At 64.2% G+C, this 56,003-nt stretch carries 58 protein-coding genes and 4 tRNA genes (2 of these 62 only partly in view); 25 read left to right on the top strand and 37 right to left on the bottom strand.

All coding sequences use genetic code 11. The annotated features are described in order from the left end of the window. Positions 1-576 carry the 3' portion of a hypothetical protein gene (locus OG205_RS34840; RefSeq protein ID WP_330272154.1) on the top strand. 216 nt of this gene lie to the left of the window's left edge, so the window shows 576 of its 792 coding nt (coding positions 217-792); its start codon lies off the left edge, out of view; the stop codon is at positions 574-576. A 297-nt stretch (positions 577-873) separates the two neighbouring features. On the opposite strand, the gene yczR is transcribed toward OG205_RS34840, so the two are convergent. Next, positions 874-2,310, bottom strand: coding sequence for a MocR-like transcription factor YczR (gene yczR, locus OG205_RS34835; RefSeq protein WP_330272153.1), 1,437 nt, complete (start codon positions 2,308-2,310; stop codon positions 874-876). Positions 2,311-2,371: 61 nt separating this feature from the next. Between yczR and yczE the strand changes: the two genes are divergently transcribed. After that, entirely contained in the window at positions 2,372-3,025 is a 654-nt protein-coding gene (yczE, locus tag OG205_RS34830; protein WP_442916621.1) for a membrane protein YczE, read from the top strand. On the opposite strand, the gene OG205_RS34825 is transcribed toward yczE, so the two are convergent. The 3 genes from OG205_RS34825 to OG205_RS34815 are packed head-to-tail and all read right to left on the bottom strand — an operon-like array spanning position 2,976 to position 3,708. Continuing rightward, entirely contained in the window at positions 2,976-3,080 is a 105-nt protein-coding gene (locus tag OG205_RS34825) for a hypothetical protein (protein WP_330278293.1), read from the bottom strand. The two genes, yczE and OG205_RS34825, sit on opposite strands and share 50 nt — an antisense overlap. Then, entirely contained in the window at positions 3,038-3,502 is a 465-nt protein-coding gene (locus tag OG205_RS34820; RefSeq protein ID WP_330272151.1) for a Clp protease N-terminal domain-containing protein, read from the bottom strand. Before OG205_RS34820 ends, OG205_RS34825 begins: the two co-directional genes overlap by 43 nt. Next, positions 3,499-3,708: a helix-turn-helix domain-containing protein gene (locus OG205_RS34815; RefSeq protein WP_030473166.1), complete on the bottom strand. Its 210-nt coding sequence runs from the start codon at positions 3,706-3,708 to the stop codon at positions 3,499-3,501. The genes OG205_RS34820 and OG205_RS34815 overlap by 4 nt, the downstream gene beginning before the upstream one ends. Positions 3,709-3,769: 61 nt before the next feature. Here OG205_RS34815 and OG205_RS34810 point away from each other — a divergent pair, with 61 nt between their 5' ends. Continuing rightward, positions 3,770-4,480, top strand: a complete 711-nt coding sequence (locus OG205_RS34810) for a hypothetical protein (protein ID WP_330272150.1) — start codon at positions 3,770-3,772, stop codon at positions 4,478-4,480. Positions 4,481-4,529: 49 nt separating this feature from the next. Here the strand turns inward: OG205_RS34810 and OG205_RS34805 are convergent. The 5 genes from OG205_RS34805 to OG205_RS34785 form a co-directional block, all read right to left on the bottom strand. After that, positions 4,530-4,603 (bottom strand) — tRNA-Phe (locus OG205_RS34805). Between the two features lie 14 nt (positions 4,604-4,617). Beyond that, positions 4,618-4,691 (bottom strand) — tRNA-Asp (locus OG205_RS34800). A 37-nt stretch (positions 4,692-4,728) separates the two neighbouring features. Further along, a tRNA-Glu gene (locus OG205_RS34795) sits at positions 4,729-4,801 on the bottom strand. A gap of 148 nt (positions 4,802-4,949) precedes the next feature. Then, on the bottom strand, positions 4,950-5,579 hold the full coding sequence (locus OG205_RS34790) for a ScbR family autoregulator-binding transcription factor (protein ID WP_330272149.1): 630 nt from the start codon (positions 5,577-5,579) through the stop codon (positions 4,950-4,952). Positions 5,580-5,704: 125 nt separating this feature from the next. Next, entirely contained in the window at positions 5,705-5,950 is a 246-nt protein-coding gene (locus OG205_RS34785) for a hypothetical protein (protein WP_330272148.1), read from the bottom strand. 154 nt (positions 5,951-6,104) lie between these two features. On the opposite strand from OG205_RS34785, the gene OG205_RS34780 reads away from it, so the two are divergent. From OG205_RS34780 to OG205_RS34765, 4 genes are all read left to right on the top strand, one after another. Beyond that, a complete protein-coding gene (locus tag OG205_RS34780; protein ID WP_330272147.1) occupies positions 6,105-6,365 on the top strand; it encodes a hypothetical protein in 261 nt (86 codons plus the stop codon). 55 nt (positions 6,366-6,420) lie between these two features. Beyond that, the gene (locus tag OG205_RS34775) at positions 6,421-6,627 is read left to right on the top strand and encodes a heavy-metal-associated domain-containing protein (protein ID WP_330272146.1); all 207 of its coding nucleotides are present in this window, start codon (positions 6,421-6,423) and stop codon (positions 6,625-6,627) included. Beyond that, entirely contained in the window at positions 6,627-8,810 is a 2,184-nt protein-coding gene (locus tag OG205_RS34770; RefSeq protein ID WP_330272145.1) for a heavy metal translocating P-type ATPase, read from the top strand. Before OG205_RS34775 ends, OG205_RS34770 begins: the two co-directional genes overlap by 1 nt. A 242-nt stretch (positions 8,811-9,052) precedes the next feature. Continuing rightward, positions 9,053-9,358, top strand: coding sequence for a hypothetical protein (locus OG205_RS34765; RefSeq protein ID WP_330272144.1), 306 nt, complete (start codon positions 9,053-9,055; stop codon positions 9,356-9,358). An 89-nt stretch (positions 9,359-9,447) separates the two neighbouring features. On the opposite strand, the gene OG205_RS34760 is transcribed toward OG205_RS34765, so the two are convergent. After that, the gene (locus tag OG205_RS34760) at positions 9,448-9,651 is read right to left on the bottom strand and encodes a cold-shock protein (protein ID WP_030477903.1); all 204 of its coding nucleotides are present in this window, start codon (positions 9,649-9,651) and stop codon (positions 9,448-9,450) included. Between the two features lie 425 nt (positions 9,652-10,076). On the opposite strand from OG205_RS34760, the gene OG205_RS34755 reads away from it, so the two are divergent. After that, positions 10,077-11,147, top strand: a complete 1,071-nt coding sequence (locus tag OG205_RS34755; protein ID WP_330272143.1) for a L,D-transpeptidase — start codon at positions 10,077-10,079, stop codon at positions 11,145-11,147. Here the strand turns inward: OG205_RS34755 and OG205_RS34750 are convergent. Further along, positions 11,144-11,959 carry a glutamate ABC transporter substrate-binding protein gene (locus OG205_RS34750; RefSeq protein WP_330278292.1) on the bottom strand — a complete coding sequence of 272 codons (816 nt, stop codon included), beginning with the start codon at positions 11,957-11,959 and terminating at the stop codon, positions 11,144-11,146. The two genes, OG205_RS34755 and OG205_RS34750, sit on opposite strands and share 4 nt — an antisense overlap. Before the next feature lie 82 nt (positions 11,960-12,041). Further along, on the bottom strand, positions 12,042-12,854 hold the full coding sequence (locus tag OG205_RS34745) for an oxygenase MpaB family protein (RefSeq protein ID WP_330272142.1): 813 nt from the start codon (positions 12,852-12,854) through the stop codon (positions 12,042-12,044). Here OG205_RS34745 and OG205_RS34740 point away from each other — a divergent pair. Beyond that, positions 12,853-13,299, top strand: coding sequence for a PPOX class F420-dependent oxidoreductase (locus OG205_RS34740; protein ID WP_330272141.1), 447 nt, complete (start codon positions 12,853-12,855; stop codon positions 13,297-13,299). The genes OG205_RS34745 and OG205_RS34740 overlap by 2 nt on opposite strands. An 88-nt stretch (positions 13,300-13,387) precedes the next feature. Next, positions 13,388-13,870, top strand: coding sequence for a hypothetical protein (locus OG205_RS34735; RefSeq protein WP_330272140.1), 483 nt, complete (start codon positions 13,388-13,390; stop codon positions 13,868-13,870). Here the strand turns inward: OG205_RS34735 and OG205_RS34730 are convergent. Genes OG205_RS34730 through OG205_RS34720 form a run of 3 tightly spaced genes read right to left on the bottom strand, consistent with a single transcriptional unit; the run spans position 13,860 to position 20,745 of the window. After that, entirely contained in the window at positions 13,860-18,293 is a 4,434-nt protein-coding gene (locus OG205_RS34730; RefSeq protein WP_330272139.1) for a DNA repair ATPase, read from the bottom strand. The genes OG205_RS34735 and OG205_RS34730 overlap by 11 nt on opposite strands. Beyond that, complete coding sequence (locus OG205_RS34725; protein WP_330272138.1) at positions 18,290-20,215, bottom strand: flotillin family protein; 1,926 nt, start codon at positions 20,213-20,215, stop codon at positions 18,290-18,292. Before OG205_RS34725 ends, OG205_RS34730 begins: the two co-directional genes overlap by 4 nt. 2 nt (positions 20,216-20,217) lie before the next feature. Further along, positions 20,218-20,745: a hypothetical protein gene (locus tag OG205_RS34720; protein ID WP_330272137.1), complete on the bottom strand. Its 528-nt coding sequence runs from the start codon at positions 20,743-20,745 to the stop codon at positions 20,218-20,220. Positions 20,746-20,837: 92 nt separating this feature from the next. Here OG205_RS34720 and OG205_RS34715 point away from each other — a divergent pair, with 92 nt between their 5' ends. Both OG205_RS34715 and OG205_RS34710 read left to right on the top strand, forming a co-directional pair. Further along, positions 20,838-21,635 (top strand): TIGR03619 family F420-dependent LLM class oxidoreductase, encoded by a 798-nt coding sequence (locus OG205_RS34715; RefSeq protein ID WP_330272136.1) that lies wholly within the window; start codon positions 20,838-20,840, stop codon positions 21,633-21,635. Between the two features lie 11 nt (positions 21,636-21,646). Continuing rightward, positions 21,647-22,555, top strand: a complete 909-nt coding sequence (locus OG205_RS34710) for a CobW family GTP-binding protein (RefSeq protein ID WP_330272135.1) — start codon at positions 21,647-21,649, stop codon at positions 22,553-22,555. A 2-nt stretch (positions 22,556-22,557) separates the two neighbouring features. On the opposite strand, the gene OG205_RS34705 is transcribed toward OG205_RS34710, so the two are convergent. After that, the gene (locus OG205_RS34705; RefSeq protein WP_330272134.1) at positions 22,558-23,580 is read right to left on the bottom strand and encodes a serine hydrolase domain-containing protein; all 1,023 of its coding nucleotides are present in this window, start codon (positions 23,578-23,580) and stop codon (positions 22,558-22,560) included. Beyond that, positions 23,577-24,695 (bottom strand): serine hydrolase domain-containing protein, encoded by a 1,119-nt coding sequence (locus tag OG205_RS34700; RefSeq protein WP_330272133.1) that lies wholly within the window; start codon positions 24,693-24,695, stop codon positions 23,577-23,579. Before OG205_RS34700 ends, OG205_RS34705 begins: the two co-directional genes overlap by 4 nt. Positions 24,696-25,434: 739 nt before the next feature. On the opposite strand from OG205_RS34700, the gene OG205_RS34695 reads away from it, so the two are divergent. Further along, positions 25,435-26,745, top strand: coding sequence for a tyrosine-type recombinase/integrase (locus OG205_RS34695; protein WP_330272132.1), 1,311 nt, complete (start codon positions 25,435-25,437; stop codon positions 26,743-26,745). A gap of 499 nt (positions 26,746-27,244) precedes the next feature. Further along, positions 27,245-27,838 carry a hypothetical protein gene (locus tag OG205_RS34690; protein WP_330272131.1) on the top strand — a complete coding sequence of 198 codons (594 nt, stop codon included), beginning with the start codon at positions 27,245-27,247 and terminating at the stop codon, positions 27,836-27,838. Here OG205_RS34690 and OG205_RS34685 read toward each other — a convergent pair. Continuing rightward, a complete protein-coding gene (locus OG205_RS34685) occupies positions 27,835-28,992 on the bottom strand; it encodes a hypothetical protein (RefSeq protein ID WP_330272130.1) in 1,158 nt (385 codons plus the stop codon). The genes OG205_RS34690 and OG205_RS34685 overlap by 4 nt on opposite strands. Positions 28,993-29,141: 149 nt before the next feature. Between OG205_RS34685 and OG205_RS34680 the strand changes: the two genes are divergently transcribed. The 3 genes from OG205_RS34680 to OG205_RS34670 all read left to right on the top strand — a co-directional run bounded on the left by OG205_RS34680 (position 29,142) and on the right by OG205_RS34670 (position 31,214). Continuing rightward, positions 29,142-29,336: a hypothetical protein gene (locus OG205_RS34680; RefSeq protein ID WP_330272129.1), complete on the top strand. Its 195-nt coding sequence runs from the start codon at positions 29,142-29,144 to the stop codon at positions 29,334-29,336. Between the two features lie 104 nt (positions 29,337-29,440). Further along, a complete protein-coding gene (locus OG205_RS34675) occupies positions 29,441-30,217 on the top strand; it encodes a DUF5753 domain-containing protein (RefSeq protein ID WP_330272128.1) in 777 nt (258 codons plus the stop codon). 115 nt (positions 30,218-30,332) lie between these two features. Then, on the top strand, positions 30,333-31,214 hold the full coding sequence (locus OG205_RS34670; RefSeq protein WP_330272127.1) for a helix-turn-helix domain-containing protein: 882 nt from the start codon (positions 30,333-30,335) through the stop codon (positions 31,212-31,214). Between the two features lie 51 nt (positions 31,215-31,265). Here the strand turns inward: OG205_RS34670 and OG205_RS34665 are convergent, their stop codons facing one another. The 6 genes from OG205_RS34665 to OG205_RS34640 form a co-directional block, all read right to left on the bottom strand. After that, positions 31,266-31,538, bottom strand: a complete 273-nt coding sequence (locus tag OG205_RS34665) for a hypothetical protein (RefSeq protein ID WP_093595963.1) — start codon at positions 31,536-31,538, stop codon at positions 31,266-31,268. A 295-nt stretch (positions 31,539-31,833) separates the two neighbouring features. After that, positions 31,834-34,002 carry an FtsK/SpoIIIE domain-containing protein gene (locus OG205_RS34660; protein ID WP_330272126.1) on the bottom strand — a complete coding sequence of 723 codons (2,169 nt, stop codon included), beginning with the start codon at positions 34,000-34,002 and terminating at the stop codon, positions 31,834-31,836. Next, entirely contained in the window at positions 33,995-34,822 is an 828-nt protein-coding gene (locus OG205_RS34655) for a hypothetical protein (protein ID WP_330272125.1), read from the bottom strand. The genes OG205_RS34660 and OG205_RS34655 overlap by 8 nt, the downstream gene beginning before the upstream one ends. Next, a complete protein-coding gene (locus OG205_RS34650; protein WP_330272124.1) occupies positions 34,819-35,148 on the bottom strand; it encodes a hypothetical protein in 330 nt (109 codons plus the stop codon). Before OG205_RS34650 ends, OG205_RS34655 begins: the two co-directional genes overlap by 4 nt. Further along, positions 35,145-35,483, bottom strand: a complete 339-nt coding sequence (locus OG205_RS34645; RefSeq protein ID WP_330272123.1) for a WhiB family transcriptional regulator — start codon at positions 35,481-35,483, stop codon at positions 35,145-35,147. The genes OG205_RS34650 and OG205_RS34645 overlap by 4 nt, the downstream gene beginning before the upstream one ends. Further along, entirely contained in the window at positions 35,480-35,761 is a 282-nt protein-coding gene (locus OG205_RS34640; protein ID WP_330272122.1) for a helix-turn-helix domain-containing protein, read from the bottom strand. The genes OG205_RS34645 and OG205_RS34640 overlap by 4 nt, the downstream gene beginning before the upstream one ends. 152 nt (positions 35,762-35,913) lie before the next feature. Here OG205_RS34640 and OG205_RS34635 point away from each other — a divergent pair, with 152 nt between their 5' ends. After that, positions 35,914-36,285: a helix-turn-helix domain-containing protein gene (locus OG205_RS34635; protein WP_330272121.1), complete on the top strand. Its 372-nt coding sequence runs from the start codon at positions 35,914-35,916 to the stop codon at positions 36,283-36,285. 298 nt (positions 36,286-36,583) lie between these two features. Then, entirely contained in the window at positions 36,584-37,606 is a 1,023-nt protein-coding gene (locus OG205_RS34630) for a tetratricopeptide repeat protein (protein ID WP_330272120.1), read from the top strand. Here OG205_RS34630 and OG205_RS34625 read toward each other — a convergent pair. From OG205_RS34625 to OG205_RS34565, 13 genes are all read right to left on the bottom strand, one after another. Beyond that, complete coding sequence (locus tag OG205_RS34625) at positions 37,571-38,146, bottom strand: NUDIX domain-containing protein (protein WP_330272119.1); 576 nt, start codon at positions 38,144-38,146, stop codon at positions 37,571-37,573. The two genes, OG205_RS34630 and OG205_RS34625, sit on opposite strands and share 36 nt — an antisense overlap. A 9-nt stretch (positions 38,147-38,155) precedes the next feature. Next, a complete protein-coding gene (locus tag OG205_RS34620) occupies positions 38,156-40,996 on the bottom strand; it encodes an NACHT domain-containing protein (protein ID WP_330272118.1) in 2,841 nt (946 codons plus the stop codon). 285 nt (positions 40,997-41,281) lie between these two features. Further along, positions 41,282-42,433 carry a DUF1508 domain-containing protein gene (locus tag OG205_RS34615; RefSeq protein WP_330272117.1) on the bottom strand — a complete coding sequence of 384 codons (1,152 nt, stop codon included), beginning with the start codon at positions 42,431-42,433 and terminating at the stop codon, positions 41,282-41,284. Further along, positions 42,430-42,930: a hypothetical protein gene (locus OG205_RS34610; protein WP_330272116.1), complete on the bottom strand. Its 501-nt coding sequence runs from the start codon at positions 42,928-42,930 to the stop codon at positions 42,430-42,432. The genes OG205_RS34615 and OG205_RS34610 overlap by 4 nt, the downstream gene beginning before the upstream one ends. A 49-nt stretch (positions 42,931-42,979) precedes the next feature. Further along, positions 42,980-43,055, bottom strand: a tRNA-Lys gene (locus tag OG205_RS34605). Positions 43,056-43,435: 380 nt separating this feature from the next. Then, positions 43,436-44,614 (bottom strand): site-specific integrase, encoded by a 1,179-nt coding sequence (locus OG205_RS34600; protein ID WP_330272115.1) that lies wholly within the window; start codon positions 44,612-44,614, stop codon positions 43,436-43,438. Continuing rightward, positions 44,614-44,808: a helix-turn-helix domain-containing protein gene (locus OG205_RS34595; RefSeq protein ID WP_330272114.1), complete on the bottom strand. Its 195-nt coding sequence runs from the start codon at positions 44,806-44,808 to the stop codon at positions 44,614-44,616. The genes OG205_RS34600 and OG205_RS34595 overlap by 1 nt, the downstream gene beginning before the upstream one ends. 17 nt (positions 44,809-44,825) lie before the next feature. Further along, positions 44,826-46,400, bottom strand: a complete 1,575-nt coding sequence (locus tag OG205_RS34590; protein WP_330278291.1) for a replication initiator — start codon at positions 46,398-46,400, stop codon at positions 44,826-44,828. Positions 46,401-46,426: 26 nt separating this feature from the next. Further along, a complete protein-coding gene (locus OG205_RS34585) occupies positions 46,427-47,917 on the bottom strand; it encodes an FtsK/SpoIIIE domain-containing protein (protein ID WP_330272113.1) in 1,491 nt (496 codons plus the stop codon). Beyond that, the gene (locus OG205_RS34580; RefSeq protein ID WP_330272112.1) at positions 47,887-48,105 is read right to left on the bottom strand and encodes a hypothetical protein; all 219 of its coding nucleotides are present in this window, start codon (positions 48,103-48,105) and stop codon (positions 47,887-47,889) included. Before OG205_RS34580 ends, OG205_RS34585 begins: the two co-directional genes overlap by 31 nt. Before the next feature lie 223 nt (positions 48,106-48,328). After that, on the bottom strand, positions 48,329-48,589 hold the full coding sequence (locus tag OG205_RS34575) for an AMED_5909 family protein (RefSeq protein WP_245786282.1): 261 nt from the start codon (positions 48,587-48,589) through the stop codon (positions 48,329-48,331). Further along, positions 48,576-48,821, bottom strand: coding sequence for a hypothetical protein (locus OG205_RS34570; RefSeq protein ID WP_143091657.1), 246 nt, complete (start codon positions 48,819-48,821; stop codon positions 48,576-48,578). Before OG205_RS34570 ends, OG205_RS34575 begins: the two co-directional genes overlap by 14 nt. Further along, positions 48,821-49,189: a plasmid replication, integration and excision activator gene (locus tag OG205_RS34565; protein ID WP_330272111.1), complete on the bottom strand. Its 369-nt coding sequence runs from the start codon at positions 49,187-49,189 to the stop codon at positions 48,821-48,823. The genes OG205_RS34570 and OG205_RS34565 overlap by 1 nt, the downstream gene beginning before the upstream one ends. 254 nt (positions 49,190-49,443) lie before the next feature. Here OG205_RS34565 and OG205_RS34560 point away from each other — a divergent pair, with 254 nt between their 5' ends. The 6 genes from OG205_RS34560 to OG205_RS34535 all read left to right on the top strand — a co-directional run. Then, positions 49,444-50,187, top strand: coding sequence for a DUF5919 domain-containing protein (locus tag OG205_RS34560; RefSeq protein ID WP_330272110.1), 744 nt, complete (start codon positions 49,444-49,446; stop codon positions 50,185-50,187). Between the two features lie 9 nt (positions 50,188-50,196). Further along, positions 50,197-50,667 carry an NUDIX hydrolase gene (locus tag OG205_RS34555; RefSeq protein WP_330272109.1) on the top strand — a complete coding sequence of 157 codons (471 nt, stop codon included), beginning with the start codon at positions 50,197-50,199 and terminating at the stop codon, positions 50,665-50,667. A 109-nt stretch (positions 50,668-50,776) separates the two neighbouring features. Beyond that, positions 50,777-51,583 carry a hypothetical protein gene (locus OG205_RS34550; RefSeq protein ID WP_330272108.1) on the top strand — a complete coding sequence of 269 codons (807 nt, stop codon included), beginning with the start codon at positions 50,777-50,779 and terminating at the stop codon, positions 51,581-51,583. After that, positions 51,580-54,618 (top strand): DEAD/DEAH box helicase, encoded by a 3,039-nt coding sequence (locus tag OG205_RS34545; protein WP_330272107.1) that lies wholly within the window; start codon positions 51,580-51,582, stop codon positions 54,616-54,618. The genes OG205_RS34550 and OG205_RS34545 overlap by 4 nt, the downstream gene beginning before the upstream one ends. Before the next feature lie 728 nt (positions 54,619-55,346). Beyond that, positions 55,347-55,583, top strand: coding sequence for a hypothetical protein (locus OG205_RS34540; RefSeq protein WP_330272106.1), 237 nt, complete (start codon positions 55,347-55,349; stop codon positions 55,581-55,583). 142 nt (positions 55,584-55,725) lie between these two features. Beyond that, positions 55,726-56,003, top strand: the beginning of a protein-coding gene (locus tag OG205_RS34535; RefSeq protein ID WP_319976700.1) for a DUF7873 family protein. 454 nt of this gene lie beyond the right edge of the window; only the first 278 of its 732 coding nucleotides appear in the window; it begins with the start codon at positions 55,726-55,728; its stop codon lies off the right edge, out of view.

The following is a 56,003-nucleotide window of genomic DNA, read 5'->3' as shown; positions in this document are numbered from 1 at the left end:
CACCAGCCGGCCAGGTTCATTCCGCCGCCCGTCGTGACGAGGCCCGCGGAAGAGGAGCCCCCGGAGGAAGAGGACGAGGGTCCGATCCTCGACTTCACCGGCGGCTCGCAGGGCAACACCCGCTCCGGCTCCGTCTCGAACGAGGCGCCGCCCGAGGTCATCGCGGCGAAGGCTCAGGTCCGCGCCGCCAAGATCGCCGCGAAGCTCGCGGCCGAAGTCCCGCCGCCTCCTCCTCCGCCCGCCGCACCCGTCGTGGCGGTCAAGAAGTCCGTGCCGCTTTTGCCTGATCTTCCGGTGCCCGCTCCCGTGAAGACCGAGCCCGCGCCGGTGAGCGACCTCACCTGGTCGACTCCCGGACCGGACGCTCCGCTGCCCGCACCGCAGCAGGCACCCGTGGTCGCCACGGCCTCCGCGTCGTCCGGCCACACCGACAACTCCGGCGGCACGCGCGGCGTGCTCGCCGTTCTGACGTCGCACAACTCGCTCTTCCCGCCCGCCACGTGGTCGGTCGAGGAGCGTCGCGACGGCACTGAGCCCGGCAGCATTCCGGGTCTGCCCAGCACGTCACCCGACTGAGTCCGACAGGACAAGTCTGCCCTCTGCGCGATTTGTGACCGTCTCGTTCCATCGCGCCAGTAACTCCTCCTCTTATTTCCCGTTGTACGCAAGGAACCCCCAGTCTTCCTGACCTGCCAACCGCGCCCTGGCAGGTCGGGTCTGGTCCGAGTGCCGCGCTGCCCCCGCAGCCTCGGACCGCACGGGAAACCTGCGGACGGGGAACGCCAATCCCTGGGACGTTCCCCTCCGCAGGCCTCTCGTTTGCAAGTTCGTCGGCCCGGTCTCCCCCGCTGCGGGAGACCGGGCCGACGTGTTTCACGCGACCGGCGTCGATAGCTCGGCATCCGCCGGAAAGCCTGTTCCTGCAACAGATGCAGCTATCACACCCAAACGGCCGATCGCTTCTCGCAGCACTTCGGCCGACTGCGTGTACGGCACTCGGAGCATCTGCTCACATCCGCCGTGCACGGCCCACCTCGGACCAGGCACGAGACGCAGGCCGTGGTTCTGCGCCATCACGGCGATCCTGGTGCTGACCGGCGCATCGAGCGTGCACCACAGGCCGAGGCCGCCGGCGGGAACCTGGAAGCTCCACTGTGGACAATGTTGCGCCAGCGCCTCCACCGCGACGTCCCGCTGCGCGGCGAACTCCAGGCGCCGTTGCCGCAGCACGGGTTCCGGATCCTGCAGCAGGTCGGTCAGCACCAGCTGCTCGAACACCGGTGTCCCGAGGTCGATCGCCGCCCGCGTGGACGTCAGGCGGTGCACGATCTCCGCCGAGGCCCGGATCCACCCGACGCGCAGCCCGCCCCAGTGCGACTTGCTCGCGGATCCCAGCGTCACCACCAGATCCCCGCCGAAGGCCGCCATCGGCAACGGCATCGGTTCGTCGGTCAGCGACAGCTCGACCAGCGTCTCGTCGACGACGACCGGCGTGTGAGCCTTCCGAAGCACGGCGACGAGCTTTTCCCGCCCGGCGGAGGAGAGCAGCGCACCGGTCGGGTTCTGGAAGTCGGGGATGAGGTAGGCCAGCCGGGGCCCGACCTGCCGCAACGCCGCCTCGTACGCGTCGACGTCCCAGTCGTCGTCCGTCATCGGGACCGGCACCGGAATCGCCGACGCCGCCCGCACCGCCTCCAGCGCGTTGGGATAGGTCGGCTGCTCGACCAGAACCCGGTCGCCGGGCCCGGCGAACAGCCGCAGCGTCAACGCCCACGCGTGCTGCGCTCCTGACGTGACCACGATCTGGTCCGCGGAGGTCGGCAGTCCTCTCGCGGTGTACCGATCGGCGATCACCTGGCGCAGCGCGGGCAGCCCGCGTTCGTGATAGCCGTGCGACGCCAGGTGCTCGGGCATCTGGGCCATCGCCGCGACCATCGCCTGCCGCAGTCCGGGATGTGCCGGCGGCGCGCACCGGGTCAGGTCGATCAACGTGTCGTCGCCACCCGTGATGCCGCCGCCGGTACCGACTGGACCGTTGATCCACGATCCGGCCCCGCGGCGTGACTCCACGACCCCCTCGGTGCGCAGCTGGTCCAGCGCGGTGGTGATGGTGGTGCGACTCACCGGCAGCGCGTCGGTGAGCTCGCGTTCGGACGGCAGCCGCGTCCCGATGGGCAGCCGCCCGTCCGCGACCAGCAGTTTCAGCGCGGCGGAGAGATCGGCGGACCCCTGCCGGGCACCGCCACGACGCCACTCACCGAGCAGTCGAGCCAGCCGAGCACCGGATACACGTCCACCTGGTGGGAGCATGCAGCCAATTATCCTGAATTGGCTATGGATTACCAGGCCAATCGAAGCTCAGTATGGCCACATGTCCTCCATGACCGCACTCCACCAGGTCTCCGTCCGGATCTCACCCGCCCGTCGCCTCCCGCAGCTCGTCGCAGGCCTGTGGCTCTACGGCGCGAGCATGGCGATGCAGATCCGCGCGACCCTCGGCCTGAACCCGTGGGACGTGCTGCACGAGGGCCTCGCGAAACTCACCGGTCTGAGCTTCGGCCTGATCACCGCGATCACCGGCGTCCTGGTGCTGCTGGCGTGGATCCCGCTGAAGCAGAGACCGGGCATCGGCACGATCGCGAACGTCGTCCTCATCGCCGTCAGCGTCGACGTGACGCTCGCGATCCTGCCCGCGCCGGAAGGACTGCTGCCCAGGATCGTGTTCCTGACGCTGGGCATCGTGCTGAACGCCGTCGCGTTCGCCGCGTACGTCGGCTCCCGCCTCGGACCGGGCCCGCGCGACGGCCTGGTCACCGGATTCTGCCGCCGCACGGGCATTTCCCTGCGGGTCACGCGGACCGTGCTCGAACTGATCGTGCTCGGCACCGGCTGGCTGCTCGGCGGCACGGTCGGCATCGGCACGGTCCTCTACGCGCTCGGCATCGGCCCGCTCGCGCAGCTGTTCCTGCCCGCGCTCACCTGGCGCGAGCGCTCGCGGCCCGTTTGCGAATCTCCTCGTACGTGACACCGCGTTCGGTCAGCACCTCGGCCACGATTCCCTTGCCCTGCAACAACGCCAGCAGGATGTGTTCCACACCCAGGAAATTGTGGCCGAGGTCGCGCGACTCACGCAACGAGTTCTCCAGCGCCTTCTTGCAGGCCGACTCCAGCGGCATCCCGAACCACCGCCGGCGTGGACCGGGCCTGAGCACCCTGTCCCGAGCGACTGCTCCACCGAGTCGATCACCGCGTCGACGTCGATCCCCAAGCCCCGCAACGCTTCCGCGTCGGCCTTGGTCAGCCCGCCCTTGCGCCGGTAGTCCTGGAACGCCGTCTCCAGCTCGGCGCGCGGCAGGTCGAACCCGGCCAACACCGGCGCGTCGAGCACCGCCAGCAGCAGGTGCTCCACACCGACCTCGGCCGCGTGCCCCTCTTCCGCTTCCCGCACCGCGGTCTTGACCGCCTCACGGGCTTCCTTGGTGAACCGCTCCGCGATCATCATCGACCCCCGTGCTTCTTGTGGACCGCCTGGCGGGACACCCCGAGTTCCGCCGCGATGTCCTGCCACGACCAGCCCTGGGCCCGCGCACTGCGGACCTGGGCGGCCTCCAGATGTTCCAGCAGTCGCCGCAACGCGCTGACGGCCCGCAGCCCGACTTTCGGGTCACGATCCCCAGCCGCTGTGGCGAGATCCGTCGCTTCCGTCATGCTGTCAACGTACGTTGACAACCGCGATCCGTCAACCAATGTTGACACGTACGGTGGAGCCGTGAAGATCGAGACCGCCGAGCAGGGGGCTCCGGGACGAGTCACCGAGGATCGGATCAGGGTGCTGCCGAACGCCGTCGTCGTGCTCGACGGCGTGACCTCGCGAACCAGGCCACCTGACCGCAACGGTGGTTGGTACGCCTCAGAACTCGCCGGCGAACTGGCCGACCTGATCAACGCCACCGACCCGTTGACCGACGTTCTCGCCCGCGCCATCACGAATCTCGTCGACGAGCACGACCTGATCCTCGGCGACTCCCCGTCGTCCACCGCGGCGATCATCCGCTGGAACGACGACACGATCGACGCGCTCGTCCTGTGCGACACCCCTGTTGTCGCGTTCGGACAGTCCACCCGAGTGCTCGAGGACACCAGACTCGAGGACCTCCGGCCGGACCCGGACATCCTCAGGTGGAAGAACAAGCCGGGCGGCTACTGGGTCGCGGAGGCCGATCCCGTTGCGGGACATCAGGCCCTGACCGCGTCCTGGCCCCGCGCGGAGGTCACGAGTGTGATCGCTCTCACAGACGGTGTCTCCTGTGGAGTGTCCGACTACGGGCTCTTCGACTGGGAGGACCTGAGGCAATTGCCACTGGGCGAAGTGCTCGACCGAATCCGGGAAGCCGAGCGCGGTGATTCGGAGCACAAGCGTTGGCCCCGCTACAAAACACACGACGACCAAGCCATCGCTCGAATCGACTTCAGCGCATAAACGAAAGAAGCCCTCGCAGCGTTCTGCGAGGGCTTCTTTCGAAGAAGGATGGCCAGGGGCGGGGTCGAACCGCCGACCTACCGCTTTTCAGGCGGTCGCTCGTACCAACTGAGCTACCTGGCCATGGAAAAGAAAAGCGACCCAGACGGGACTCGAACCCGCGACCTTCGCCGTGACAGGGCGACGCGCTAACCAACTGCGCCACTGGGCCTTGCTCTTGCTGTCGTACCTTACCGTACTTTACTGCGTGCCCCCAACGGGATTCGAACCCGCGCGACCGCCTTGAAAGGGCGGGATCCTAGGCCGCTAGATGATGGGGACTAGCTGGTCTCTGGAAGCATCGTAAGCATATGCCATAGGTCCACGCATCTCCAAAACGGGGTCCCACTTATGCGTTGACCTGCCGAAACCCTCTGCGGGCCGAGATCGAGCAGATCAACAAACGCCTGTTCAGGGCCTTCGAGGCCCTTCACGGGGTTTCAGACGCAGTTTGTGATCCAGACAACTTCCAGCCGGGAGACGTGACACTGGGCAGCACGTGACCCAGAACCTCACGGATCCGCTCAGGGAAGTCCGCGCACGCCGTCGTCGCGGAGGAGATCAGCCGCGAACCGAGCGCCGCGCCGCACAACGTCCTGGCGACCGCCTCGGGATCGACGCCGGGACGCAGGTCTCCGCGTTCTGCCGCCTCGAACACGTAGGCGGCGACGAGCTTCTCCCACAGGAGGTGCGTGTTCGGGACGCCCGGATATCCGACTTCTCGATCGGCGTTGAGCCGCACGCCGGCACGCAGCACCACGTCGGCGGCCATCCGGTCGGCCGACTCGGCGAACATGCCGTGCAAAGCACTGAGCGGATCGAGCCCGCGCAGCCGCCACGACTCCCTCATCCGCGCCCACAACTCGCTCTGCCGTTCGACCAGGGCGTCCGCGACCGCTTCCTTCGAGGGGAAGTGGAAGTAGAACGCGCCCTTGGTCAACCCGGTGCGCGCGAGCACGGCGGTCAGCGACGTGCGCTCGTAACCGAGCCGGTCGAACTCCTTCGCCGCGGCGTGGAGTATCGCCTCACGTGTCGCGTACGCCCGGTCCTGCTGGGGCATGGGTGAAGGTTAGCCGTTGCCGCAAAAGAGACCCGTGGGTATGTTTCCGGTTGCGGCCCTGCTCTGCAGACGCGCTCCGGGGGGTGCGCGCCTGGAGTCAGGGCCGCTTTCGCGTGCGCACGCCGTCACCGTTGCGCCGGTGGCAGCCCGCCGTCCTCGCCCGGTGACAGGCCCAGCATGTCCAGCAGCATCCGGCAGTCCTCGGCACCCAGCGCGCCTCGCGCGACCGCGAGCCTGGCCCGGCGAACCTGATCGTCGGAGATCCGCGAGGGTTCTCCGCTCCGTTGGGCCGGCACGTTCGGCCCGCCCTGTCGCGACATGCTGTCGTCCTGTGTGAACAGGAACTTCCGCACTTCCAGTGACCCGCTCATTGCACCCTCCCCGACTTGAGGTGTGGCGCGAGGCTAAGCGACCTGGGACAACGACCGCAGCCCCCCGCAGAGTGATTCGACCGCCACCCAGCGTTACTTTCTGTACTGGTGCGTTGTGTGCCTCGCGGGGAACGGGCCAGTGGATGATGGACCGATGACCGACCCCACGCCGGAGCCTTCCCCCGATGCAGAGGGCCAAAACGCGTCCCAGCCACCGCCCGACGTCGACCAGGAAGCGATCTTCCAGGCGCTCAGCGGCATCAACCTGAACACGATCGAGGCCGACATCGAGTCCGCGTTCGGTTCGAGGATGGCCGAGCTCGACAAGATGCTCGAAGGTCTCGACGACCTGGTCAACAAGATCGAGAGCGATCTCCACAACCTGGACCAGCCCAAACCCGAGAGTCCTCAGTAGATCCCTTACCCCAGGGGGGTATAGACTCGGAGCCCCGTACAGAGAAAGGGCTCTCATGTCCGTCACTGCCACCTACACCGTCACCGGCATGACCTGCGGCCACTGCGTCAGCTCCGTCACCGAGGAGCTGACCGAGGTCTCCGGCGTCACGGGCGTCGACGTCGTCCTCGAGACCGGCGCCGTGACCGTCACCAGCGAACGCGAACTCGGTCGTGACGAGGTCGTCGCCGCCGTGACCGAGGCCGGGTACAAGGTCGCCTGATGACCACGACCGAGCCTCGTCACGTCGAGCTCGCGATCAGCGGCATGACGTGCGCTTCCTGTGCGAACCGCATCGAACGCAAGCTGAACAAGCTCGACGGCGTCTCCGCCACTGTGAACTACGCGACCGAGAAGGCCAGCGTTCAGTTCCCGGACGGCCTGCGCGTGGACGACCTGGTGTCGACCGTGCGCGCGGCGGGCTACGACGCCGAGGAGCCCCGGCCGGAGGCTCCCGAGGTGGACGAGGCCGGTGAGCTGCGGCTGAGGGTCACCCTCGCCGCGGTGCTCGGCGTGCCGGTGATCGCGTTCTCGATGGTCCCCGCGTGGCAGTTCCCCACGTGGCAGTGGGTGTCGCTGGCGTTGGCGAGCGTGGTCGTGTGGGTGTGCGGCTGGCCGTTCCACCGTGCGGCCGCCGTCAACGCACGGCACGGCGCCAGCACCATGGACACCCTCGTGTCGATGGGCGTCACGGTCTCGTACCTCTGGTCGCTCTACGCGCTGGTGTTCGGCGAGGCCGGGACGATCGGGATGCGGCACGAGTTCAGCCTGCTGCCGCGCCCCACCACCTCCGGTGACATCTACCTGGAGGTCGCGGTCGGCGTGACCGTGTTCCTGCTGCTCGGGCGTTGGCTGGAGGCCCGGTCGAAGCGCAGCGCGGGTGCGGCCCTGCGGTCGTTGCTCGCGCTCGGCGCCAAGGACGTGGCGGTGCTGCGCGACGGCGCCGAGATCCGCCTGCCGATCGGTCAGCTCCGAGCCAGCGAACGGTTCGTGGTCCGTCCGGGTGAGCGCATCGCCACTGACGGCCTAGTGGTCGAGGGCAGTTCGGCTGTGGACCGGTCGATGGTCACCGGGGAATCGGTGCCGGTCGAGGTCGGCGCGGGCGATTCCGTGGTCGGCGGGACGGTCAACGCCGGTGGCCGGCTGGTCGTCGAGGCCCTGAGCGTCGGCGCGGACACCCAGCTGGCGCGGATGGCCAAGCTGGTCGAGCAGGCCCAGGCGGGCAAGGCGCAGGTGCAACGACTGGCGGACCGGGTGTCCTCCGTGTTCGTCCCGGTCGTCGTGCTGATCGCCCTGGTGTCGTTCGGCGCGTGGCTGCTCGCCGGCCGGCCGCTGGAGTTCGCGGTGACGACGGCGGTGGCGGTGCTCGTGATCGCGTGCCCGTGCGCGCTGGGACTGGCGACACCGACGGCGTTGCTCGTGGGTACCGGCCGCGGCGCTCAGCTCGGGATCCTGGTGAAGGGTCCCGAGGTGCTCGAGTCGACCCGGCGCGTGGACACCGTCGTGCTGGACAAGACCGGCACGGTCACGACCGGACGCCTGACTCTGGTCGACGTGATCCCCGCGGACGGCGCGGCACGCGACGAGGTGCTGCGGTTCGCGGCGGCCGTCGAGAACGCGTCCGAACATCCGATCGGCGCGGCGATCGTCCGCGAGGTCGACGACGTTCCGCCGGTGTCGGACTTCGTGTCCACGGACGGCGTGGGCGTCAGCGGAGTGGTCGAAGGTCGACGCGTCGTCGTCGGCCGGGTGCGGAATGTTGTCCTTTCACAGGAGATGACTGAGGCCCTGGTTGCTCACACAACTCGGACTGTTGTCGCGGTTTCCTTTGATGACAAGGTTGTCGGCGCCATCGTCGTGTCGGACGTCGTGAAACCCACGTCCGCACAAGCGATTGCGGAACTCAAGGGACTCGGCCTGCGCCCGGTGTTGCTGACCGGCGACAACGCCGCCGTGGCCGCCGAGGTCGCGGCCGAGGTGGGCATCGACGAGGTCATCGCCGACGTCCTGCCCTCCGGCAAAGTCGAAGCGGTCCGGAATCTCCAGGCACAGGGCCGAGTTGTGGCCATGGTCGGCGACGGCGTGAACGACGCGCCGGCACTCGCGGCCGCGGATCTGGGGCTGGCCATGGGAACCGGGACCGACGTCGCGATCGAGGCGAGCGACCTGACGCTGGTGCGCGGCGACCTGCGCGTGGCGGCGGACGCGATTCGGTTGTCCCGCAAGACCTTGGGCACCATCAAGGGGAATCTGTTCTGGGCTTTCGCCTACAACGTCGCTGGACTTCCACTCGCGGCACTGGGCCTGCTGAACCCCATGATCGCGGGTGCCGCGATGGCCTTCAGCAGCGTGTTCGTTGTTACCAACAGCTTGCGACTGCGGGGTTTCCGTCCATCGGCAGCATAAGAATCTCGTTGGGAACACTCCCCAACAAGCTCGTGCGCATGCAACAATCCAAAAGCTGACACACCCCCGGTCAGCGCCTGTGGAGATCCCCTCCGGCCCCCGCGTTCCTCCCCCTGGCGCGGGGGCCTCTCCGTGTCCGGGGACGCCCGCCGGAGATCCACTCTGAGTAGAGCCATTTACACCTTGGGGTGACCCGGCTCACAGGGGTTTGGCTTCCGTGACCGAGCCGTTATCGTGTCCCGGTGCCCATTGGATCCCTCGGACGCTCCAAGTCCGGCCGTCACCGCCCCGCGGACGAACCGCAGCAACCGGAGACGTCGCACGACGACGAGCTGACCTCTTACCTGGCCGCCCTGGCCCCAGACGCGGACAACGAGACCACCGCGTCGGGTTTCGGCAGCTCGCAGGTGTACCAGCTGAGGCTGCAGCTCATGGCGAACGAGCAGCTCAAGGAGCTCGCCGCCGAGCGCCAGACCTCCCCGCAGGCTCTCGCCACGGAGTGGGTCATGCAGCGCCTGGAGTGGGAAGCGCGGCAGCGCGGCCACTAGACCCGGACAGAACGAAGAAGGACCCTCGACCGAGCCCGGTCGAGGGTCCTTCTCACTTACGACTCAACTGCGGCGTGTTGCAGATCTGATCAGACCGCGCGGACGTTCTGGGCCTGCGGGCCCTTGGTGCCCTGGCCGACCTCGAACTCCACTCGCTGGTTCTCCTCCAGGGTGCGGAAGCCCTGACCCTGGATCTCCGAGTAGTGGACGAAGACGTCAGCGCCGCCGTTGTCCTGGGCGATGAAACCAAAGCCCTTCTCGGAGTTGAACCACTTGACAGTGCCCTGTGCCATGTACCTGCCTCCATCGCAGGAAAGCTTGGGGCTGCACCGTGCAACCCCGGCCGTCCCGGGGGCGTTAGGCAAACTCGCTGAGAGCGCACCGCACGCCCGCGTGTCGTTCCGCGAGCGTGTGAAGCACGAACACAGAAACCACGGCCTGCGCGGGTCAGCCTAACGTGTGATTGGTCATAGCACTACAGGTCATTACTGGCCAGTTGCGTGCCTCAATAGGGGGAAACCCGCTGGTCCGGGTGGGTGATCGCAATTTCCCGAGCAACGTGTTCCACGGCCGCGCGTCCTCTTCAGCGTTGGACGAGGGGATCTTGGGGGGACACGTGTTCCGGGCACTGGTTTTGGCTGCACTACTGGGATTGACCGCCTGCGGCGCCGCGCCTGACGGTGCGCCCGAGGCTGGTTCGGCACCCACTGCTCCGGCTGTGGAGCAGAAAGCGAAGGCAGCACTGACCGTGACGCCGGCGTCGGGCGAGGGGATCAGCCCGGCCGGACCATTCCAGGTCGGAATGACCGGTGGCGCACTCACCGCCGTCGCGCTCACCGGCGCCGACGGCCGGGCGGTGAAGGGTGAACTCACCGCTGAAAGGTGGGTCGCCACCGAGGATCTGGGCTACGACAAGGCCTACACGTGGTCGGGCTCGGCCAAGGGCGAGGACGGCACCGAAGTCCCGGTCACCGGGTCGTTCCGCACGATCAAGCCGCAACGGCTCACCAGCGCGAAGCTCAACGTCGACGACAACCAGACCTACGGCATCGCGATGCCGTTGAAGGTGACCTTCAGCGCGCCCGTGCAGGACAAGGCTTCCGTGCAGAAGACGATGACCGTCAAGACGTCCGTGCCGACCGAGGGCGCGTGGGCGTGGCTGTCCGACACCGAGGCGCATTGGCGGCCGAAGGAGTACTGGAAGCCGAACACCGAGGTCGCGCTCGACGTGAACGTCTACGGAGTGCCGTTCGGCGGGGGTGCCTTCGGCAAGAGCGACATGCACGCGCAGTTCAAGATCGCGGACCGGGCGCTGGTGGCCAAGGCGAACACGCAGACCAAGCGGTTCGAGATCTACCGGGACGGCGTGCTGCTGCACGACCTCCCGGCGTCGTACGGCAAGGAGAGCGACCCGGGCAGGGTGACCCGGTCCGGCATCCACGTGGTGCAGCAGAAGGAAGCCTCACGGCGGATGAAGAGCACCGTGTACAACTACGACGTCCCGGTCACGTGGGCGGTGCTGATCTCGCAGAACGGCGAGTTCGTGCACGAGAACAACGACACGATTCCCAGCCAGGGCAAGGAGAACGTGTCGCACGGGTGCGCGAACCTGTCCGGTCCCAACGCCAAGATCTTCTTCGACCTGACGATGGTCGGTGACCCGGTCGAGGTCGTGGGTTCCTCGGTGCAGCTCGGGCTGGCCGACCCGAACGGGCCTGCCCACGGCGATTACTGGGACTGGACGCTGGACTGGTCGGCCTGGACCGCCAAGTCCGCCGCCATCGGCTAGGACTTCTCGGTGATCTGCGGTGGCTGCGGGATCTCGTAACCCGACGGACCGACGTTGCGTTCGAGAGCCCGCTTCCACTCACCGCTCGAAATCATCTTCTCGATGGCGTCGTTGACGGCGTCGCGCGACTCGGCGTCACCCTTCGGCACACCGATGCCGTAGCGCTCCTTGGAGAACGTCTTGCCGACGAGCTTGAGCAGCTCGGGGTTCTCCGCGGCGAACCCGGCGAGGATGACCTCGTCGGTCGAGACGGCGTCGACGTTGCCCGCCATGAGAGCGATCACGCAGTCGGAGTACTGGCCGTACTCGACGAGCTGCACGTTCTTGGAGTAGTCCGACTTCACCTTCTGAGCGGAGGTGGAACCCTTGACCGAGCACAGCTTGCGGCCGTTCAGGGTCTCCGGGCCCTGGACGGACTCCTCGGAGTAGCGCACCAGCATGCCCTGGCCCGTCTCGAAGTACGGGCCGGCGAAGGCGACCTTCTCCTTGCGGGCGTCGGTGATCGAGTACGAGGCGATGATCAGGTCGGCCTCGCCGTTCTCCAGCATCGACTCGCGGGCGGCGCCGCGGGCCTCCTTGAACGTGATGCCGGTGTCCTTCACCCCGAGCTCGTTCGCCACGTACTTGGCGACGTCGACGTCGAAGCCGACGTACCGGCCGTCGAGACGCCGCTCGCTCAGGCCCGGCTGGTCGTAGCGGATGCCGATGGTCAGCTTCCCGGAGTCGGCACGTCCGATGACTGTGCTGCTGTCACCGCTCCCACAGGCGGTGGCGAACACCGCAACGGCGATCAGGAGCGAGGCACGACGGATCACGACAGGCCTTCCGGGGGTGTTGTGGATTCGTGCGCAATGCTACGGACCTGCGGCGATGATCGACTGTGATGTATGACAACTACGGAAGTCTCGCTTTACTGGGTGTCACATGCCTGCCGTGCCGCTCGATCGCGCGCCTGAGATGGACGGGCGGGGCCAGTCTTCTGATCTTGCCCGGCACCATAAGTGCAGCTCGGCGCATCAATCGCAGCCACCTTTCGGCATGCGCATAGGGCTCGCGGCCGTGTAGTTCGAGCGCCCACTCGGGTAGTACCGAGTACGCCAGGTGGCCCACCAGAACCCTGTACACGGGCAGTCCGTGACGGAGCCACCCTTGCACCGGAGGGCCGTGCAAGAAGTCGTAGATCACATCAGAATCGGTCGTTCGACGTAGAAACGGACGCATCCGGTCGAAGTATTCGGCCATTTCGCGCCTGGATCCCGGTACTTCATCCGGGTGCAATCCGACCAAAGCGGCCGCAGATCGTTGTTCGGCGTAGTAGAGGTCCTTCTGCCTCCCGGACAGCCCGTACCCCGCACGGTCGAGCACTGTTTCGAAGCAGGAAACCTCCGAGCAATGAACCCAGAGCAGCAGTTCGGGCTCGTCGACGCGGAACGTCCTGCCGTCGACGACGCCGCGCAGGCTGCGGTGCGTGGCCCGCACCCGTGCCGCCGCGGTGGCGATCTCCTCGTCGGTGCCGTAGACGCCGAGGTCGACGAAATCCGCCGTGCGCTTGAGCCTGCCGAGCGGATCTGCCTGGAAGTTCGAGTTCTGCACGACACCCGCGACCGCGCTGGGGTGTAGTGCCTGCAGGTAGAGGCTCGCGATTCCGGCGATCCACATCGTCGGATCCGCGTGCAGCTGCCAGCTGACGGAGTTCGGATCGGGCATGCGGACATCGTCCCGTCTCGCCAGGATGAAGACCATGGAACTGGACCAGGCACGGGAAGTGCTCCGCAGCCAGCACCGCGCGGTGTTCTGCGCGATGAAATCCGACGGCACGCCGTCCATGTCACCGGTGCTCGTCGCGTTGGACGACAACGGTGATGTGCTCGTCTCCACGCGAGCCACCGCCTACAAGACGAAACAGGTCCAGCGCGATCCGCACGTCTCGTTGTGCGTGCTGCCGGACAGCTTCTTCGGGCGCTGGATCCAGATCAACGGCACCGCGACGGTCGTGCCGTTGCCCGAGGCGATGGACCTGCTGGTCGAGTACTACCGGACGATCTCCGGCGAGCACTCCGACTGGAACGACTACCGGGCGGCGATGGAACGTGAGCAGCGCGTGATCCTGCGGATCTCGCTGACCAGCGCGGGGCCTGACAGGACGGGCTGATTTCCCGATCCCGTAACACCGTTAGCGGGCACAACGATTCCACGGGGACGGCGGCTACCGGGCAGGCGGAACCTGGGGAGCGAGAGCGATGACTGGTGTCAGACGCCGCGGCTACTTCACAGCCGCGGTCGCGGTGATGGGCGCTGCCCTCGTCGCGGCCCTGTTCACGACGCCCTCGGACAAGCCCGTCGACATCCGCCTGGTCGCGCCGCCGCCCCTGCCACCCGAGATCATCACCGCGACCGCCACGACCACCGTCTCCGCGATCGGTGCCGAGCGGCCGCCGCCTCCTCCCCCTCCGCCACCGCCCCCCGGCGTCAACCCGCCGCCCCGGCACCGGCCCGATCACCGGCCGCCGCCTCCGCCTGCTCCCGGCGCGTCCCAGCCCAACCTGTTCGACATGCTGCGCTGCGACTCGAAGCTCTTCGGCGACGAGTTGAAGCGCTGCCTGGAATGGCCGATGAGCAACGAGTTCTGCGATCTTCTGAAGAAGTACCAGCTGCAGCCGGTCGACCTGCGCGGGCCGGACGGCAAGCCGTTCGTGCTGAACTGCGACAAAGCTAGGCCTTGAGCTCCCTGAGCCTCGCGAGGTTCGCTTCCGCCAGTGAGCCGAGCAACTGGGCCTCGCCGAGGTAGTGGTCGTCGATCAACGCCTCGACCTCGGCGTCGTTCATCGCCGGCACGATCCTCGCCGCCATCCTGATCATGTTGCGATAGCTGCCCTGCAACAGGAACGGCTGCCCGGACGGGTCCGCGGCCGATGCGATGTAGGCCTGGTTGACCTTGAGCACGACCTGCTGGATCCGTTGCAGCTTCCGGACCACGGACAGCATCCGTTCCAGCTCGACGGTCTCGTGGTCGTGCCGGACGCTCTCGCCGTTCGCCAGGCGCACCAACGGTTCCACGTCGACGCCGCCCAGCGTCGGGTTCGAACCGGACGCGTTCTCCAGGTAGCTCAACGCGAACAGCGCGTCGCGACCGGACAGCACGTCACCGAGGTTCCACACGTCCGCGCGGTTCGCGAGCATGTCCGGGACTCGGAACGCGCGGCCGGTCTCGGTGTACGGGTTGCCGGCCATCGACACCGCGAAGCGCTTGCCCCGCAGGTCGAACGTGCGTGCCTCGCCGTCCCAGACGCCGTCCACCCGTCGTTGGGCGTCGCAGAGCGAGATGAACTTCTGCAGCAGCTCCGGTGAGGTGTGCTGGATGTCGTCCAGGTGCAGGAGAACGTTGCTGCCCAGGGCGAACGCGAAGTTGATCCGCTCGACCTCCTGGCGCGCGGTGGCGTTCGGTGCCTCCTCCGGGTCGAGCGAGGTGACGCCCGTGCCCAGCGCCGGGCCGTTGACCTTGACGAACACCATGCCCAGGCGGTTCGCGACGTACTCCATGAGCGTCGTCTTGCCGTAGCCGGGAGGGGAGATCAGCATCAGCAGGCCGGTGCCGTCGTTGAGCTGCTTGGAGAGGTTGTCGCCGATCAACGGCAGGTAGACCTCGTTCAGCAACCTGTTGCGCACGAAGGTGTTGAGCACGGCAGGTTTGTAGTCGTCGAGCCTGAGCCTGCGGCGTTCCTCGGCCAGCAACTCGTCGCGCTGGCGCTGGTAAGCGCGGAAGGCGGGCACCTGTACGGCGTTGAACGTCCTGAGCCTGGTCAGGGTCTCGTCCAGGCGCAGGTCCATCGACTGGTCGTGCACGCGCGGGTGCGTGCCGAGCAGGCCGGTGACGGTCTCGGTCAGCGACGCGCTGGAGTCGTAGCGCGGCAGGTCGGTCAGCAGGATCGCGACGACCTCGGGGAACTCCGGGCAGTCCTCGTCCTTGAGGAACGCGTTCAGCCACGCCTCGATCAGGTCGCGGTCGTGGAGTTCCTCGGTGACGACCGCGCGGAACCTGTCGATCACCGCGCGGGCGGCCTTGCTGGTGACGAATCCCCTGGGCTCGCAGGCGAGTTCCTCGAACAGGTACTCGGCGCTGAGGTCTTCGAGCCCGAACTGCCCGGTGAGCTCCGGAATTCCGTGCGTGCCACCGAAGATCGTGCGGGCGCGGGCCAGTGACTCGGCCTTGCGCGTCCACACCGCGCGTTGGTCTTCCGGCTGTTCGGACCAGAAGATCTGCGCCTTGGCCCTGGCCGCCGGCGGGTACCGGAGCAGGCCTGCGCCGGCGTGCAGTCGTTGCAGGACAGCAAGGATCTTCTCGGCGTCGTGGTCGTGGACGCCCTTCTCGTAGCCCTCGTCGTAGCGTTCCGCGGCGGCGTTCGTGACGTCGGTGCGGCCTTCGGCGAGCAGGCATCCGGCGAGGTGTTCGGACCGGTAGACGTCCTGCGTCTCGGAGACCAGCAGCTGGTCCCAGAACGCGGTGGTCTTCCCGAAGTCCGGGTCGGTGACCTCGCTGCGGTAGTCGGTGCCGGTGACCGCGTAGTAGAGGCGACCGTCGCGGGGCACCAGGGTGAGGTTCATCGGCTCGGTCGTCACCGGGAAGCGATGACGACCGAGCACGATCGACGCGCCGTCGTACAGATCGGCCCGGTCCCGCAGTGCCCGGCCTCCCTCTTGCCGGGCATCGCGCAGACTCGCGTCGAGCTCGTCGGCCCGGACGTCGCCGAGTTCCCTGAGTTGCTCGGCGACCGTGCGGACCTTGGCGACCATCGGGTCGCCGGCGAAGTACGTGTTGATCTCGTCGGTCGAGGTCAGCTTCCCGACGCGACGGCGGATCGTGCCGAGCACCCGTTCCGCGGACTGCACGAGCCGGTCGGCCTTGCGGGCGCGTTCGTCGAGCAGCGTCTGCTTGCGGGCGGAGAAGGCTTCGTAGACGTCCGTGCGCTTGGCGCCGACCTGGGCGAGGAAGTCGTCGAACTCGCCGAACCGCGACTCCAGGTTCTCCAGCTGCAGCAACAGCCTGCCGAGTTGGTCGTCGCAGCGCTGCGGGGTGTCCGCGACCGACAACGCGCCGGTGATGGCCTGGCCGAGCAGTGCGAACTCCGCGGCGAACTCGGCGCGGCCCTCGGCGTTCGCGAGCTGGGCTCGACGACCGTCCACAGTGGCCCGTGCGCGGTTGACCGCGGCCAGTACCTCGCCGATGCTCGCCAGGATCTGCGTGCGGGTCGTCGTGTCGGCGGCGTCGAGCGTGCTGACGACCTCGGTCAGCACCTCCAGTCCGGTCTGCTGCTGCGCGAGGCGTTCGCGCAACGGCTTCGCCTCGGACGCGGTCTTCAGCTCCGTGGCCGCGATCTGGTCGATCTCCTCGTGGTACTGGGAGAACGCGCCCTCACCGCTGAGGAACGCGACAGCCCTGCGCGCGGACGCGCCGAGTTCCTCGACCAGCTCGGCCTCGCGGCGGTCGATCTCTTCGAGGTCGACGTACTTGAGGTCCTTGAGGGTGATCAGCCGGCCCTGGGCGGACCGCAGATCGGCCAGCAACCGCACCCACTCGTCGGCGCTTCTGGGCGCGGCCGACCTGGCGAGCCTGACCAGTGAGGCGAGCTTCTCGCCGGCCGTGTGGAGCTGCTGGGCGGCGTGCTCGGTGAGCGTGCGGACGGCCTCGAACTCGTCCAGCACCTGTTCTGCCGTGGCGCGCACGGCCTGGACGTCCTGCTTGAGGCCCAGTTCGTCGAGCCAGAACACGCCGTCGATCACCCTGGTGCACAGGGCGATCAGGCCCTCGAACACCGGCGCACTCGGCGTCATCTCGGCGCTCATCCTGGTGATGGACAGGCAGTCCGAGATGCCGCGGACGAGGTCGGCGTTGCCGATGCGGGCGAGCGGGCCCGCCTGGTCCGGCAGCACCTCGTCGTGGACGAACGGCGTGCGCCACACCTGCATCGGGTGCACGCGCACGGCCTCGGAGCTGGTCTCGCGGAAGACCACCAGCGTGCCGTCGGCGAAGAGCGAGTAGCCGTGGCAGGTGATGGGCGTCGCGACTTCCTTGCGGATCACGTTGTAGGGCAGCAGAAGGCTGCGACCCTCACGCCGGGCGTGGTAGACGAACAGCACGTCCTCGCCGTTCGCGGAACGGACGACCCGCTCGAACTCCAGCTCGTCGGTGTCGACGTCGAACGTCTTGTCCGCGCCCGTGACCAGGTAGTAGCCGCCGGGGAAGATGATCCCCTGGTCCTCTGGCAGGCGCTGGCAGGCCTGCCCGATGCCGTCGAGCCTGGTGACCTCCTTGGTGCGGGTGTTGAACACCAGGTGCCGCCACGCCGTTTCCTTGTACGGCAGGATTTTGAGGAGGATCAACGGGCCGACGCGGGCATAGTGGATCTCGGCGTCCGCAAGACTCTGCAACGGCTCGTCGACGGGCTCTTCGTAGACGCCCTCGCCCGACTCGGTGTTGTCCTCGATCTTGACGGTCAGCGTGCCGCCGACCGTCTCGACGAAGACCTCGTTGTCGATGGCGATGTGCGGGTGCCGGCCCAGCACGTGCTGCTCGCGGGTCGTCTCGACCCACGTGAAGTCGTGCGAGGGCGGGAAGACGTGGTCCCGGTCGCCGCGGTTGTCGACGTACGTGACCGTGCCGTCGACCTTGACGTCCCAGCGCAGGACGCGGAGGTCCTCGATCTGCTCGCCGGTCTGGAACACGGCGAGCAGCCGCGACTCGACCGTGCGCAGCTGGAGCAGCCGCGTTTCCCGGTAGTACCGGTACAGCTCGGCGAAGTCGTTGCGGAACCTCGGGTCCTGCAGGAACTCCGCCTCGACCGTGGCGAAGTCCCTGCCGTGCGCCGCGAAGACGTCGTTGACCGTCGTCTCGGGCTTGAGGCCCATGAAGACGTTGTAGCCGAACAGCATCACGTCGCCGAGCGCGACGATGTCACGCGGCACGCAGTTGTTCTCGGTCCGAATGCGTTCGGTGGCAACGAGTTCGAGGGCCGTGCTGCCGAACGTCTCGACGCGCCGGTCGTTCAGCGCCTCGGTGCTGCGGGCGAGTTGAGTGGCCTGCTCCGCCAGTCTTGCCCGCAGCACCTCGTAAGTTCCGGCGTCCAGTCCAGAAGGGTTGGACACTGTCATGCGTTCTGGCCGTTGTTCTTGGCCATCTGGGTCAGCGCGATCGCCGCGGCGATGTTCTGCGCGTCACCGGTGGTGAAGGAGCTGAGGATCTTGGTCAGGTCCTCCGGGAAGTTCGCCGACCCGTCCATCCACTTCGAGCCCAGCGCCTGCACCACGTCCGAGCCGCCGACGAAGGCGTCGACCTGCTTGCCCGCGGTGATCGAGCTGGCGATCCGGTCGAAGAACATCGTGTCGCCACCGATGATGTCGATGTCGGCCTTCTCCAGACCGGCCGCGAGCACCATGGCCTGGGCCTCGGCAATCTCGCGCTGCACGTCGATGCCCCTGAGCCGGATCTCCTTCTCCGCCTCGAGACGGAGCCGGTACTCCTCGTGCTCGCGGGTCGCGGTGTCGAGCGCGGCCATCGCCTCCGCCTTGTGCGACAGGCCTTCCGCCTCACCCTTGAGGCGTTCCTTGATGCCCTCGGCGTCGGCGAGCGCCTTCTCGCGGTCGACCACGGCCTCGGCGCGACCGAACGCCTCGGACGCGGCGGCGTCGCGTTCCTTGACCAGCGCGTCCGCCAGGCCCTTGGCCGCGGCCTCTGCCTGCGTGCCCTCCGCGAGACGGATCTTGGAACGGGTGTCCAGCTCGGCGGCCTTGTTGCGGGCCTCGGCGAGCACGACCTCCTCGCGGGCCTTGTGCTGCGCCGACTGCTCCGCGGCCTCGGCGGCCTTGATGTCCTTGACCAGCGACTCCTGCGCCTCGGCCTCGGCGCGGATGATGATCTGCTGACGGTCGCGCTCGGCTTCCTCGACCGCACGCAGGCGCTTGATGTTCTCCTCCTGCTCGGCCACCGTCTTCTCGACGGCGACCCGCTCGCGCACCAGGTCGGCGATCGCGCGGCGCTCGTGCTCGAGCTCCTTGTCCTTCTCGATCATGCGCAGCGACGTCTCGCGTTCGCGGGCGATGACCTCCAGCATGCGGTCCTTCTCGATGCGTTCGGTCTCGACGGCGATCACGCGCTCGCGGTTCTTCTCGGCGACGGCGATCTCGCGGGCCTTGTTCTCGGTCTGGATGCCGAGCTGTTCCTCGGTGCGGATGAAGGCGGTGTTGGCCTTGAGGCGTTCCTCGGCCTGAACCTTCTGCGTCTCGGCTTCCTGCTGTGCGCGGGCGGTCTCGATCGCGCGCTTCTGCTTGATCTCCGCGTCGGCCTGGCGCCGTTCGAGCTCGAGGATCGCCTCACGCGCGCTGACGTTCTGGCGCGTGATCTCCTTCTCCTCGTTGCGGGTGAACTCGTTGGTCTTGACGTGCTCGATCGCGGTCAGCTCGGTGATCTTGCGGATGCCCTGCGCGTCCAGGATGTTCGCCGGGTCGAGCTGCTTGAGCGGCGTCTGCTCCAGGTAGTCGATGGCCGCGTCCTCGAGGCTGTAGCCGTTGAGGTCGGTGCCGATGACCTGCACGATCCGGTCGCGGAACTCGTCGCGGTGGGTGTAGAGGTCGACGAAGTCGAGTTGCTTGCCGACGGTCTTGAGCGCCTCGGAGAACTTGGCGTTGAACAGCTCCTGCAGCGTCTGCTCGTGGCTCGCCCGCTCGGTGCCGATCGCCTGCGCGACCTTGATGACGTCCTCGACGGTCTTGTTGACCCGCACGAAGAACGTGATGCGGATGTCCGCGCGGATGTTGTCCTTGCAGATCAGGCCCTCGTTGCCGGCCCTTCGGATCTCGATGGTCTTCACCGAGATGTCCATCGTTTCGCACCTGTGCAGCACAGGCAGCACAACGGTTCCCGTGAACGTCACGTCGACCTTGCGCATCTTCGAGACGATCAGGGCCTTGCCCTGCTCGCACTTCTTGAAAAGTCTGCTCAGCGTGATCAGTGCCAAGATCAGCACGAACGCGCTCACGGCGATCAGCACGATCAGCCCCGTAGAGATCGCACCCATGTTCAGCCCCCTGTGGTGATGTCCACGACCCAGAAGAACTCGCCTTCTGCGTCGTAGTCGAAGATCAACGCGGTCTGTCCCGCCTTGAGATCGGTGCTCTGCGCCGCTCGCACCTGAACGACCGCCGTACCGCCGTCGTCGGCGGTCACCTCGGCCTGCCCGTACCGTTCGGTGACCCTGGTCGTCCTGACGATCGCGGTACGGCCCACGAAGTCGTTGCGGGACGCCGGTTTCTCCGGTTTCGTCCAGTTCTTGACCGGGATGAGAAGGATCTTCGTGACGAGCGCGCCCACGAGCAGCGACCCGGCGAGGATGGCGTACCGGAGCGAGCCCTCAGGCGTGAGCACCGTGCCGACCAGCGCGGCGAACCACGTGATCACGACGAACATCGAGATGGAGATCGGCATCACCGGGGCGTCGAAGTCCAGGCCCACCAACGCCACCGTGAGCCAGTAAGCCAGCACTATCAGCAACGAAAAGCTGAACACCACGGTCGGAAACGCCAGCGCGGCAGCCAGGAACTCGGTCATCATCGCCCCCCTTCTCGCCATTCTGATGCGCGAAGTGCCTGTTCCGTTGCACTTTCGGGAATGATCGATACAAATCGATGGTTGGCCCGACCATGGACATCGGGGTGCAGGGGCTCAACATCGGCGACCACGCGGGGCCGGACGAGACGCGGCGGCTCGCCCAACTGGCCGAATCGCTCGGCTATCGATCGTGGTGGGCGTCCGATCACGTGGTGCTGCCGTCGCCGCGCGTCGACCCGTCACCGTCCGAACCGGACGCCGTGATCGTGGATCCGCTGACCCACCTGGCTTATGTGGCGGCGGTCACGTCCACTCTGGAGCTCGCGACCGGCATCGTGATCCTGCCCCAGCGCAACCCGCTGGTGCTCGCGAAGCAGGTGGCGTCGCTGGACCTGCTCAGCGGCGGCCGGTTCACGCTCGGCGTCGGTGCCGGCTACCTCGAGCCGGAGATGACCGCGGTCGGGGTGTCGTTCGACGACCGCGGCGCGCGGACCGACGAGTACCTGGACGCGATGGACCAGCTCTGGCACGCGCCCTCGCCGGCGTTCGCGGGCAAGTTCGTGTCGTTCTCGGGGGTGGACGCGCATCCGCGGCCGTCCAACGTGCGCGTGGTCGTGGGCGGACACAGCGCCTCGGCGTTCCGGCGGGCCGTGACCCGTGCGCAGGGCTGGTTCGGCATCGGGACACCCGACGACATCCGCGGCCATCTGGCCCGGTTCCCCTCGCGCCCCTCGGAGTTCCGGATCAGCGTGTCCGCACCGGTGCCGCTGACGGCGTCCGTGGTGCGGGAGTACGAGGACCTGGGCGTGGACGAGCTGGTGATCTACCCGCCGATGTTCGACGGCACCGTGGACGAGGTGTTGCGGCGGAACGCCGAGTTCACCGGCTAGCCTCGGACGTCGTGATCCCCGTCGTCGTGCTCGCCGGCTTCCTCGGTTCCGGCAAGACCACCCTGCTCAACCACCTGCTGCGCACGTCCGGCGGCACGCGGATCGGCGTCGTGGTGAACGACTTCGGGCAGATCAACATCGACGCGTTCTCCGTCTCGGCCCAGGTCGACTCGATGGTGTCGCTGTCGAACGGCTGCCTGTGCTGCGCGGTCGACGGCACCGAACTCGACGACATGCTGACCCGGCTGGCCGCGGCGGACCTGGACGTCATCGTGATCGAGGCGTCCGGGCTCGCCGAGCCCGCGGCCATGGTCCGGATGGTGTTGCAGGCGCCAGGGGTGTCCTACGGCGGGCTGATCTACGTGGCCGACGCGGTGGAGCTCGATGCCGTACCTCATCTGGAACGCGATCTCGCGATGGCCGATCTGGTGGTGCTGAACAAGGTCGACCGGGTTTCCTCGTTGCCTTCGCTGCCGTGTTCGGCGCCGGTGCTTCCGGTTACCTATGGGCAGATCGATCCGGCATTGCTGTTCGAGGTGCGGCCGCCGGACCTGGGGCCGCGACAGCTCTCGTTCGACGACCTGGACGACCACTCCACGCACGCGCACGCTTCTTTTGACAGCGTGTCCTTCGAGTCCGCGGACCCGTTGCACCCCAAGCTGTTCATGGACTTCCTGGGCGCGCGGCCGGAGGGTTTGTTCCGCGCCAAGGGTTTCGTGCGGTTCCCGCTCGGCACGTTCATGCTGCAGACCGTCGGCGCGTACGTCTCGTTCACGCCGGTCGACGACGCCCCGACGCAGCTGGTGCTGATCGGGGCGGGCATCGATCCGGAAGCGCTGACGGACTGGTTGCTGGCGTGCGTGGCGGACGAACCGGTGACCGAGCAGGACATGCTCTGGGTCCTCCGGTACGCCCGCTGACGTCACTTCTTGCAGAGCGCGGTGTCGATCACGTCGAACACCTGCTGGAACTTCTTCGCCGGATCGTCGCCGAACGTGCCGGGCAGCGCGGTGAGCGTGACCGCCGCGCTCTTGCCGCTGTCGGTGGCACCGCCCAGTGACGCCCAGCCGTGGATCGACCCGCCGTGGCCCCACCAGACCCCGCCGCAGCTGAGCTTGGTGCTCTCCAGCCCGAGGCCGTAGGCGCTCTTCTCGTCGACGGTGACGGCCTTGCGCATCTCGTCGAGCTGCGCCTTCTTGAGCAGTCCGCCCTGCATGAGCGTCTTGAAGAACTTGGCGACGTCAGCGGGCGTGGAGACCATCGCGCCGGATGCCCACGCGGCGGACGTCTCGATCTCCGTCGCGTTGACCACCTCGGACTTCGGGTCGAGCAGGTCGCTCAGCGCGTAGGCCTGGGCGTGGCGGCCGCGGATGCGCTGCTCGCCCTGGTTCGGCCAGTACGTGTCCTTGAGGCCCGCCTTGGTGATCACTTGCTGGATCGCCTCGCCGACCGGGCGTCCGGTCACCTTCTGGATGAGCAGCCCGGCGACGACGTAGTTCGTGTTGCTGTACTCGTACTTCTCGCCCGGCTGGAAACTCGGCGGCTTGGCCAGCGCGACGTCCAGCAGGTCGTGCGGCGCGAAGTACCTGTCCCGGATGTCGGCGATCTTCGGGACCCCGACGTCGAGCACGTAGTCCGGCAATCCGCTGGTGTGCTGCAGCACCTGGCGCACGGTGATGCGGCCGTCCTTGATGTGCGGCACGTACTTGTTCGCGGGCCCGTCCAGCTCGACCTTGTTGTCGGCGACGAGCTGCAGCGTCGCGACCGCCACGAACGACTTGGTGATGCTCCCGATGCGCACCTGCCCGTTGACCGGCGCGTTACCTCGCGCGAGGTCGTGCCCGTTCACGTGCGCCTCGACGCCGGGCGTGCCGTCCTTGACGATCTGGTCGAGTTGCTGGGGGACAAGAAGAGTCAGCGCCGTGAGCGCCGCGACCGCGATCACTTGGCACCACACAGAGCAGCGTCCACAGTGGCCAGAACAGCGTCGTGCGCCTTGCCGGCTTCCTCGGGCGTGTCCTGGAAAGTACCCGGCAACGCCGTCACAGCAACGGAGAACGCCCTGCCACTGTCAGTGACACCGCCCCGCGTCTCGTAACCGTGGATGTCACCACCGTGACCCCACGACCGTCCACCACAGGACAGCGGCGCACTAGCGATGCCAAGCCCGTACTCGACGCCCGGCCACATCTCACCGGCGGTGTCGACGGTCTTCTTCATCTCGTCCAACTGCGCCTTCTTGACGAGATCACCCTTCAACAGACCGCGGTAGAAGGTGTTGAGGTCCTTGGTGGTGGAGATGATCTGGCCGGCCGCCCAGCCCCAGCTCGGATCGAGCTCCGTGACGTCCTCGATCCCGTTGCCGGTCCTGGCATACCCGTGCGCGTGCTTGCCCTTGATGGTCTCGTCACCAACGCCGGGCCAGTAGGTGTCGTTGAGGTTCAGCTTCCGCACGATGCGCTGGTCGACGTTCTCCGCGACCGGACGCCCGGTGGTCTTCTGGATCAACAGGCCGAGCAGCACGTAGTTCGTGTTGCTGTACTTGAACTTCGCGCCAGGCTCGTTGGTGACGGGGTTCGCGTTGCCGATGTCCAGCAACTCGCGCGGCTCCAGGTAGCGATGCCGCACCTCCTCGAACTTGTCCAGCCCCAGGTAGTTCGTGTAGTTCGCGAGCCCGCTGGTGTGGTTGAGCAACTGCCGGACCGTGATCCGGTCGTCCTTGATCGCGCCGGGCAGGTAGTGGTTGATCGGCTTGTCGAGCTCGACCTTCCCTTCACCGACGAGCTGCATGACCACCGTGGCAACGAACGCCTTGGTGTTGGACCCGGCCCGCACCTGCCCGTTCTTGGGGACAGGCGTCCGCTTGTTCAACTCGGCCGTACCCGAGGTGTAGGCGCTCGCCCGCCCGTTGGCCTCGGTGATCGTCGCCAGCGCCGCCGGGAACTCGTGCTGCTTCGTGAGCCCGTCGAGCTGCTTCTGCACGTCACTCGCCGGCGCGGCCATCGCCGTCCCGGTGAACAACATAGCCGCTGCCAGCACTCCTACCAGCGTCTTCTTCATCCTGTGCCTCCCCTTGCCGTGGTGAGGACAGATTGCCAACCGCGTGCCCGGTGCCGCAGTCACGCACGCTTCCGTTCTCAGGGTGGAGCAGGCTCTACCTCGGTAGCGAACGTCGCTCTGCAGCAGCGGCGGGTAGACGCCCGAGGCCTCGCCGTTCAACGTCGTCCCGGCGAACTGCAACATCGGCCGCAACTCACCGTGGGGCCGGCGGGATAGTTGAGCTCGGGCTGCGAGACATAGCTGCGCCTGAGCCGTCCCCCAGCAGGCACGTTGGAGAACCCGATGCGCCCCACCTTGCCCGATCCCACCAGATCGTCGAGGGGTCCGCATGGTCTCCTCGATCAGGGTGTTCCGATTCCCAGTTGTGCATCCAGCAGAGGTCGGGGTGGTCGGTGTTCGGGCGCCTCAGTACCCGCTGCCGATTCCTTGCCTGATCCTCTCCGCAGCTGCTTCTTGGGCATGGTCCGGCCGCGGAGGTGGTGCGTCAATCGTGAGGTTGGCAACCCGGAGGACATGCGGAGGTGGAGATCGGTAGGCTGTCCCGGCGAGGGCTGCTAGCTCAATTGGCAGAGCAGGAGACTTTTAATCCACAGGCTTTTGCCACTCCAAAGTGGATAGTCAGATAGATCAACATTGCTCTCACCTGCATAGATATCCGCCCACGGCCTCGCTCGTTCTGGTGTTCGAATGGATCTTGTCCTGCCGTTTGTCCTGTAAATCCGGCGTACCGTGCCTGTTCATGGGCAGGAAGAAGCTGGTCAAGGACCTCACCGGCATCCGCAAGCGTGGCAACACCTATCAGGTGCGCGTGTACGGCCTCGGGCAGGACAAGGTCACAGGCAAGGACATAGTCCTGTCAGGACAGGCCCCCACCGAGGACGAGGCGATCAAGCTGCGCGATTCGTTCCGCGCGCAGATCGCCACGAAGAAGACCAGCCGCAGCAATGCCAAATTCGGCGAAGTCCTGGATGAATGGCTATCCGGCCATGACATAGAAGAGACAACGCTCAGCGGATACAAGATGTACGTCCGTAGGTATCTCCGCCCAGCATTTGGCGATGTCACCCTAACTCGCCTTCTCCAGCTCGGGCCGAAAGCCTTCGAGGACTTCGCCACCGATGTGAAGAGATGCCGCCGTCGCTGCAAGCCACGGGTCAAGCTGATCGATCACCGCACCGAGAGGGATCACAAGTGCGATGATCGATGCAAGCCGCACACTTGTAAGCCGCTCGGTCCATCATCTATCCGCCAGATTCACGCTGTGATGTCCGGTGCACTGAACGCGGCTGTCCGCTGGAACTGGATCGCCTTCAACCCTGTAGACGCCGCAAAGAAGCCAAGGGCGCCTCGACCGAATCCCGATCCTCCGACTCCCGAGCAGGCTGCACTCCTCGTCAACAAGGCATGGGAAGAAGACGAACAGTGGGGCACTCTGGTTTGGCTCACGATGGTCACTGGGCTTCGCCGTGGCGAGCTGCTCGCACTCCGCTTGCCACGGATCACCTTCGACCACGCCAAGCCCGATCCGCACAATTGCGAGACTGAAGGATGTCGCGCTGTTGTGGAAGCGCGCACCAATATCGTGATTCGCGACGGGAAGCTGATCGAGAAAGAAACCAAGTCACACCAGATTCGGCGGATCAGCGTTGACCCGACTACCACCGACCTGCTCGCCACATGGATTGAGCGTGTGCGCGCTCGCTGCGAAGCAGCAGACGTCCCAGTCACGAACGAGACTTTTCTCTTCTCCTACGCCGCTGGACACGACCGGCACGCAGACCCCGACGGCGTCACACATCGGTATTCGCGGATGGCCGCAGGCCTGGACTTGAAAACCCATCTGCACGAGCTGCGGCATTACAGCGCGACAGAGTTGCTCACAGCCGGCGTGGATCTCCGAACCGTCGCCGGTCGCCTCGGCCACGGTGGCGGCGGTGCAACAACACTGCGCGTCTACGCGGCATGGGTTCCAAGCGCAGATAAGCAGGCCGCGGACCTATTGGCGTCTCGCATGCCAAGTCGACCACTTCGGGAACGTGGGTCAGACTGACACCTCCGCTTGCCTCAATCTCCTGCGTCCGCAACATGCCACACTGCAGGCGCATGACCTGACCTGCAGTTAGACGTTCCTTACCCGCGGCCAACGTGTTCGCTGTTCCGATCTCGGCTACACACAAAAGATCATCACGCAGGACTCCCCGATGGATCTTGCTTCGATCCTGCACGAGTCCTGGACACCCAATCCCTGGACTTACCGCACGAGACAGGCAAACTGGTATCGATTGTTAAGAGACAGTCGAAAAAGTTACGCCACCTACTCGCCGGCTTCAAAGGGAGTATTTTATGAAGTCACCGAGCCATCGACCCCACACACCCGAACTCGCCTTGTACATCACCAGATTCGGAGCGCTAGTCTCCGTCCTGCTTTTCATCGCATATCTCCTGCGCGCAGGCTACCCAATTGAGGTCGTCGGAACAGCAGCGTTCTTGTTGACTACCACCGCAATCCAGATTGGTGTTCAATTATTTCCGTGTCGACGGGCAGCTAAATGACAGAACCAAACGAAGCGAACGACGATCGCCAACAGATGTCCGATGCCCTGCTTAGCGCCGAACTGTCCTGGAATATTCAGGAATTCAAGGGGGCCGCCCGGCAGCTACGGAAAGAAAAGGGCATGTCGATCCAGAAGATCACTAGCCTCCAACTGCCCAAATCCACAATATGGGCGAACTTCGATAATGGCAACGGCAAGCCCAGCAACGCCAACCAGGTACGGTTCTTCGTACGAGCATGTGGCGTTTCAATGAGCGAAGAGGATCGATGGGTCACCGAATGGGAGAGGAGCGAAGCAGAGAGGCCTCCTTCTGTGTCGACCCTTCCCCAAGGAGATATTGCCAAGGCGCAACATTACTTGCGCGCGATGATGCGCCTGACCGACGTTGCTACACACCAAACGTTGAGAACTGAAGAGACCATCGAGACTCTCAGTCGCATCGCGGCCATCGTGTACGGAACAGCACCACCGCCAGCCGTCGCCTCGGTTCCACATAATTTGCATGAAGTGAAGCGTGACCTACAGCAGCTGGTTAACAACATTGATTCCATCAAGAAATCCACCCAAAACCTGCTCGGCCTCATTTAGACAGCCAGACGATCGAGACGCCTGCGTTGACGCACTGAACCTATCTGTGCTGCCAGCAGCCGCGCGCGTTCTGCGTGCGCGGCCGCTTCGTCGTTTTGCCCCGAGCCCCGATGCACTTGAGCGAGGTCAACCCGAAGCGTGGTCTCTGCACGCGCGAAACTGGAGTCAAGCCGCCGTAGAACGTCGGAGAGAACATCGATCGCCTCGGGCGCTCCGAGCCGCGCAAGTGCATTGCCCCGCCAGCGCGCGAGATGTGTCGAGTCGAAGACGAGGTATGGGACCTCCGGGCTGTCCGTGTGGCTGGGCATCGAGCGCAACGCCTCATCAAATGCGCGCATGCTCGCCGGATGGTCGCCATTCGCCGCACATGCCTCGCCATGACCAGCGGTCAACCACGAGTAGAGCAGCCTCGGGACTCGCCCTCTGGCGATTGTGCGTGCGTAGTCCGTCAGCTCGACTGCAGCGCACGTCTCGCCGATGTCGTGCAACACGACGGCTTGGCCAGCACACGCGTAGGCCTCAAGTTCGCACGAACGCGCCTCCCGCGCGGCCATTCGCGCCACGCTGTAGTGGTCCCATGAATCGCTGACTTCGCCCTGATCCAACGACTGCCATCCGGCGAGTGCGGAGGCGTCAACAAGCACCTCGGCGAGACTTGACCGGATCGGTTGACTGAGGACGTCACGGAGTGCGCGTTCCATCTGAGCGATCTGCGCACGCAGCTCGCCGAGCAACGCGGACGCGCCTAATCGGCGATCAATCACGCGGGTGATGTCAAGCTTCTGCCGCAGTAGCGAGACAGTGTGCATGTCGAGCTTCCGCCCGGCTGCGATCCTCGCGCGTAGACCAAGATCAGCATCCGTATAGGCTGACTCGGCCTCCCCTGCCGGTGCTAGCAACCGCTCCACCGGCACGCTGAGCATTTCCTCAAGCAGGCGCCTCGTTGACTGGCGTACGGGTCCCAGCGGCTTGCCGTCAGCTCGAACGCCCGACGCGAACCGTTGCACGTGACGAGCACTCAGCGTGGCATCCATCCCGCGTTCACGCGCGAACTTCTCGGCCGCCTCGCTGAACTCCTCGGCGGTTTGCCGCCGCTGCCGAAGCAGGTCGCCGAACAGCGTTCCTGGCTGCCCGTTCTGATGCCGCGGACTCATGGGCTGACCTCTCCGTCTCGCCAATGTCAGCGCCGATGAGTGTAGGTCGCAAGAAGTCTCTTTAGGTCTCTTCCTGGTCATTTACACCCGATCTGCCGTCCAAGAGGCTGATGTTGGCGGATTTGAGGTCTACGGAGGCGGTGACGGGCATGGTGTGGGACGAGACGGGAATCTTGCTGTTCCTCCTCTGGCTGGTGCTGCCTCCCCTCTACGTCGTGCTGCTCGGCAGGCACTACCTCCGTCGCTGCACTGACGCCGCACAGAAGGCTGTGTGGGCGCGTGAAGAGCTGCGCAAAGCACTTGAAGGCGTCCAAGCCATTCTTCGAACCAGCGCGAGGAACTAGACATGCCAAAGAGGACTTCCACCGCGCGTGGACGGGAGTTCGGCGCCGGCGTCCGTGCGGCCATCGCGGATGCAGGCCTGACCTCGCGCGCGGTCGCCGAGATCGTGGACTGGGATGAAGCGAAGCTCTCGGATGTGGTGACCGGCAAAGGCGGAGCGAGTCAGCTCGAAATCGCGACGTTGCTGGGCGCCTGTCGAGCCAAGGCCGCTGAGGTCGCCCACCTGCTGTCGCTGTATCCGAAAGCGCACATCAAGGGGTGGTGGCAGCAACACGGCGCCTGTGCGCCCGTCTGGCTCCGCACCGCCGTCGAAAACCTGGCGGTGGCCGAGACGCTGACGAGCTGGCACACGCACACAGTGCCGCTGCTTCTTCAGACGGTCGACTACATGCGTGAGGTGTTACTCGCTTCCTCCACGGCGCCAGAGGCCGAGGTGCAAGATCGGGTGAAAGCGCAGCTCGCGATGCAGGAGCTACTTCGCGGCGGCAAGAAGTGCACGTTCTTCATCCACGAGTTGGCGCTGCATCTGCACGTCGGCGGTGCCGAGATACACGCCGGACAGCTGCTCCATCTCCTGCTCATGGCGAAGTGGGCGAACACCACGATCCGGATCGTGCCCGCCGCACTTGGCGCGCATCCGGGCACGGCTGGGCCGTTCACCCACATGACCTTTGCGAAGTACGAACCGCTGGTGTGGGTGGATACCGAGAACTCCAGTCTCTTCGCCGAGGCGAAGGACGCGATCACGGGCTACGAGAAGGTCATTCGCGCACTCGACGCGAAGAGCTTGGACGAGGCCGCTTCCAAAGCGCTGATTGTCCGTCTGTACGACGCCATATGTCCTCCCGGCGACGACGCGGTAAGGCGTAAGTCTGTCTGTTGAGGACACGAAAGCCGCCAGCCTCCGGACTCCGTCTCACACAACCGGGGTTGGCAGGGGGAGCTGACGCGGTGTGCGGCACCGCGTCAGCTTCACCCACGTACCGAGCGAGCCGAATATGCCCAAGAACTTCAGATCCAACCTTCAGAACCGCGCGGTTGGCCGCGCACTTGCGTTGTGGCGCAAGGAAAGCGGCTTGAGTCTGGCGGAGGTGGGCGAGCGCGTGCGCTGGTCGTCGGCGAAGACGTCCATGATGCAGAACGCGCTTGTCCCGATCGTTGACGTTGATGTTGTAGCGCTTGCCCTGGCGTATGGGGTCAGCGACGAGCGACGGAAGCCCGTCGTGCTGGGAGCGCAGCGCGCACGCGATCCGCTGAGGTTCGACCTGCTGACCGGTGACGCCTCGTCCTGCGTCGGGTGGACGTACGCCGAAGTTGAGGCCGAAACGAGCTACGCGCAGGTGGTCGCGCTCGATGTGTTGCCCCCGGTCGTCCGGACACCGGAGTACGAGGCTGCCTTGCGCGGCGTCCAGGTGGGCGCGGTTTCCGAACAGGGGCACCGCCACTACAGCGATGCTCACCGAGCGCGAGTGATGCGGCACCTCAGTGAGAGGCCGTCGCTGCGGCTGGATCTCGTGGTGGGAGAGGCGGTCCTGCGGCGGCCGGTTGGCGGTGCGCTGGTGATGGCGGATCAGTTGCGGCGGATGGCTGCGTTCGCGGAGCTTCCGGGCGTGCGGGTGTGGCTGGTGCCGGATGAGCTGGGAGCTTTCGCGGGGATGACGTCGTTCTCGCTGTTGTCGTTCCGTGAGGATGAGTTCGAGGACGTGGTGTACCTCGACAACCTGCACGGCGGGACGTGGCTGGAGGCGGAGTGCGAGCGGCGGCCGTACGCCGAGACCTTCGAGCGGTTGGTGACCGGGGCGCTTCCGGCCGACGCCACCGCCGAGCGACTGATCGAAGCTGCACAGTCCCTCAAGGACAAGGCCGACCAACTGTCGTGACGCGTCTTGTGCCCTGTTACCGCAGGTGTCCAACAGGGCATGACTCGCCGTCTAAGGGCCGAACTTTCCAGTGGTGCGCTTCGATTCCCATCGGTCGAGTTGATGCAGAGCATCCTTGCTGTAGCCGATCGACCTCATGGCTTCCTTGACACGGTCCACGTCGAGGCCAGCCCCGCGAAGTTCGCCCATCACCTTGGGCATGAGCGACTCACTCTGAGAGTTCCGCGACCAGGCGTTGTTGCCGAGATGATCGAGGAAGTCCAGCAGTTCGGCCTGCTCCTCAGTGAACCCCTGCCAGGCGAAGCCGCTTGGTTTCCGTGCCATCAGAACAAGATACGTTGGTCGGGGGACGTACCATCGTCATCCGACGTGTCCAATCGTGAATCTCGATCGAACATGATCGAGTGAGACATCAGAGAAGCCGCTTGTGACGGGTCGGCCGTGTGCGGCGCCGGTGTCGGGATGGCGCGGCACGCGGCCGTTTTCCCGTGGTTGTGACGGGTCATCCGTCACGCGTCACACCCGTCACGGCGGCCCGTTTCCGCTGGTGAACACCGGTTTTGCATCCGTCACAGGGCGTGTGACGCGTGACAGGTCCGCTGGGACGGGTTGTGACGGGTCAGCGGTCATAGTCGATCACCTCTGCCTCGATCACTGCGGCGGCGCGGGCACGCTGGATCGCCGCGCGGATGTCGGCGACGGCGTAGCCGCGTACCTGCTTTACGCCGTCCTCGGTGGGCACGCGGTCGCGGGTGGGGCTACAGCCGAACTCGGCCATGTCGAGCCCGAATCCCTTGGGCTCGACTCCCAACGCGTCCACAAGTTCGGCCGTGGGTACGAAGCCCCGTCCGTCATCGCTGCCGAGATCATCAGCGAGGTAGTCCACAACGGACGCCAGCGGTTCCGGTAGCTCGATCTCGTCCACGCGCTCGGCATCGGCGGGTGCGGGTGTACCGCCACCGATGGCCTTCGCCACGGCCGCGTGGTCGAGCACCGGTTGGGATGCCTGTCCGGCGGCGTGTCCGGTGAGCGTGCCTTCCGCCTCGCGCAAGGCTCGCCCGCGTTGGCAGATCTCCCTCCAGTCCTCGTTGGGCATGTAGAACGTGCGCACGGTCAGCGCGAGCACATCGGCGCCGGCCTGAGTCTCGCCGTCCGGCCGCAGGATGCCTACACCCTTGTGGGAGGGCAGGAGACGGCTGGAGTCGTACCCGCGTGTGTTCATCTGCTCGCCCAGGATGATGTTGCTGTCCCTCCAGTCCATCACTCGCAATGCGAACCGCGACCCGAGCACGGCGCGCAGACTGGACGGGATGGTCTTGCTGTCCGGCCGTTGCGTCGCGAGCACCAGGATCACCCCGGCGGCCGGCGCCTTCTTCGCCAGCCAGGTCAGCAACTCTCCGATGTACTCGCCAGCGGTGAGCTTCTTTCTTTGCACCTCAACAGGAGTACGGTCCTCCAACGGAATCTGAACCTCATCCACGACCAGGGCCGTGATCGGCATGTCCAGCGCTGGATCACGGGACATGTCCGGTGTCACCTTCGACTCCGGGCACGTCAGGTCATCGAGATCCTGCATCCGCCGGTAGCGGCCCTGGACATCGGCGACCAGTTCCACGAGCCAGTCCAGGAACCCGAGCACGTGTCCGCTGTCGTCGCCAGACATGAACCGGTGCGCGACTTGCTCGGCTGCCTTCCAGTCCTTGCCGCTCTTGAAGTCCGCCACGTACAGCCTGGTGTGCGGGTCCAAGATCAAGCCCGCGGCCGCCAACCGTTCGGCCATTGTCTTGCCCTGCCTGGGAATCGCGCCGATCAGGACCGACGTCCACACCAACGGCAGGTCGATCCGGCGTCCGCGTGCGTCGGCGCCGAACGGCACCGGCCGCCACGCGTCCCACCGATGCACCGCCAGCAATGGTGTCCGGATGGGTGGCTTGGCGTAGGGGTCCTCATCGGCCACCCACATCGCCACCCGTCCGGCGTGCCCGCCGTTGCCGCGCACTCGCTCCACACTGAGCTGGATCTCATCCACCGCGAGCGCGGAGGCGAGCGCTTCCCGGTGCTTGACGACATCAGCCGCCTTGCGGGTCGCGGGCAGGTCGACCGTGACGGCCCATCCTTCGCCCCTGCGCGTGGCCCGGTCGACCAGGCGCAGCGTCTCGTCCTTCCCGATCAGCTTGGCATCCCTGAACGCGTCCACGAGCACCTGAGGGTCCATCGTCCACGTCAGTGTGCGCGGACCGGCGAGCACCGCCTTACGTCCAGGGCTGCCGTCCTTGCGCCTGCCGAGGAGCGCCAGCGCCACGGCGACCACAACGCCGACGATCCACAGCACCCGGTGCCCGTACACGAGATCGAGCACCGCGAGCACGACCGCGACCGTGACCACCGTGGCCCCGGTGACCTTCCACCGGAACAACGTCAGTTCCCGAATGTCGGTGAACTTGTCCGCGAGCTTCTCCGACTGCTCGGCCGCGTCGCGGTAGTCCCGCACAGTGACCCATGAACGCCACCACCGCACCGCGACCACGAGTCCGCGCACGACCGCACCCAGGAGCCGGAACGGTGAACGCAGCACAGCCACCACGAGATCCTTCACGGCCTGTGCGGCGTGAACGCGATCCTTCGCCCACAGCGGCACACGCGGTGAACGCCGCCACCAGTTCATGGCCCGCTGACGCCACGGCGTCTGCTCGACCGGCCGAACGTCGTTCACGAACTCGCCTTCGAGCACCGCCCGCACCGGCAGGGAGGAGTCCACGCCGACGAGTTCTCCATCGCGTTCACTCATCGTCGTCACCACGCTGCACCTCGGCCGCAAGGATGGCCGCCAACCGCGACGACAGCCCGCGCGAGCAGCCAGTGACACCGCGCACCCACGCCGGACTCACCACGACACCAGGCGACCACGCTTCACGTGCCATCGTCAGATACTCCGCGAACGACACTCGACTCTGCGGAAGCTTGTTGTTGCGCTGCTTGGGTTTCACGGGTTCATGAACGGCCTTCGTGGGCAAGTCCGCGGTGACTGACACCGTGCGCATGGACGCTTCCGTGAACGCCGCCGCAACCGCCTCGGTCAGCTTGTCGCGCAGATCCGTGACCGCTTCAGCAGCGACGAACACCACCAGCGGAGGAACCGAGTGCAACACCACGCCCGACATCGACCCGACCGCCCACGAGTGCCAGGTGTTCATCACGTACGTGGCCGCGAGTGTGAACCACTTCGCCCGACGCGTCCACGCACCCGTGCGCACCTGGTACCGCGCGGTCACCTGCTCGGCCCGCAGGATCGCCAGCAGCACCAGCGACACCGTGGGATCGAGCAACCACGCCGCCAGCCACGGCAACGACCACGCCGGCGTACCCGCCGCCGCGAACGACTGCACGTTGGTCATCGTGAACCCGAGACCGAGCACGATCCCGACCCAACACAAGCGGTCCACCTGAGCGCGCACCCGCTCGACCCGCAACGCGATCACGTCCGGATGCGTTGCATACGCGCGCAGCTCCGCCGCTTCCGCCGCATCAGCGGCAAGCTTCGCCGCCGGGGCGGGCGGCCGCCCGAAGGCGGCCACCCCTTCCCGAACCTTCTGCAGTGCCGTCCTCATCGCCGGTCACCCCGGCTACGAGGACTCTCGTACGAGGTGATCGTGAGGGCTTTCGTCAGCGTGTACGCCGCGAACAAAGCCGGCAGTCCGAGGACCACGAGCAACAACACCGTGTCGCCCCGATGCGTGATCACCAGCCACTGCACGCCCACGATCACTCCGGCCATAACCAGCACTCGGCCGGTCAGCGACAGCAATCGAGCACCAGCGCGAGCCGCATTCGCCGTCGCCTTCGCCCGCCGGGCGCTTGCCCGCCAGACCCACAACAGCACCACGACCACACCCACCGCAGCGAGGATCTGCGTCGGAGTCAGGTTGATCGTCATGACGACCCACCGCCTTCACGACGGGCACGCCACGCGCGGTACACCTGACGGCGGTCCTCTTGCGACAGGCCACCCCACACGCCCACGGTGTCCTCACCGGCCGTGCGCAACTCCAGTTCCAAACACACGCCCCGGATTGGGCAGTCCGCGCACAGCCGCGCGGCTGCCTCGCTGTCGGTGATCTCCTCCTTCTCCCACTCAGGGCCGTCCTCGTTGGCCCACAACCACATGCACGCACCGTCCCGCGTCACGATCTCCAGCAGGACCTCATCCGGCACCTTCGAGTAGCGGTCGAGCTCCGCCGCCACGAACTCGTAGTAGTTCTCCTGGTTCACCACACACCGCCGATCCGCTGCTGGTACTCGCGGAACTCGCGCTGGTCGGCGGCCCACTTCGCGACGTCGACCACGCCGCCCGTGTCGGATGCCTGCTTGGCCAGCTCCTCCACTGCTCGGGCAGGCACCACGTATCGCGTCCGCAACCGGATCGCAGGGAACGAGTTCTCCCTGATGGCCCGGTAGATGGTCGCTGCATCCACTCGCAAGATCTGTGCCGCTTCGGGCACTGTGTAGAAGGTGGGCGGGGAAGCCCCCGCACCCGTAGTTGTACTCATCAGAGTGTGCCTTTCGGAAGACTGATTTCTTCGTCGAAGGCGCTGACATTGGCGTCAATAACTGCTGTCTATCCGCTGATGTCTGCGCTAAGTCCGCTCTCTGCCCGCAAGCCGCGCTAATGTCGGCGCCGAGGCGGAGCACGGAGGCACACGTGACGGAGGATTGGTCGGCGGTCGCGGAGGCAATCAATGCCCGCGCGAACGAGCTGACTCTGAAGCAAAGGGAAATCGCCGAAAGATCCGGCGTATCCCTCGCGATCGTTCGCGAGATACAGCAGGGCCGGATTCAGCGCCGGCGGAGCCCACGCACCCTCGAAGCGCTGTCGATCGCGCTCGACTGGCACCCGGAGCACCTGTCGGCTGTGCTGCAAGGGAAGCGACCGCCTGAGATCGGTCCCCCTGCCGAGACCTTCGACCCGGTGGTCCCGCTGTTGCAGACGATCATTCGCGAGCTTCGAGGACTTCGCGCTCAAGTCGGAACGCTGGCAAGTCGCATTGACGATGGGAGCCGTCAAAAGGACTAGCCACAATTCACTAATCAGATTCGGTGTTGCTGTCATGGGAACAGCAGACCGTTTAGGGAGGGGTGAAGATAATTGCCCGCGATTAGCAAGCGGGCTGTTAGGAGGAGTTAAGTTCGCAGGTCACGGCCGTTAGGAACGGGGGAACGTGACGAGGAGAAAACGCGGCGAACCGCCGCGAACGCGGTTGCAGGCGGTTCGCGAAGAGCTGGGACACACGCAGGACCACGTAGCTAGGTACTTCCTGAAGCGTGGCCCTCAGATAGGCGTTGCGGTGGCGTCTCCGTCAGCACTGGGCATCATGATCTCGCGCTGGGAGAACGGCCACGTCGAAGTCACGGAGCCCGGCTACCAGCGACTGTTCCGTGAGGTCTACGGCCGCTCAAACGAAGAGCTTGGCTTCCCTCCCGAGATGACGAGCCAGTCTGCCGAGGAGCTGCGTGATCGCCTCGTGGTCGCGCGGAACATCGACACGGCGACGCTCGATCTGTTCCAACGTCAGGTGAACGATCTACGCAGCTCAGACCGCCAGTTCGGCGCGCAGGTCGTCCTCGACCAACTGAACAACCTCGTCCGGCAGATCGAAGACGTGCGGGTGTTCAGCGTCAGCTCTAAGCATCGCGAGCGCCTTGCGGCGATCCTCACCGACGCGCGAACACTCGCCGGATGGACGGCACTCGATCGAGGCTCGCAGCTCCAAGCGTGGCAGTACCACGAGGACGCGAAAGTCTCTGCGAGAGAAGCGGATTCGCCGCAACTCCTCGCACACGCCGCCGCACAGCAGGCCGTGATCCTGCTCGACATCGGAGAGCCGGCCGCGGCGGTCGAGCTGCTGGAGTACGCGCGCTACGTGGCGGAGAACCGGGCGCCGTCGCTGTTGCAGAGCTGGCTTGCCGCCGCGCACGGCGAAGGCCTTGCGGCTGTTGGCAATCGTGACGCCTCACTCCGGGTCTTCGATGACGCAAGCTCTTTGCTGCCAACGAATCCGGTTGATCCTGCGATGCCGTTCCTTCTCCTCAACGATGGCCAACTCGTGCGATGGCGCGGCAACGCTCTTCTCCGGCTCGGAGATCCGGACGCGATCACTCAGCTTGAAGCCGCCGTTGCCGACCTCGTCCGGCCAGAACGGTCAGCGGTGCGCGGTCTGACGAACACGTACGTCGACCTCGCGTTCGCCTACGCCGCCGCCGGCGACGGTCGAGGAGCGCTTGAGTACGCGCGCAAGGCGCGGCAACTCGCAACGCGCATCGGCTCTGATCGCCAGCGGCAGCGGCTCGCGAACCTGGAGCTACCTGTCCCCAGGGGTAGTAGCGACATTGCGTGAAGCCAAGTAGTACAGCAGCGGGACAATCGCGCCGGAGCCAAGGACTTCGCCGCGTTGCACCAGTTCGAGAACGCGGCTGACCGAAATCCACTCGATCCGAGCAGCTTCCTCCGCGTCGGTGGGCTCTCCTACCTTCTCCGCTGCCCGCCACACGTACGCGTCTACAGGCGCGTCGATGATGCCGGGCAAGGGCTGGAAGGTGCCGATGTGCTCAGGCTCGCCGATCGGACGCCAACCGGTCTCTTCTTCCGCCTCGCGAGCGGCCGTGGCCGCTGGCTCCTCGCCTGCCTCGACCAGGCCGCCGATCAGCTCATAGCCCCACTGGTCCACTGCGAACCTGTAGCGCCAGAGCGTCAACACCTCCTCGTTGTCGTTCACGAGCAGCGCCACGGCGACATGGTCGAGCCTTACGACGTGGTGCTCGAACCGGCTACCGTCCGGTGGTTCCACGTCGACGAGATCGACCTTGACCCAACGGTTGTCATAAACGGTCCGCGTGCCGTGGACCTTCCACTTCAATTCCTCCGGATACTCCGTCACCGCACCAGACTATTTCATATCCAGCAGATGACCAACCGGCTGGTGCTCAAAAACCGAAATCGCGATTTCACGGATTCTCTGGTCGGTGGTCCACTGCGCAGGCGACACATGCTCACCCAGAGAAGCCAGCACTTCAGCAACTGATTTCGATTCAGTTGGAGTAAGACCTTCGGTGACCCCTTCAATCCGATATCTATTCGGCGCAACCCCAGAGTCACTACGAGGCGCCGATAGAACATCCCTAATTATCTGACCACCAACCGGAATGGCGTCAGATTTCAGGCCGCGGAACTTCAACTGAAGCGCCATCAGCACACCTGTGTCGACATCATCCCAAAGAACATGATCGGAGAATGACATCGCACTCCGCAATTCTCGCAGATTGCGTGAACGTGCGATCGATTCCACCCCAATCATTTGCTCCTCAGTTGCAGCGGTCAATGCAGTCTGCAAGCGCAAACGGGCCGCCACAGTCAGAACCGAGGCATCTTCCGCCCATTCAGCGAGCAGGTGAAGCGCCGCCAGCCCAACCCGTCCCGTATTCTGACGAGCCAAGTCGGTTGCCTGGAATACAATTTCGCGAACTTGCGTCGACGCGATTGCTAGAGGAGCTAATACGTCTGCGAGATGCATCGCTCGTCCACCTAGACCGAATTGGAGCGTCGCAAGCGCGCGCTCGACAAGGAGGCACTGATATCCAGGCTGATTCGCAGCGACGTCATCATCAAGAAGATCAACGGCTAGTCTTGCCCCCGGCAAGAGGATCGACATTGTTGGCGTAGCACGGTCCAACTCGGCCAACATCGCAATTACTTCACCGCGGAAGTGATCTGCTTCTACAAACACTCGGCCAACGGCAAGAAGCCATGTGTTTCGCCAATGGGCCGATGGCGCTATCGTACGCATCCGCTGCGCGATGGCCTCATCGCGCCCGCGTGTAATAGCTCTTGCGGCCATAAACTCTTGAAGTGATCGGACTTCAAAGCCGACTGTGTCCCCCCTGGCCGGCACCAGGAGAACAAGCCTATGCATGGCCGATTCGACAATTCTTTGCGCCAGCGGCTTAGCATCCTTCTCCGAATGCCCTTCCGTCACCAGATGTTGCAATGCGATCGCATGGAGATCGGCGGTCGGCAGCATCGACTCAGCATCGGATTCGTGTTCAGCTCGAATTTGAAGTTCGAGTGCTACGTTTTCGTGCAGCTGGTCTATATACCTACGCTGCTCATCCAACATCCGCGCAGTCGTGCCCGGCTTGCCGACTTCACGCGCATAGATCGCGTCGTAATATAGACTGAACAGGTTATACCTGCTCTTCGGCGCGTGCGCTCGACGCTCGAAGAGAAGCGACATAATAGTCACCTGGAGTGGAGATCGCATCAGGCGCGCAGTTACATGCTCCGTGGCCGCCGATGTTACTCGTTGAATCACCAATTGACGAAGATCTATATTTCCACTGTGCGTGACCTCAGCGAGCCTTGTAGCGTACTCTACGGCCTCGTCGACGTTCAGCGCCCTCAGGTAAACATGCTGATGGTACTGCGGAGAAAATTCCTCCGAATATCCCTGCGGCCTCGTCGTGGCGACCATCAGCAAATCGGCGTCAACATCAGCGGCTTCCACCGCGAAGTCTTGCAGTTTCTCATCAATTATCGCCCTGGTTGTGGCAGCCGGGACCTCGTCAAGGCCGTCTAAAATTAGTATCCAGGGCCAGTCACGGAGCCATGCCTTCATATCCGCCGCATTGAGTGGCTCTGTGGTCCTTTTACTGACCTGCTCGGCGATGTACTTGAGCAGGCTGACATCCTCCCCTCCCCGGACAGCATCGCCGTATGCGCTCAGCGAAATTTGCATCGGCCACCGCTTTGCGGTGATTTCGGGAAGTCCAAGCCTCACAAAGTCCTGCTTAAGCGTACGATGAATGTCGCCACCTTCTAGGCCAAGCTTAAAGGTAGGACGGTCATCCAAAAGCTCAACCCTATACAGCTGACATAGAAGCTGACCTATGGTCGTTTTACCTTGGCCCGGCCCGCCAACTATCACATAGTTGCGCAGGCGCCCGACCGAAAGTTTTCTGATTGAGTTGCCTGCCTCAATCAGTAGAGCCGCCACCCCAGAAGCACGCGACTGCTCTTCGCCGTCCACGTGCTCTAGCGGGAGATCGATAGCAATCTGGCTAAGCTTCACCTGCGCCGAAGTATCTGCACCTGTTTGAGAAAGACGAAGATCCTGGCCGCCCTTCATCATCTTTACGGCGTGAACCGCAAGCGTTTCAGATATTCGCGATGTAGCACCCTGGAATCTTTCGGCGATGCAGGACAGGACGTCACCAGGGGTAATGAACGCCGCATAAGCGCGCCTAATGTCTGCGCTATCATCGAGAAACCTGCATATCTCGTCATAATGCCACAGATCCCAGCCTTTTAGCTCAAAGCTTTTCGCAAGCTTTGCCACCTCAGCCTTGACTACATCAATTCCACCCGAGTCCTGAACGGCCGATAGAACCACGTTAGAGCAGATCAGTATATACTCGGGAAGCTCAAGGCCAGGATTTTTTCGTTTCGCAGCACGCCAGCCCTCGAACTCTGCCTTTATCTGGCTGACCAACCAGCCAGCATTAGTGGCAACGTCTTGCCGCTGACGAAATTTCGCCTGCACGACACCATAGCCGTTCCAGTTACTTGCTGGACTCAAGTTTGGATATCCGACAGCGCCTCTAAATGTCGCTTCACGTTTCCCGTCGCGACCGTCCCCGAAGATCGAAACACCGCTTCCGAGTACCTTCTTAGCCAAGGCTTGGATAAGGTGCTCGAACTCCCGGGTACCAAGGCGCGTCAGGTCGTAGTCCACCACATGATGATGGTGCACTACGACCGAAAGTGCTACCGGACAGGCCGATGCTCCGTGCTAGAGGCCTATCGATTGCGACAACGAGCGGTGGGCCGCCAGGGACTCGAACCCAGCCACCTACTGTGCCAATTGAGCTAGCAGCCCTCGGGGCACAGCCTGCCGACCCTGGTGTATCTATCAGAGTCCTGAGCGTGAGACTCGCTTGGTCCCCACACTCAGTTCTCGCACACCTGGCATTCAAACCATCAATCACGGTCAACGACAAGTAATTGAAACCAGGCGTTCTCAGCGTTCATCGTTGTGGTTTGAACTCGCGATCCGGCGTGTCTCATTCAACGCGCCGAGAAGTTCCTCCCTACTCCCATACAACGCACTTTGAGCGAGAATCGCACCGTTTGGCGCATGTATCGTGAAGTAGTACTTACCCGCAGAGTTCTTAGTTACTCTAACACTGGAGCCTTGCAGATCCTGATCCTGTTTGCGTGCCAGGCGGGCGAGTGCACGCTGAAGCAAGTCGTTATCATTAGCATCGCGCCACTGGATCACTTCAACCGGCGGAGTAAAGCGGTCAGACCGTGCATTGAAGGCTCGAATCTCCTCGGTGAGATCCGAGTTTGTCACGATCAATCTACCCGCACTGCTGACAGAAGAGCTCTGATCAACGATTCGCAGGACATCATTCATGCCAAGCCTCCGCGGAGGCTTCCTGTATTTCAACGCGACTGATATTCGACCGCTAGCGGTCCGGACGGAAAAGTCGAATACATCGTCATCAACTAGCCTTTTAACAGCCAGGCCGTTACTCAGGCTGCGTATAGCCGCTGCCAACCGTGACTCATACTCAGAAGGACCTACATTTTCGGCCTTAGCAGATAGATCTGCAATCGCGGAATCTAGACGACCTAGCAGTGTATATGCGCGTTTCAGGGCTGACTCGAGTTGATCAGCTTTAGGCGGCCTTCCACTGGGGTGTGCGACTTCGTTACGCAAGCTGAGAAGTTCAAAGAAATCGTTGACTTCGTCGGCGGCGATTATCTTATTCTCACTGAGGGCGTCAGCAAGAGCAGAAAGCCGGGCTACCTCAGAGTCAGACGCGAGACTGATCGAAGCAATCTCACGGATCTTCCGCTCGATAGAGCCAAATGTATCCATGAACTGGTATTGCAAGTACACATTACGACTACGTCGAGCACGCAAGCGGTACTGATAAACGAAGAGAAGGAGGCTAGCTACAGACCCTATGATGATTCCGATAAAAAAGGAGTAACCGCTGAACCGTTGCCAGTTCAAAAAAGTCAATGCGACCGCAGCCACTATGGCCGCAAGCGTGGACTGCACCAATGCAAGCAGAAGAAAGGAACGCCTGTACTCCGGCGCATCCTTGAGCAGCTCACCGATCTGGAATCGCTTGCGCCCAGGAGGGCTCTCACCTCTCATTGATCACGCCTCCTGAACTCGAACTTGAACTTGAAGTCGGCAGCAAAGACAATGAGACCTGTAACTACAGCGAGCCCGATCAGACCAACCCAGTTCCACCCAGAGTTCAGCAGATAGCTACCGAAAGCGCCCGCCGCGATTCCGGTAAGGGTGGATGCAACCTTGGTCCAGGTCGGCTGCCCCTTCTTAGGTTCATGATCAAAAACTTTTGGACTCTTCGCTGCTTCACTTACAACAGACGCGGTAATTTCAGGCAGACTTTCGCCTTTGAGTCGCCTTGAGTCCTCGATCCTCGTCGCCTCACGCAGTACTTCAAGACCATAGTTCCTGACATGATCTTGGAACCGTGTGACCGCTTGCGGACTCATGCCTTCAGGCAACGAAAAGCTAACTTTGGCTTCTTTTGCCTTCTGGATCTCGTCAGCTCCCGGACGAGCCGTCAACTCCGGCGGCGCACCGGGTGGTTGAGCACCAGCCTGGACTTGCTCAGAATCCACCGATGTCTCACCTCGACGCCCGACCCTGCCCCGGTCAAGTGCTACGAACTGGTGGGCCGCCAGGGACTCGAACCCTGAACCCGATGATTAAAAGTCACCTGCTCTGCCAATTGAGCTAGCAGCCCTTGGGGGACAGCCTACCGACCCCCGCATCCGAGTTGGGCAGGGTGGTCCCTCTAGGGCTATGGCGGCGCCCACACCCCGTCAGCGCTGCCGGCGGACCCGTACGCTGAGGGTCACGAGACACAGGTCCGACCGAGTGGATCTCGTCCTGCCGTCTGTCCTGTAACCGGGGTCATCAGGGTGCACCTGGTGCCTGTCCAGGACACCCGTGAAGCCTCAAAATCGCTGGTAGGACTCCTCCGACCGAGTGAACTTCGGTCTTTTAATCTTCGGGTTCAGGGTTCGAGTCCCTGGCGGCCCACCAAACCCCCAGGTCACAGGCCTGGGGGTTTCGCTTTGGAAGATCACTGATACGCCTTTGATGCGCTTTACTCCCTGACTCTCAATCTGCGTCGCCTCCGGGTTCGTCCTGCTCAGGCCGGTCGAGCGCCCCTTCCAGCGCGTCAGCGGCCTTCCGATCGACCGCTTTCCGGGCCAGGTAGGTGTCCTGGGTCATGGACGGCCGGGCGTGCCCGAGCTGGTCCGCGACGATCCGCGCGGATAGCCCGGCCTCATCGAGGATCGTGGCCGCCGTCTTGCGGAAGACGTGCGAGGTGACCCAGGCGAACTCGTCCCCTCCACGAGCCTTCCGGATGTCCCTGCGGGTGTTGGACGGGTCCCGCAGGCCACCAAGGCTGTTCGGGAAGACCGGCCCGTTGGGGAACAGCGTGACCGCACGACGCCGCCGCAACATGTCGAGCGCCCACCTGGGCAGCGGGAGCGTCCTTTCGCCCGCCTCGGTCTTGGTCGACTTCCTGATCAGCCCAAGCCCGCCAGCCCGGATGACCGTGTAGTTCACGTCGACCGTTCCGGCCTCGAAGTCGACGTCCTCCCAGTAGACGGCCAGCGCCTCACCGATCCGCACGCCCGTGGCCATCATGAAGCGCGACAGGTCAGGCAGGTCCTTCCGGACCGCCACCGGGTCGGAGTCCAGCATCTCCAGCCACAACAGACGCTCCTCCCGCGTGAGCGCCCTTGGGCTTTTCTTCCGCCCGCTCTCCAGTGGGTCCGTGTCCCTCACGGGGTTCGTGTCGAGCGCCCGATCTCGGACAGCGATCCGCAGGGCACCCGAGATCACCGAGCGCGCCGTCTTGGCGCTGTCGACACCAACCGATCGCCACACCGTGCCCAGGAACGCGTCGATCCGCGCCACGGTCATCTCACGAATCCGCAGCTCACCGAGGCCCGGAAGGACATGCCGGCCGAGGATGCTCCGGTAGGTGTCGAGGCTGCTCGGCGACCGCTTGCCCATGTCCACGAGTTTCTGGAACTTCACCTGCCACGCTTCCAGCGCGTCCTTGAAGCGGCTGTCTGGCGTCAACGAGTCTCCCGACGGGCCTTTGCGCTCGGCGAGCGCCTTCTTGAGCCTGCGCTCAGCCTCAGGCTTGGTCTTCCCCCTCCGGAGCACCGGCCGCGTCTTGCCGTCGAAATCGCGGTAGTTCGCGACAGCAGTCCAGCCTGCTTCCGTTTGATTGCAACGAATCTTGCCGTACGTACCGATGTCAAGCGGTGGACGAGGCATCAGGCCGCCTCCTCAAGCAGGTGCTCGAACCAGCTCCGCACCTCGGACGGCAGGTACCGCAGGTGCTTCCCCAAGCGCCGTGCGGGTGGGCCGTAGTTCTTCGTCCGCCAGCCGTAGAGCGTGTGGACCGGGACGTTCAGGTAGGCCGCAACGTCACTGACTGTCCACAGTGGCTCGAACCGGTGTGTGTCCATGATGTTCCCCCTCTAGATCAAGCAGCGTGCGGTGTTGCCGAACTCCCCGGTGGTCCGGCAGATGCGAGCAATGCGGCCGTGTACTCGGCCTTCCACCTCCGCCGCTCAGCGACGGCACTCAGCAGGAGGTGGGCTCGAGGCGGCACGTTCGGGTCACCGGGCTCGACGTTGTTCCAGACGACCTGTTGGGGCTGGTCCTCGGGCTTGATGCCGACGTCCGCGAGCAGTTGCCGAACGAACGTCTTCCGGTCGTGCTTGTGGTCGGCGAGCGACTTCCCGGACCACTTCCGCGACACGAGCACCCGCCGACCAGCAACACCGAGCGTGGTCCGCTTGTGCGCCTTCCCCTTGCACTTGCCGGGCACCGTGGACAGCCGAGCCCCACGAGGCTGGACGCCGTAGAGCAGCCACACGGGGCACTGCGGCGAGCAAGGCGTGACCGCGAGCTCAGCGCAGAGGCGTTCGGCGTGGTCCTCCTGGCGGGCCGTCTGGGCCTCAAAGCACTCGTTGATGCTCTTGGTGAGGTACTTCGTCAGGTAGCCGATGTGACGGCCGGCCTCTTCCGTTCCGCCGAGGATGCCCTTGGAGTGCACCTGCACCCCGAACCGCGCGACGTGCGCGGGCCGCTCCACTTGGTCGAGCGCGTCTTCCCAGGTAGGCAGGGCTTTCCGCGTCTGCGGATCAACGAAGCCCTTGGCCCGGACATCCCACACCGGCAGGTTGTCACCGCCGTACTTGATCTCGTCGTGCTCGGGCCACCAGACCTGGTGGTACGTGGCCTCAGCGACCGCCCGCAGTTCCGCCCGCGAAATCGATCCCCGAACCGCCGCGTGCCAGTGCGGAGCAAGCCGCCTCTGTGGCTCGACCGCCGAGAAGTACTGGACCTCCCACCCGACGCACCGGCGAAGGTTCTGGACGAACCGATCGAGCAGCGCCGCGAAGTGCACCGCGTCCCGAGCAGCACGCCGGTAGTTGTAGGTCGTCGGGTCAACGGGCGTGCCGTCGCTGCGGACCTTGCCGTAGGTGTCGAGCGTCAGCGTGAGGAACGTCGAGGGCTGGTACTTGCCCCCGAACACCTTCCCGACCGTGCGCTTGCTGACCGGCCGCCGAGGCAGGTTGGGCGCGTCCTGCCGCCGCCTGGTCGACCGCTTCCGCGCTGCCTTGAGCGGCACCTCCAGGGAGGGGAGTGAACCGCGGACTCCGAGTTGCCGAAGTTCGGCGTCGACCTCCGCGACCTCTTCCCGAACTTCCTCCGCTCCGACCTCGTCACCCTCATCGAGGGCCAGCCGGAAGGCCTTCACGAGGTCAGCCCGGTAGGCGGTCAGCTCCCGCTGATCGTCGGTCGGAGCGTCCGGCGTGAAATCGGGCTCCTCGGTGAGGTGCCACCCCTCACGACACTGCGCCATCCGCAGACGCCGGTTCTTCTCCGCGCAGGTAGGGCACACACTGGCCACGGTCGAGCCGCACGGCACCGGGACGATGTCGACGCGTCCGGTGTCGAGGTCGATCCGCTCCTTGGCCAACGGCCGGACACAAACGCCGTGCTCCTCAGCGACGGCCCGAGCGATGTCGAGCGCGGCCGGCTGCTTCATCCGCTCCGAGCGAGTCAGGTACTCGGTCACGCCGCCGCCCTCCCCTCACCGCTGGTCGGGAACTCGTGCACGGTGGCCGGGGCGAGGTAGACGCCCAGCTCCACCAGGTCCGCGTCCGTGACGTGGAAGGCCCGTGCCCTATCCGGTTCGCGCTGCCCGTCCTCCTTGAGCCAGGCGACACCAGGCGTGCTCTCGCTGATCTCATGAGCAGCCGCGCCACGTTGCCGAACGCCATCCCCAAGCACCATGTCGACCTGGACCGGCTCATCGAGCCGCAGCGCAACACGGGTGGTGAACAGGTGCCGGAAGGAGACGACCTCCTTGCGCGGGTCTTGAACCAAGCCGACGACGGCGTAGCCGGGAGCGCGTCCCTGCGAGGTGATCGTCTGAACGGCGCGCGTCGCACGTTCCCGGAGGTTCCGGTCCGGCTGGTAGGCGATCAGGTCGGCCAGCTCATCCACGATCAGGACCGTGAACGGCTCACCCGTGCCGCGCGCCCACAAGCGCCGGATGCCCCGGTACCGCGCCGCGCGTTCCTTGACCTCTGCGGCGATTTCTTCAAGCAGGGCAACAGCTTCCGGCCCGTTGTCGTAGATCACTTTCTCGAACGCGGTTGGACACTGACCCAGCTCCATACCGCCCTTGGGGTCGATCCCGACGAGCCGGACCATGCCCGCCTTGATGGCCGGGGCGAGCTGCCAGACGATCGACCACAGCACCGAGCCCTTACCAGCTCCAGGCACCCCGACCACGAGGACCTGAGAGCCGAGCAGCTTCAGCCGCCAGGACTTACCGGTCTCGGTCCGCCCAACGACGACGCGCTTGAGGTCAACGTCCCCGGCAGCGGCGAGCGGCGGCACCGCGACCGGACGCGACAGCGGATCGGAGTGGATGAAGTCGAGCTCAAGCACACTCGGCCGCAGCACCCGCACACGACAGGACCGCGCGTTGAACGAGTGCGCCAGGTTGTCCCGACGCGCTTCCCACTGCTCTGGAGACTGCGCCGGGATCATGCGAACCCGGACCTTGTCCCGCCAGCCTTCCGACCGGACATACCGCAGCTTCGGGCGGTACTCCCTGCCTCGACTGTCTTTGGTCAGTTCAGCCAGCCGCATCACGGTGCGCCAGTGCGGCGCGTAGACCGTGAGCCGCCGCCACTCAGTCATGACGCAGTACCAGCCGTACCGCAGGAACGAGCCACGATCGAGGCCGTACCAGACCGTCAGAGCACACACGAGCGACAGCAGCGCCAGGACGAGCGGCGACAGCCCGAACTGGCGATAGCCGATGTAGCCACTGAGGCAGGCCGTGACCGCGACCGGGTACCGGACCGTCACCACGACGAGCTTCACGGCCAGTCGGCTGGCAAGCCAGATCAACGCGAACGGCACGAGCACAACCTTGATCCAGCCGGGCAGCCACACCCACCACGGGACCTGCGGCCGTGCACCCTCGAACGGTGCGGGATCAACCCAGCGGTTGCCCTTCATCGCGCAACGCCAGCGCACTTGAGGCACTGGAAGACGCTGCCCACGCTCGGGATGCGCCCAACAGGCTGGAACGCTCCCGACTCTGTGGTGTGCTGCGTCTTGCAGGTCAGGCACTCGAAGCCTTCAGCCTGCGCGGCCGTGAGTTCCAACATCTCCAGGCTGCCGCCGTCGAGCATCACGACGTAGCTGGAGACGGTCTGCTTGCTGGAGATCATCCGATCCCACAGCAGTTGCTTTGTGGCCCTGTCTGGCGCAGGAATGCGCCCAGGCTCTACGCTCATCTTGTTCACTCCCGAGTTGGGTGGACAACGCAGGAGCGGCGAGGTTGGTAGCCGGGTTCCGCTCCTGCGTCTCATGTTCTCTTTGCACCGCAACAAGACGTGCGGCATCGCCACGTGACCCAGCAGAGTCACGCGCTATGTCCAATGAGGACTGTCGCTAGCTCTTCGCGGTCTTCGTGACCTTGATCGCCTCTCCCTTCTCGCGCTCACGGTTCGCCCAGTACATGGCCTCGTGGTGGTGGCTGCGGTCGCTCTCAGCAACTCGCGCGTAGATCGCGGCGGAGCGGAGGTAGTAGTCCCGCAGAACAGCGGGAGCTGCCTTGGGGTTGGGCAGGAGCTTGCTCAGCACGTCGTGTGCTTCGCTCAGCGTCCGGGCCTGCTCAGCGAGGCCCCAGTGCATGGCCTCAGTCGCGGGCATCGGAGGCCTCCTCCGCGAGGGCATGACGCCCCTCCTGCCGAGCGGCCGAGGCCTGGAGTGCGCGCCACCCCTGGTCGAGCACGTCCCGCAGCTGCGGGACCACATCTCGATCGACCACGAGCACGGCGGGGAAGGCGTTGCCGAAGCGGATCTCAATCCGGTCGGCGAACGGCATCGCGAGTGGCCGCATCGGAACGCCGTCGGTCAGGTGAACGCGCACCAGGTCAGGCATCACGCCGCCTTGGCGGCTGGCTTGCCGACGACCGGCTTCATACCGGAGGCCCGCAGGCTGTAGCCGAGCTTGGCGCGGCAGCGGTGACGCTCACCCGCGTGCACCCCACGGCAGCCCTTGTCATCAATCCACGGCGTGACCGTCAGCCCCTCGAATACCACTGGCCGAACATCCGTGCCGGGAATCGCCTCCGGCGGTACCGGCTGGTGAGGCGCGGAGATCTTGACCGTGACCACCGCGTCCGTCTTGCGCTCCGCGGCCTGGTCGATGACCAGCACAGACCACACGAGGAGACCGGTCTCCTTGTCCTTCTCCTGCTCCGGCGGCAGACCCTTCGCCCGCTCTTCGGCGGACTGAAACTTGAGCACGGGCTCAACGCCCATCACGAGCGCGCCCCTGGGAAACACGAAGTCGTGACCCGCAGGGAGCCTGCTCCCACCTGTGATCGCCATCGTGGCTCTCCTGTCGTAGGTGTCGTCCAGACCGGTTGTCTGGAGTTCTCGACACCTACGACTTTCGGCTGAAAACCGGGACGTGAGCACCGCATGGCGGGACTTCTAGAGACGTCCCTACTAACGTAAGACGTCCCTGGCGTCCCTGAGGACGTCCGATAGGAGCGATCATGGCGAACGAGCGACTACGAGATGCGTTGCTACGCAACGGACTCACATACGAGCAGGTAGCCAAGGCCACGGGCGTCGACCATAAGACCGTCGAACGCTGGATCACGAAGGGCCGCGCGCCGTACCCGCGTCACCGCAACACCATCGCGTCGATGGTCAAGGAAACGGAGACGTACCTCTGGCCGGACGCGGTCGCGCCAGAGCGGAAGGCAGAGATCACCGAGTCCGAGGTGGTCAAGCTCTACCCACACCGCAACTCAATCCCCCCGGACCTCTGGGATCACCTCATCACCAACGCCACTCGGCACGTGGAGGTGCTGGTGCACGCCGGCATCTTCCTTGTGGAGCGGCCGACGTTTATGCGCGACTTGGCTAACAAGGCCGCGAATGGCGCGCGCATCCGGCTGATCTTCGGCGACCCGGCCAGCCGCGAAGTCGCCAAGCGCAGCGACGAAGAGCAGCTGGGCAAGGGCACGCTCGGGTCACGCATCCGCAACGCACTGGCGTTCTACCGGCCGTTGGTGGGTGTGGACGGTGTGGAGATGCGCTTCCACAAGACGACGCTCTACAACTCGATCTTCCGCTTTGATGACGAGATGGTCGTCAACACGCACGTCTACGGCTTCCAGGCCGCGCACGCTCCGGCGCTGCACCTGCGGCGGCTCGCTGCGGGCGATCTCTTCGAGACCTACTCTGAGAGCTTCGAGCACGTCTGGAAACTGTCCAAGCCAGCAACGTTCTAAGGGAGCCACATGGCCCGCGTGGACTACTTCCACGACCCGAACGCACCGAAAGCCAACAGCCTCCGCCCAGCGGTCAGTGCGTTTGTCCAAGACGGCACCGGCCGTCTACTGATGATCCGCCGAACAGACAACGACAAGTACGCGATCCCTGGTGGACAGCAAGAGGTTGGCGAGACGCTTGCTCAGGCCGCAACCCGAGAGGTTCGTGAGGAGACCGGCATCCAGGTCGAAATAACCGACCTAATCGGCCTCTACTCGAACCCAGCCCACGTCATCGCATATGACGATGGTGAGGTACGCCAGGAGTTCTCTATCTGCTTTCGCGCTGTACCAGTGGGAGGCAGTCTCAGCACAAGCTCCGAGTCGAAGGAAGTGTGCTGGGTCGAGCTCACCGAGCTGCCAAGGCTTGATGTTCACCCATCTATACGATTGCGCATCGGGCACGGACTTGATCGACGACCCCGTCCATACTTCGCTTGACGCAAGCCGATCACCCTCATGGACTAGTGTCCAACTAGACCGTGCCATTGATGTAACCGATGACAGGATCTCGGCGATCTCACATGCGAGCCGCGACCCTGGAGTCAAGTTGATCATCCACGCCTTCGCCGAGATACAAGCCTTGGCCGACGCGTGTGCACCCCTCGCAGCTTCAGCCATCAGCGGCTGGACGGTGGATGAGTGGCATCTAGATGACGATCAAGTGCAGCTATTAGCGGACGCGTACCTCGCGGTACTGCGTGGCGACATCGACAACGCGGTCGAAGACGAGCTCAAAAGACTTGGCGTCCCCATCGATAAGCTACTAATCGCAGACCATGACTCGCGTGAGTTAGTGACCAGATCTGACGCCATCGAAATTGCCGCAATCGCCGCATTGATCAAAGCAGACAGATGGCCAACCGACACACTGTATGCTCCAAACGTACCAAAGATGAGCCGAAAGAAGAGTGATTCAGGCATCGATGCTATGGCCGCATATCTAGACCCTAATGCGCGGCCAGGAACACCGCTATCGCCGGACGAAAAGCTGTATATATGCAGCGTAAAACACACCCTTCAGTCGAGTTCCAGCACACTGCGTTATGATTTGGTAAAATCAGTCTCCGAAGACGAACTTACTCCGACTTACCTCGCAGGTCAGCTGAGGGTTCTAAAGGGACACCTGGACCAACTTGGGGTGTCAAATACTTCACGCGTAATTCTCTTCATCAATCAGTTCTTGCAGAATGAGAATGTTCGAGTACACGCAGTCGCAGCGGTCGACCCTAGCCTACTTTCAGACCTAACCGATCAGCTGACGAAGCATCTACCTCAGATGAAAACCGGCAATCATGCGTTGCGTGCAATAATTATTCCAGACCTTGCGAACCTTCATAATAGGTGTGCGTCATGACCGCTCCAGGACGCTACACCCCCGCGCGCAACACTTTGCGACGCGCAAGGATCGGCCAAGCATTGAACATGCAACTGGCCGTGGAGGCGCTCCGCGCAAGAGAAGAGCTCCTAGAGCTACTGTTGCGACACGCAGACAACGCCGATATTCGCTTCGACTCTCTTCTGGAGTGGCAGGTTGATAGCGTCTGCTCGATTGCCCAAGTCGAAGCAATCGAGCCGGACCTTGACCGTCTCATCGTGCTCCTGTTGTGCATCCGCATCCTCGCAAATGATGGTCAATTTGCACGAATGAGGACACTTAAGCACCGCCTTCGTTCAATTGCCACCAGATTCGAGGTTGAGCGAACTTACCTGTATGCCTCAACAGACGCATTGGCAGATATTCTAGACGGTCGCACAGGACGCGCCAACGCCAGAATGTCTAGGGTGCTAGGCCTCGAACGCAACTCTGATGCGACCGCTTCCGAGACAATTGCGCAACCCAAGACGACAGAGAACCTTCACGATCTGCTGGGCCTTGCCGCGTTACACTCTGCGTTCTCGGCCGCAGATCGAACAAGTCTATCGAATGCGCGAAAGATCGCGATTGCAAGCAATAATCCTGTTTTACTCGCTTTCAGCGACTCAGTCGAGTCGCTGATTGATGCTTCCGCTGCCGCAAGTACGATCGCGCATACTTCTCAAAACGACCCAACTTTCCAAACACCTCAATTGCAGCGATACCTCGCCGAGCGCGGAGTTGACACGCTCTTCCCGTCGCAGATTCACGCTATACAGGCAGGGATAACCGCCGATGTAGATAAAGTCGTCGCACTACCCACATCAAGCGGAAAGACCTTCATTGCAGAGCTGCGGATCGCAGCAACGTTGGCTCGCAATCCTGGTTGCCGAGCCATCTATATTGCGCCCTACCGCTTGTTATCAAGGCAGGTAGAAACCGCTCTCCGCTCTGGACTACGCCCACTGGGCTACCGCGTTGCAGATCTCGGCTCATCTTACGACACTGAAGGAAGCTCCGACTCGCTTGCATATGGAATCCCAGACGTCGCAGTTACAACACCTGAACGACTCGACGCTCTTCTTAGGTTGTCAACTACGACTCGGGCAGGAAGCGACGAAGCGCGACAGCTCTTGGCCAGCACTCGTGTAGTCGTCTTCGACGAAATCCAGCTCTTGGGAAGAGAAGGACGCGGACAAAAATTTGAGCTTGTTCTAACCAGGCTCCGAATGTCCTATCCTTCAATCAAAGTACTCGGCCTTGCCGCAGCAACCTTTGGCACTGAGATACTTGCGGACTGGATTAGCGGCGATGAACCAGTAACGGGAGCAAGACGCCCAACTGGCACTATCGAGCTGCGCTGGGAAACCTCCGGCCGCATCATGCAGCGAGTTGGAAATGTTGAATCTAGGATTACGGAGATCTCACGATCTAGCGCATCGGATGACGCAGCAAAACTAATCCTTCAGTTCGATAGCGAATACGCACCAATTCTAGCAGTGATGGTTTCTCGCCCACTAGCAGAGAGTCTTGCTCGCAAAGTTTTAAGGGCTAGCCCCGCAGCAGGTCGCATCTGGCGTGATTCACTTCAAGCCTCGGAACGCGAGCTTCTTGATGCCGCGGTCGAGGAGGTCAGAACTCTGCTTGGCGATAGCCATCATCTCGCAAGCCTTCTCCAAGAGGGAATCGCATACCATCACGCTGGTCTTCCGGCGCACGTACTGCGGCATATCGAGAACCTTTGCGCCAGCCGAATAATCCGGGTGCTGTGCGCAACAACTACCGTCGCCGAAGGTGCCGACCTTCCTTTTCGCGTTGTTGTAATTCCCCACTTGAACTTTGCTTCGTCCACCAACAGATTGGAACGAGACTTATACTTAAATATTGTCGGCCGAGCAGGCCGAGCCGGCGTCGCCATGGAAGGAATGGTATTCGTTCTAGAAACGAATGCACGAACGCTCAAGAATTGGGTACGAAACACTCTTTGGAACAGCGCCGCACCAAGCGCAGTTACCGGCCGCCTAGACGACCTTCTTTCGGAATCAACACTCTCCTACTCGCCTGAGTTTGAAGAGTTTAAAACACAAGTTCTGGCATGGATAGGCGAAGCTGGAAATCAGATCGACGATCAATCGTCAGTGCTTGCCAATGCCACACTCACTAGCAGGCGTGATCTCGGAGCAGCCAGGACCGTTCAAAGTCTAGTTGGAACAGCTCTCAGGCAGCTCGAAAACGAAGGCCTCGCGCGCTCTGCCAGCCCCTATGCGCTTACTGATTTGGGTAGCAGATCACGACTAGCTGGACTGAGCAGCTTTAGCTGCCGACAGTTGGATCAGCTAATCCGTGGACCTTACTCTTCATTCTTCCAATCACTAATTGGAATAAGGCAGATCACGGAAGATCAGGCGATTGGGATAGCAAGCTTGTGCCTATCCTCCATAGAAAGTCTAGCTAACTCGTTGTGGCTACGCGTCCGCCATTCCAACAGCGACGCCGCAGAGTACACGCTGCGTGAAATCGTCGCCGGACGGCTAGCTTGGCCTTCGTCCGATGAGATGTACGCAAGTGACATTCGACTTTTGTCGCAGTGGATCATGGGAGCTTCATACACCGCTCTCGGTCAAATAGCACCAACTGTCCCTGGCGGCAAGGGTCTATTCCGCGGAACCGACGCATCGAAGAGATCATCTGACGCATCCGAGTACCTGGGTCGCTTAGCACTACCTACGTCTTGGACATGGTCCGCCGCAAAAGCCATGCTCGGAGACACCAACGACCTGATTCCAGTTTTCGTACGGCAGTGCATCGAGCAAGGGGTTGCATCCGAGACTGCCGTAAGGCTAGTTACCACAGGCGGGATGACTCGAAATGCAGCGAACATCGTTGCAAGCGCGCTTGGGGGCGACTGGATTCTGGCTAGGACAATCCTTATTGACCTAGCAGACGACTCCCTACAAGGTTTGAGCATTTCAACGCTTGACTCCCAGAGGCTGATCCGATTCCAACAGCAGATCCGTAACGGCGACTTCGTTTAGCGTTTCTTAACTAGTCCATACTTTGCCGAATTGCGCTCTACGGGATCAAGGCCGCCGCTGGCGGCACGCTCCGCGCGTACGGCGAACCTTCCATCCCGGCACTCCCGGCATCCGCTTCGCTGCGCCGGTCGGCCGAGCGGCGCTGCGCGCCGTCTTCCGGCCTTGCCCCGGTCGACGAGCTGACCCGCACAGCCATGTCGTCCAGCAGCTCCTTACGAGCGCCGTCAGGGTCACCGCGGATTGCTGGTCCTGGCGCTCGACTGCCGCGACGGCTGCGCCGCCTTGCCACCGATCAGGCACCGGACGAAGCAGCGGGGCGCATCGACGAGCACCAGGCCGAGCCACCCCGACGCTGCGAACATGACAACGGCCGGCGACGCCGCGTCAAGGCTGGAACGAGTACCTTGACCCAGCACCACCGGCCGCGTTCGAGGCTCAGTGTCGGGATAATGGCAGGGGTGTGGACGGTCCAGAAGGACCAAGATCATGATGCGCTTTAGTCTCGTAAAACGTCGATAAACGTCGCAAAGTGACTGTCCACAGTGCTCAGATCAAGACCGCATCCGTGCAGGTAGTGAGCACTGTCGACGAGGATCGGCGAACAACGCCAAGCGAGTGCTCTTACTCTTCGGGTTCAGGGTTCGAGTCCCTGGCGGCCCACCAAACCCCCAGGTCACAGGCCTGGGGGTTTCGCATTGGCGGGGCTGGCCTCGCCCGAGGGAGACGCAGTGGACGCGATCAGCAGATACCTCGATCTCGTGGACGAGGTCATGCAGCGATACCCCGATCAGCGCGAAGGCCAGGCGCACTACAACGCCTTGCGGATGGGGTGGCCGCATCTGGAAGCGCAAGTGCTCGGCACCGACCGAGACTGCTTCAGCTCCGACAAAGCGTTGCCCGCGTTGCTCGCGTGGGTCGACCAGGTTCTGCCGAATGAGGAGCAGGACCCCGACGTGCCGGCATGACAACGGACGGCAGCATCGCGTCGAGGCGGGAGTGAGCGCCTTGACCCGAACACCACCGGCACCCGTTGCCGCGGCGAGCTGAAATCGCGTGCAGGTACGGCTTTCCGGCACGTAGGGTGCGCGAGACCAAAGGGGGTGCGGCATGACGAAGCTGAACCAGATCATCGCGGTGGAGAAGAGTGTCAAAGGAGGCACGCTTCGGGACCTCACCGACGCGCATCACGGGTTGCAGAAGCCCGCGCTGCTGGCCGGTATCTCCCGGACGTACCAGCCGAAGGACGAGGACGGCGAGGTGTTGCCGCCGGAGTCCACTCGCGTGCAGATCAAGGCCGAGGACGTGTTGCGGAAGACCGCTTCGGTGATGACTCGGCTCTTCGACGTCACGGCGACCAAGGACTGGGCCAACTGCGTCGCGAAGGC

Source organism: Lentzea sp. NBC_00516, from assembly GCF_036346835.1.
Classification (GTDB): Bacteria; Actinomycetota; Actinomycetes; order Mycobacteriales; family Pseudonocardiaceae; genus Lentzea; species Lentzea sokolovensis.
This window is presented reverse-complemented; position numbering and strand designations above follow the sequence as displayed.

Bases quoted from the DNA above. Each gene is read 5' to 3' on its own strand.
- OG205_RS34775 (WP_330272146.1), top strand. From the start codon at position 6,421: ATGTCCGTCACTGCCACCTACACCGTCACCGGCATGACCTGCGGCCAC.
- OG205_RS34555 (WP_330272109.1), top strand. From the start codon at position 50,197: ATGGCCCGCGTGGACTACTTCCACGACCCGAACGCACCGAAAGCCAAC.
- OG205_RS34695 (WP_330272132.1), top strand. From the start codon at position 25,435: ATGGGCAGGAAGAAGCTGGTCAAGGACCTCACCGGCATCCGCAAGCGT.
- OG205_RS34790 (WP_330272149.1), bottom strand. From the start codon at position 5,579: ATGCCCCAGCAGGACCGGGCGTACGCGACACGTGAGGCGATACTCCAC.
- OG205_RS34615 (WP_330272117.1), bottom strand. From the start codon at position 42,433: ATGAGAGGTGAGAGCCCTCCTGGGCGCAAGCGATTCCAGATCGGTGAG.
- OG205_RS34600 (WP_330272115.1), bottom strand. From the start codon at position 44,614: ATGCCTCGTCCACCGCTTGACATCGGTACGTACGGCAAGATTCGTTGC.
- OG205_RS34670 (WP_330272127.1), top strand. From the start codon at position 30,333: ATGCCCAAGAACTTCAGATCCAACCTTCAGAACCGCGCGGTTGGCCGC.
- OG205_RS34685 (WP_330272130.1), bottom strand. From the start codon at position 28,992: ATGAGTCCGCGGCATCAGAACGGGCAGCCAGGAACGCTGTTCGGCGAC.
- OG205_RS34560 (WP_330272110.1), top strand. From the start codon at position 49,444: ATGGCGAACGAGCGACTACGAGATGCGTTGCTACGCAACGGACTCACA.
- OG205_RS34630 (WP_330272120.1), top strand. From the start codon at position 36,584: ATGATCTCGCGCTGGGAGAACGGCCACGTCGAAGTCACGGAGCCCGGC.
- OG205_RS34760 (WP_030477903.1), bottom strand. From the start codon at position 9,651: ATGGCACAGGGCACTGTCAAGTGGTTCAACTCCGAGAAGGGCTTTGGT.
- OG205_RS34730 (WP_330272139.1), bottom strand. From the start codon at position 18,293: ATGACAGTGTCCAACCCTTCTGGACTGGACGCCGGAACTTACGAGGTG.
- OG205_RS34595 (WP_330272114.1), bottom strand. From the start codon at position 44,808: ATGGACACACACCGGTTCGAGCCACTGTGGACAGTCAGTGACGTTGCG.
- OG205_RS34785 (WP_330272148.1), bottom strand. From the start codon at position 5,950: ATGAGCGGGTCACTGGAAGTGCGGAAGTTCCTGTTCACACAGGACGAC.
- OG205_RS34650 (WP_330272124.1), bottom strand. From the start codon at position 35,148: ATGACGATCAACCTGACTCCGACGCAGATCCTCGCTGCGGTGGGTGTG.
- yczE (WP_442916621.1), top strand. From the start codon at position 2,372: ATGTCCTCCATGACCGCACTCCACCAGGTCTCCGTCCGGATCTCACCC.
- OG205_RS34820 (WP_330272151.1), bottom strand. From the start codon at position 3,502: ATGATGATCGCGGAGCGGTTCACCAAGGAAGCCCGTGAGGCGGTCAAG.
- OG205_RS34740 (WP_330272141.1), top strand. From the start codon at position 12,853: ATGCGGACATCGTCCCGTCTCGCCAGGATGAAGACCATGGAACTGGAC.
- OG205_RS34815 (WP_030473166.1), bottom strand. From the start codon at position 3,708: ATGACGGAAGCGACGGATCTCGCCACAGCGGCTGGGGATCGTGACCCG.
- yczR (WP_330272153.1), bottom strand. From the start codon at position 2,310: ATGCTCCCACCAGGTGGACGTGTATCCGGTGCTCGGCTGGCTCGACTG.
- OG205_RS34665 (WP_093595963.1), bottom strand. From the start codon at position 31,538: ATGGCACGGAAACCAAGCGGCTTCGCCTGGCAGGGGTTCACTGAGGAG.
- OG205_RS34725 (WP_330272138.1), bottom strand. From the start codon at position 20,215: ATGGGTGCGATCTCTACGGGGCTGATCGTGCTGATCGCCGTGAGCGCG.
- OG205_RS34545 (WP_330272107.1), top strand. From the start codon at position 51,580: ATGACCGCTCCAGGACGCTACACCCCCGCGCGCAACACTTTGCGACGC.
- OG205_RS34640 (WP_330272122.1), bottom strand. From the start codon at position 35,761: ATGAGTACAACTACGGGTGCGGGGGCTTCCCCGCCCACCTTCTACACA.
- OG205_RS34575 (WP_245786282.1), bottom strand. From the start codon at position 48,589: ATGCCCGCGACTGAGGCCATGCACTGGGGCCTCGCTGAGCAGGCCCGG.
- OG205_RS34715 (WP_330272136.1), top strand. From the start codon at position 20,838: ATGGACATCGGGGTGCAGGGGCTCAACATCGGCGACCACGCGGGGCCG.
- OG205_RS34655 (WP_330272125.1), bottom strand. From the start codon at position 34,822: ATGAGGACGGCACTGCAGAAGGTTCGGGAAGGGGTGGCCGCCTTCGGG.
- OG205_RS34735 (WP_330272140.1), top strand. From the start codon at position 13,388: ATGACTGGTGTCAGACGCCGCGGCTACTTCACAGCCGCGGTCGCGGTG.
- OG205_RS34570 (WP_143091657.1), bottom strand. From the start codon at position 48,821: ATGCCTGACCTGGTGCGCGTTCACCTGACCGACGGCGTTCCGATGCGG.
- OG205_RS34690 (WP_330272131.1), top strand. From the start codon at position 27,245: ATGACAGAACCAAACGAAGCGAACGACGATCGCCAACAGATGTCCGAT.
- OG205_RS34590 (WP_330278291.1), bottom strand. From the start codon at position 46,400: ATGAAGCAGCCGGCCGCGCTCGACATCGCTCGGGCCGTCGCTGAGGAG.
- OG205_RS34660 (WP_330272126.1), bottom strand. From the start codon at position 34,002: ATGAGTGAACGCGATGGAGAACTCGTCGGCGTGGACTCCTCCCTGCCG.
- OG205_RS34780 (WP_330272147.1), top strand. From the start codon at position 6,105: ATGACCGACCCCACGCCGGAGCCTTCCCCCGATGCAGAGGGCCAAAAC.
- OG205_RS34580 (WP_330272112.1), bottom strand. From the start codon at position 48,105: ATGATCTCCAGCAAGCAGACCGTCTCCAGCTACGTCGTGATGCTCGAC.
- OG205_RS34770 (WP_330272145.1), top strand. From the start codon at position 6,627: ATGACCACGACCGAGCCTCGTCACGTCGAGCTCGCGATCAGCGGCATG.
- OG205_RS34745 (WP_330272142.1), bottom strand. From the start codon at position 12,854: ATGCCCGATCCGAACTCCGTCAGCTGGCAGCTGCACGCGGATCCGACG.
- OG205_RS34720 (WP_330272137.1), bottom strand. From the start codon at position 20,745: ATGACCGAGTTCCTGGCTGCCGCGCTGGCGTTTCCGACCGTGGTGTTC.
- OG205_RS34680 (WP_330272129.1), top strand. From the start codon at position 29,142: ATGGTGTGGGACGAGACGGGAATCTTGCTGTTCCTCCTCTGGCTGGTG.
- OG205_RS34700 (WP_330272133.1), bottom strand. From the start codon at position 24,695: ATGAAGAAGACGCTGGTAGGAGTGCTGGCAGCGGCTATGTTGTTCACC.